At 57.7% G+C, this 57,671-nt stretch carries 48 protein-coding genes and 7 pseudogenes (1 of these 55 cut by a window edge); 38 read left to right on the top strand and 17 right to left on the bottom strand.

Going from position 1 to position 57,671, the window contains the following annotated elements; genetic code table 11:
• Positions 1–555: the 3' portion of a LysR family transcriptional regulator gene (locus AAEZ09_RS19910; RefSeq protein WP_350600496.1), read on the top strand. Its footprint begins 360 nt before the window's first position; 555 of the gene's 915 nt are visible here — the last part of the coding sequence; its start codon lies off the left edge, out of view; it ends in the stop codon at positions 553–555.
• A gap of 251 nt (positions 556–806) precedes the next feature.
• On the opposite strand, the gene speB is transcribed toward AAEZ09_RS19910, so the two are convergent.
• Together speB and AAEZ09_RS19900 are read right to left on the bottom strand one after the other, a co-directional pair.
• A complete protein-coding gene (gene speB / locus AAEZ09_RS19905; protein WP_350600494.1) occupies positions 807–1,760 on the bottom strand; it encodes an agmatinase in 954 nt (317 codons plus the stop codon).
• Between the two features lie 8 nt (positions 1,761–1,768).
• Positions 1,769–2,848, bottom strand: coding sequence for an extracellular solute-binding protein (locus AAEZ09_RS19900; protein ID WP_350600493.1), 1,080 nt, complete (start codon positions 2,846–2,848; stop codon positions 1,769–1,771).
• Positions 2,849–3,063: 215 nt separating this feature from the next.
• Here AAEZ09_RS19900 and AAEZ09_RS19895 point away from each other — a divergent pair, with 215 nt between their 5' ends.
• The 14 genes and pseudogenes from AAEZ09_RS19895 to AAEZ09_RS19830 all read left to right on the top strand — a co-directional run bounded on the left by AAEZ09_RS19895 (position 3,064) and on the right by AAEZ09_RS19830 (position 20,584).
• Positions 3,064–3,963 carry a LysR substrate-binding domain-containing protein gene (locus AAEZ09_RS19895; RefSeq protein WP_350600492.1) on the top strand — a complete coding sequence of 300 codons (900 nt, stop codon included), beginning with the start codon at positions 3,064–3,066 and terminating at the stop codon, positions 3,961–3,963.
• Positions 3,964–4,172: 209 nt separating this feature from the next.
• Entirely contained in the window at positions 4,173–4,637 is a 465-nt protein-coding gene (locus tag AAEZ09_RS19890) for a DUF3429 domain-containing protein (protein WP_350600490.1), read from the top strand.
• On the top strand, positions 4,634–5,953 hold the full coding sequence (locus AAEZ09_RS19885; protein ID WP_350600489.1) for an ABC1 kinase family protein: 1,320 nt from the start codon (positions 4,634–4,636) through the stop codon (positions 5,951–5,953). The genes AAEZ09_RS19890 and AAEZ09_RS19885 overlap by 4 nt, the downstream gene beginning before the upstream one ends.
• 332 nt (positions 5,954–6,285) lie before the next feature.
• On the top strand, positions 6,286–6,564 hold the full coding sequence (locus AAEZ09_RS19880) for a hypothetical protein (protein WP_350600488.1): 279 nt from the start codon (positions 6,286–6,288) through the stop codon (positions 6,562–6,564).
• A 253-nt stretch (positions 6,565–6,817) separates the two neighbouring features.
• A pseudogene (locus tag AAEZ09_RS19875) lies at positions 6,818–7,786 on the top strand (thiamine pyrophosphate-binding protein); the annotation flags it as partial.
• 140 nt (positions 7,787–7,926) lie between these two features.
• The gene (locus tag AAEZ09_RS19870) at positions 7,927–8,463 is read left to right on the top strand and encodes a thiamine pyrophosphate-dependent enzyme (protein WP_350600486.1); all 537 of its coding nucleotides are present in this window, start codon (positions 7,927–7,929) and stop codon (positions 8,461–8,463) included.
• A gap of 30 nt (positions 8,464–8,493) precedes the next feature.
• Positions 8,494–9,987, top strand: a complete 1,494-nt coding sequence (locus AAEZ09_RS19865) for an aldehyde dehydrogenase (protein ID WP_045059524.1) — start codon at positions 8,494–8,496, stop codon at positions 9,985–9,987.
• A 171-nt stretch (positions 9,988–10,158) separates the two neighbouring features.
• A complete protein-coding gene (locus AAEZ09_RS19860) occupies positions 10,159–11,451 on the top strand; it encodes an ArgE/DapE family deacylase (protein WP_350600485.1) in 1,293 nt (430 codons plus the stop codon).
• A gap of 65 nt (positions 11,452–11,516) precedes the next feature.
• Positions 11,517–12,860: an OprD family outer membrane porin gene (locus AAEZ09_RS19855; RefSeq protein WP_350600484.1), complete on the top strand. Its 1,344-nt coding sequence runs from the start codon at positions 11,517–11,519 to the stop codon at positions 12,858–12,860.
• Between the two features lie 161 nt (positions 12,861–13,021).
• Positions 13,022–13,534: pseudogene (locus AAEZ09_RS19850) on the top strand (Rossmann-fold NAD(P)-binding domain-containing protein); the annotation flags it as partial.
• On the top strand, positions 13,524–14,306 hold the full coding sequence (locus AAEZ09_RS19845) for a cyclase family protein (protein ID WP_045059586.1): 783 nt from the start codon (positions 13,524–13,526) through the stop codon (positions 14,304–14,306). The pseudogene AAEZ09_RS19850 and the gene AAEZ09_RS19845, both read left to right, overlap by 11 nt.
• A 46-nt stretch (positions 14,307–14,352) precedes the next feature.
• Complete coding sequence (locus AAEZ09_RS19840; RefSeq protein ID WP_350600483.1) at positions 14,353–16,002, top strand: arylsulfatase; 1,650 nt, start codon at positions 14,353–14,355, stop codon at positions 16,000–16,002.
• A 186-nt stretch (positions 16,003–16,188) separates the two neighbouring features.
• Positions 16,189–19,086 (top strand): bifunctional diguanylate cyclase/phosphodiesterase, encoded by a 2,898-nt coding sequence (locus AAEZ09_RS19835; RefSeq protein WP_350600481.1) that lies wholly within the window; start codon positions 16,189–16,191, stop codon positions 19,084–19,086.
• A gap of 160 nt (positions 19,087–19,246) precedes the next feature.
• Positions 19,247–20,584: an MFS transporter gene (locus AAEZ09_RS19830; protein ID WP_350600479.1), complete on the top strand. Its 1,338-nt coding sequence runs from the start codon at positions 19,247–19,249 to the stop codon at positions 20,582–20,584.
• 54 nt (positions 20,585–20,638) lie between these two features.
• On the opposite strand, the pseudogene AAEZ09_RS19825 reads toward AAEZ09_RS19830, so the two are convergent.
• Together AAEZ09_RS19825 and AAEZ09_RS19820 are read right to left on the bottom strand one after the other, a co-directional pair.
• A pseudogene (locus tag AAEZ09_RS19825) lies at positions 20,639–21,976 on the bottom strand (MFS transporter).
• Between the two features lie 95 nt (positions 21,977–22,071).
• Positions 22,072–24,876: an EAL domain-containing protein gene (locus tag AAEZ09_RS19820; protein WP_236695855.1), complete on the bottom strand. Its 2,805-nt coding sequence runs from the start codon at positions 24,874–24,876 to the stop codon at positions 22,072–22,074.
• Positions 24,877–25,257: 381 nt separating this feature from the next.
• Between AAEZ09_RS19820 and AAEZ09_RS19815 the strand changes: the two genes are divergently transcribed.
• The 11 genes from AAEZ09_RS19815 (at position 25,258) to madM (ending at position 33,930) form a co-directional block, all read left to right on the top strand.
• On the top strand, positions 25,258–25,953 hold the full coding sequence (locus AAEZ09_RS19815) for a tRNA (adenine(22)-N(1))-methyltransferase (RefSeq protein WP_350600478.1): 696 nt from the start codon (positions 25,258–25,260) through the stop codon (positions 25,951–25,953).
• A gap of 121 nt (positions 25,954–26,074) precedes the next feature.
• Positions 26,075–26,512 carry a tryptophan-rich sensory protein TspO gene (gene tspO, locus AAEZ09_RS19810; protein WP_122840282.1) on the top strand — a complete coding sequence of 146 codons (438 nt, stop codon included), beginning with the start codon at positions 26,075–26,077 and terminating at the stop codon, positions 26,510–26,512.
• Positions 26,513–26,630: 118 nt separating this feature from the next.
• Entirely contained in the window at positions 26,631–28,301 is a 1,671-nt protein-coding gene (gene mdcA / locus AAEZ09_RS19805) for a malonate decarboxylase subunit alpha (protein WP_350600477.1), read from the top strand.
• The gene (locus AAEZ09_RS19800) at positions 28,301–29,176 is read left to right on the top strand and encodes a triphosphoribosyl-dephospho-CoA synthase (RefSeq protein WP_350600475.1); all 876 of its coding nucleotides are present in this window, start codon (positions 28,301–28,303) and stop codon (positions 29,174–29,176) included. Before mdcA ends, AAEZ09_RS19800 begins: the two co-directional genes overlap by 1 nt.
• Positions 29,176–29,475: a malonate decarboxylase subunit delta gene (locus AAEZ09_RS19795; protein WP_045059594.1), complete on the top strand. Its 300-nt coding sequence runs from the start codon at positions 29,176–29,178 to the stop codon at positions 29,473–29,475. The genes AAEZ09_RS19800 and AAEZ09_RS19795 overlap by 1 nt, the downstream gene beginning before the upstream one ends.
• A complete protein-coding gene (locus tag AAEZ09_RS19790) occupies positions 29,468–30,319 on the top strand; it encodes a biotin-independent malonate decarboxylase subunit beta (protein WP_350600474.1) in 852 nt (283 codons plus the stop codon). Before AAEZ09_RS19795 ends, AAEZ09_RS19790 begins: the two co-directional genes overlap by 8 nt.
• Positions 30,316–31,119 (top strand): biotin-independent malonate decarboxylase subunit gamma, encoded by an 804-nt coding sequence (gene mdcE, locus AAEZ09_RS19785; RefSeq protein WP_350600472.1) that lies wholly within the window; start codon positions 30,316–30,318, stop codon positions 31,117–31,119. Before AAEZ09_RS19790 ends, mdcE begins: the two co-directional genes overlap by 4 nt.
• Positions 31,113–31,775, top strand: a complete 663-nt coding sequence (locus AAEZ09_RS19780; protein WP_350600470.1) for a malonate decarboxylase holo-ACP synthase — start codon at positions 31,113–31,115, stop codon at positions 31,773–31,775. The genes mdcE and AAEZ09_RS19780 overlap by 7 nt, the downstream gene beginning before the upstream one ends.
• The gene (gene mdcH, locus AAEZ09_RS19775; RefSeq protein WP_350600469.1) at positions 31,772–32,683 is read left to right on the top strand and encodes a malonate decarboxylase subunit epsilon; all 912 of its coding nucleotides are present in this window, start codon (positions 31,772–31,774) and stop codon (positions 32,681–32,683) included. The genes AAEZ09_RS19780 and mdcH overlap by 4 nt, the downstream gene beginning before the upstream one ends.
• A gap of 64 nt (positions 32,684–32,747) precedes the next feature.
• Positions 32,748–33,164, top strand: a complete 417-nt coding sequence (gene madL, locus AAEZ09_RS19770) for a malonate transporter subunit MadL (protein WP_350600468.1) — start codon at positions 32,748–32,750, stop codon at positions 33,162–33,164.
• A gap of 1 nt (position 33,165) precedes the next feature.
• Complete coding sequence (gene madM / locus AAEZ09_RS19765) at positions 33,166–33,930, top strand: malonate transporter subunit MadM (protein WP_045059600.1); 765 nt, start codon at positions 33,166–33,168, stop codon at positions 33,928–33,930.
• Positions 33,931–34,086: 156 nt separating this feature from the next.
• On the opposite strand, the gene AAEZ09_RS19760 is transcribed toward madM, so the two are convergent.
• From AAEZ09_RS19760 to AAEZ09_RS19740, 5 genes are all read right to left on the bottom strand, one after another.
• Positions 34,087–35,349, bottom strand: a complete 1,263-nt coding sequence (locus tag AAEZ09_RS19760) for a hypothetical protein (RefSeq protein WP_350600466.1) — start codon at positions 35,347–35,349, stop codon at positions 34,087–34,089.
• A 504-nt stretch (positions 35,350–35,853) separates the two neighbouring features.
• Complete coding sequence (locus AAEZ09_RS19755; protein WP_350600465.1) at positions 35,854–36,717, bottom strand: multinuclear nonheme iron-dependent oxidase; 864 nt, start codon at positions 36,715–36,717, stop codon at positions 35,854–35,856.
• A 24-nt stretch (positions 36,718–36,741) separates the two neighbouring features.
• On the bottom strand, positions 36,742–38,505 hold the full coding sequence (locus tag AAEZ09_RS19750; protein ID WP_350600464.1) for a B12-binding domain-containing radical SAM protein: 1,764 nt from the start codon (positions 38,503–38,505) through the stop codon (positions 36,742–36,744).
• Positions 38,474–38,764, bottom strand: coding sequence for a hypothetical protein (locus tag AAEZ09_RS19745; protein ID WP_350600463.1), 291 nt, complete (start codon positions 38,762–38,764; stop codon positions 38,474–38,476). Before AAEZ09_RS19745 ends, AAEZ09_RS19750 begins: the two co-directional genes overlap by 32 nt.
• Positions 38,764–38,889: a hypothetical protein gene (locus AAEZ09_RS19740; RefSeq protein ID WP_350600461.1), complete on the bottom strand. Its 126-nt coding sequence runs from the start codon at positions 38,887–38,889 to the stop codon at positions 38,764–38,766. The genes AAEZ09_RS19745 and AAEZ09_RS19740 overlap by 1 nt, the downstream gene beginning before the upstream one ends.
• A 400-nt stretch (positions 38,890–39,289) precedes the next feature.
• Between AAEZ09_RS19740 and AAEZ09_RS19735 the strand changes: the two are divergent.
• Positions 39,290–39,502 (top strand): annotated as a pseudogene (locus AAEZ09_RS19735) (malonate transporter subunit MadM); the annotation flags it as partial.
• Between the two features lie 97 nt (positions 39,503–39,599).
• On the opposite strand, the gene AAEZ09_RS19730 reads toward AAEZ09_RS19735, so the two are convergent.
• The 4 genes and pseudogenes from AAEZ09_RS19730 to AAEZ09_RS19720 form a co-directional block, all read right to left on the bottom strand.
• Complete coding sequence (locus AAEZ09_RS19730) at positions 39,600–40,514, bottom strand: LysR family transcriptional regulator (RefSeq protein WP_350600458.1); 915 nt, start codon at positions 40,512–40,514, stop codon at positions 39,600–39,602.
• Between the two features lie 120 nt (positions 40,515–40,634).
• Entirely contained in the window at positions 40,635–41,450 is an 816-nt protein-coding gene (locus AAEZ09_RS19725) for a DUF1206 domain-containing protein (protein WP_350600457.1), read from the bottom strand.
• A 113-nt stretch (positions 41,451–41,563) separates the two neighbouring features.
• Positions 41,564–41,686, bottom strand: a pseudogene (locus AAEZ09_RS29530) (AAA family ATPase); the annotation flags it as partial.
• A 50-nt stretch (positions 41,687–41,736) separates the two neighbouring features.
• On the bottom strand, positions 41,737–42,942 hold the full coding sequence (locus AAEZ09_RS19720; RefSeq protein WP_350600456.1) for an MFS transporter: 1,206 nt from the start codon (positions 42,940–42,942) through the stop codon (positions 41,737–41,739).
• Between the two features lie 110 nt (positions 42,943–43,052).
• Between AAEZ09_RS19720 and AAEZ09_RS19715 the strand changes: the two genes are divergently transcribed.
• Positions 43,053–43,979: a LysR family transcriptional regulator gene (locus AAEZ09_RS19715; protein ID WP_350600512.1), complete on the top strand. Its 927-nt coding sequence runs from the start codon at positions 43,053–43,055 to the stop codon at positions 43,977–43,979.
• Between the two features lie 742 nt (positions 43,980–44,721).
• Positions 44,722–45,438: a purine nucleoside phosphorylase YfiH/LACC1 family protein gene (locus tag AAEZ09_RS19710; protein WP_350600455.1), complete on the top strand. Its 717-nt coding sequence runs from the start codon at positions 44,722–44,724 to the stop codon at positions 45,436–45,438.
• Positions 45,439–45,474: 36 nt separating this feature from the next.
• Here AAEZ09_RS19710 and AAEZ09_RS19705 read toward each other — a convergent pair whose 3' ends face one another.
• Positions 45,475–46,164, bottom strand: a complete 690-nt coding sequence (locus AAEZ09_RS19705) for a helix-turn-helix transcriptional regulator (protein WP_350600453.1) — start codon at positions 46,162–46,164, stop codon at positions 45,475–45,477.
• A gap of 702 nt (positions 46,165–46,866) precedes the next feature.
• Between AAEZ09_RS19705 and AAEZ09_RS19700 the strand changes: the two genes are divergently transcribed.
• Positions 46,867–47,295, top strand: coding sequence for a GNAT family N-acetyltransferase (locus AAEZ09_RS19700; protein WP_350600510.1), 429 nt, complete (start codon positions 46,867–46,869; stop codon positions 47,293–47,295).
• 3 nt (positions 47,296–47,298) lie between these two features.
• Here AAEZ09_RS19700 and AAEZ09_RS19695 read toward each other — a convergent pair.
• Positions 47,299–48,195: pseudogene (locus AAEZ09_RS19695) on the bottom strand (LacI family DNA-binding transcriptional regulator); the annotation flags it as partial.
• Between AAEZ09_RS19695 and AAEZ09_RS19690 the strand changes: the two are divergent.
• The 3 genes and pseudogenes from AAEZ09_RS19690 to AAEZ09_RS19680 all read left to right on the top strand — a co-directional run.
• Positions 48,195–48,617 (top strand): annotated as a pseudogene (locus AAEZ09_RS19690) (MFS transporter); the annotation flags it as partial. The pseudogenes AAEZ09_RS19695 and AAEZ09_RS19690 sit on opposite strands and share 1 nt — an antisense overlap.
• Before the next feature lie 322 nt (positions 48,618–48,939).
• A complete protein-coding gene (locus AAEZ09_RS19685) occupies positions 48,940–49,371 on the top strand; it encodes an Ohr family peroxiredoxin (protein ID WP_350600452.1) in 432 nt (143 codons plus the stop codon).
• A 154-nt stretch (positions 49,372–49,525) separates the two neighbouring features.
• Positions 49,526–49,984 (top strand): MarR family winged helix-turn-helix transcriptional regulator, encoded by a 459-nt coding sequence (locus AAEZ09_RS19680; RefSeq protein WP_205892211.1) that lies wholly within the window; start codon positions 49,526–49,528, stop codon positions 49,982–49,984.
• A 41-nt stretch (positions 49,985–50,025) separates the two neighbouring features.
• Here the strand turns inward: AAEZ09_RS19680 and AAEZ09_RS19675 are convergent, their stop codons facing one another.
• The gene (locus AAEZ09_RS19675) at positions 50,026–50,916 is read right to left on the bottom strand and encodes a LysR substrate-binding domain-containing protein (protein ID WP_350600450.1); all 891 of its coding nucleotides are present in this window, start codon (positions 50,914–50,916) and stop codon (positions 50,026–50,028) included.
• 127 nt (positions 50,917–51,043) lie between these two features.
• Between AAEZ09_RS19675 and AAEZ09_RS19670 the strand changes: the two genes are divergently transcribed.
• From AAEZ09_RS19670 to AAEZ09_RS19655, 4 genes are read left to right on the top strand one after another with little or no spacing between them, the layout of a single operon-like run.
• The gene (locus AAEZ09_RS19670) at positions 51,044–52,390 is read left to right on the top strand and encodes an NAD(P)/FAD-dependent oxidoreductase (RefSeq protein WP_350600449.1); all 1,347 of its coding nucleotides are present in this window, start codon (positions 51,044–51,046) and stop codon (positions 52,388–52,390) included.
• A 35-nt stretch (positions 52,391–52,425) separates the two neighbouring features.
• Positions 52,426–54,072 carry an FAD-dependent oxidoreductase gene (locus tag AAEZ09_RS19665; RefSeq protein ID WP_350600448.1) on the top strand — a complete coding sequence of 549 codons (1,647 nt, stop codon included), beginning with the start codon at positions 52,426–52,428 and terminating at the stop codon, positions 54,070–54,072.
• 4 nt (positions 54,073–54,076) lie between these two features.
• Positions 54,077–55,246 carry an NAD(P)/FAD-dependent oxidoreductase gene (locus AAEZ09_RS19660; RefSeq protein WP_350600446.1) on the top strand — a complete coding sequence of 390 codons (1,170 nt, stop codon included), beginning with the start codon at positions 54,077–54,079 and terminating at the stop codon, positions 55,244–55,246.
• A gap of 45 nt (positions 55,247–55,291) precedes the next feature.
• Positions 55,292–56,089, top strand: coding sequence for a transporter substrate-binding domain-containing protein (locus AAEZ09_RS19655; RefSeq protein WP_350600445.1), 798 nt, complete (start codon positions 55,292–55,294; stop codon positions 56,087–56,089).
• Positions 56,090–56,164: 75 nt separating this feature from the next.
• Here the strand turns inward: AAEZ09_RS19655 and AAEZ09_RS19650 are convergent, their stop codons facing one another.
• Positions 56,165–56,845, bottom strand: coding sequence for a class I SAM-dependent methyltransferase (locus tag AAEZ09_RS19650; protein ID WP_350600443.1), 681 nt, complete (start codon positions 56,843–56,845; stop codon positions 56,165–56,167).
• A gap of 268 nt (positions 56,846–57,113) precedes the next feature.
• On the opposite strand from AAEZ09_RS19650, the gene AAEZ09_RS19645 reads away from it, so the two are divergent.
• Positions 57,114–57,494: a RidA family protein gene (locus tag AAEZ09_RS19645; protein ID WP_350600442.1), complete on the top strand. Its 381-nt coding sequence runs from the start codon at positions 57,114–57,116 to the stop codon at positions 57,492–57,494.
• Positions 57,495–57,671: the final 177 nt, after the last annotated feature.

The raw sequence follows: 57,671 nt of genomic DNA, 5'->3' as shown, positions 1-57,671 counted from the left end.
ATCCAGCTGACCCTGGGCGTGAGCGATCGCATCGTCGACATCATTGGCGAAAACGTCGACTGCGTGTTACGTGGCGGTGAGATCACCGATCAGTTCCTCGTGGCAAGGCATGTGGGCGATTTGAAACTGGGCATCTACGCCGCGCCCGACTATCTGCAGCGCTTCGGTACGCCGGAGCATCCCCGTGAGCTGGACGAGGGCAGGCACAGTACCGTCGGCTTCCTCTGGTTTCGTACTGGCAAAACCTTGCCTTACGCGATGCAGAGGGGTGAGGAGCGCATTGAGGCCCGAGGCCGCCCGCAATTGACGGTCGACGACGGGAATGCCTACCTCGCCGCTGGCCTGGCTGGGCTGGGCATGATCTGGCTACCGCAGTACATGGCCAAACCGCACCTGGCCAGCGGCGAGTTGCTGCCGCTGTTTGAGGACTGGCACATGCCGCCAATGCCGATGTATCTGGCATTCCCGCCGAATCGCCATGTCAGCGCCAAGGTGCGGGCATTTATCGACTGGGTGATGGAATTGATGGCCGAGCATGCGCCGGTGGTACGGTGAAACAGGTGCAAGCCATTTCAGGGGATAGGCACTCTAACGCCTGCTGTTGTCTGTTTCCTGCGTGTCGCAAAGTGCTGCAATCGACCCATAGTAGTCGTTCAGATAAGCAGGTTGAGCGGGCTTAGTAAAAGCTACTCGTCTCAACCATTACCCGTGGTAATGCAGCTTAGTATCAAGGCGATGTCATCTCCTCACGTTCGCGTGGCGCAAGTGAAAGGCTCTTCATCGCTTTTGGGGCCTCTTCTGTCAGCTCATAATTTATGTCGAGCCGCATACAGGCAGATCATTTCCATGGCGAGCGCCGCCGCTGCCAGTGCCGTGATTTCAGCATGATCATAAGCAGGGGCCACCTCGACCACGTCCATGCCTATCACGTTAATCCCGCGTAGTCCGCGCAAGATCTCGAAGGCATGGAAGGTGGACAAGCCACCACATACCGGAGTGCCGGTGCCGGGTGCAAATGCCGGGTCCAGGCAATCGATATCAAACGTCAGATACACCGGGTGGTCACCGACTCGTTCACGAATCATGCGGGCAATATCTTGAGCGCTGCTGGTATTTGCTTGCCGAGCATCCACGACCTGGAAGCCCATCACATCATCGTTGGTCATGCGCTGGCCGATCTGAATGGATCTGGATGGTTCAACCAGACCCTCCCTGACTGCGTGATAGAACATTGAACCGTGATCGATGCGCATTTCATCACCATCCGATTCGGTGTCATGGTGCGCATCAAAATGGATCATGGACAGTGGGCCATGTTTGGCGGCATGGGCTTGCAGCAACGGATAACTTATGAAGTGATCACCCCCTAGCGTCAACATCGCAGCGCCGGCCCCCAGAATGTGATCGGCGTGCGCTTTGATTGCGGCCGGGGTCTCTTGAGGTGAGCCATAGTCGAAGGAGCAATCACCGAAATCAACGCAGGCCAACACGTCAAACGGATCAAAGTCCCATGGCCAATGCCGCGCCCAAGCGGATTGAACGGAGGCCTCACGAATTGCGCGTGGACCGAACCGACTGCCCGGCCGGTTGCTGGTCGCCGTGTCGAAGGGCACGCCGCTGATGACCAGGTCCACGCCTCGAAGATCACGGCTGTAGCGCCGACGCATGAAACTGGTAATACCGCCGTAAGTCGATTCAGCGTTAGTGCCATACAGGCTTGTTCGGGTGATCGCCTGATCGGTTGGGTTGTTATTTTCCATGGAGATACTCAACGTTGACTACGAAAGTTGGACCAGACACGTGTGCGCTCACGCATGAGTTGCAGGGCCATGGGCTCCTCACCGAATAAGGTGTTGCGCACGGCAGCGGAGGGATAGATGCCGCCATTGTCAGCAATACTTTTATCAATCAGCCGGGTTGCCGCCGTGTTGGCGTTGGCGTAATACAGGCTGTTGGTGAGGTCGGCCAGCGACTCGGGGCGGGTGATGAATTCAATGAAGGCCCGAGCCTCTTCCGGGTGAGGTGCATCGACCGGAATGGCCAGCGTATCGATCCAGTTAAGAGTGCCTTCACGAGGAATGACATAATCGATGTCGAACGGCTTTTTCGCAGTCTCAGCCATTATCCTGGCCAGGACTGCATCGCCGCTGTAAGTCAGCGCGAGGCATAAGTCGCCATTGGCCAGGTCACTGCTTTGCGTGCCGGTGCCGATGTAACGCACAGAGGGATGCAGTTGCGTGAGTAATGCCTGAACGGCATTAAGGTCAGCCCGATCCTTGCTATAAGGCGATTTGCCCAAGTAGTGCAGCGCCATACTGATCACTTCCTGCGGCGCATCGACGACCGAAATCCCACACTCTTTGAGCTTGCTCGCGTACTCGGGTTTGAACAGCAGGTCAAAGCTGTTTATTGGTGCATCGGGAATGCGTTTCTCGATCTCCTTGCGATTGATTGCCATCCCCGTGGTGCCCCAGGTGTATGGCACTGCGTAAAGATTGCCTTGATCGACTGTAGCCAGCTGCGACAAGAGCACAGGATCCAGTTCGCCGAGTCGCTGGGTCTGCTGAATGCCACTGGGTTGTAGAGCCTTGGCCTGAAGCAGCCGATCCAGCATGGCGATACTCGGAACGACGACGTCGTAGCCGCTTTGCCCGGTGAGTAATTTGGTCTCCAGCACATCGGCGCTATCAAACGTGTCGTACTGGACCTTGATACCCGTTTGCGTCTCGAAAGCCTTTAGGGTTTTAACTCCAACGTACTCTGCCCAGCCATAGAACTGCACAACCTTCTCAGCGGCCGAAGCAGGTAGCGCCAAAGCGATCAGTAGCAGTGCAAGCGTGGCTTTCATGATTTGCACCCTCCAAACTCGCTGCGGCTCGGGAGCGGCTGACTTCGTTGCAGTAAGGCATGTTCTTGGTGTGTCTGAATGGCTGTCATAGGGCGGCGCTCTTTGAATTGTTGTTTTGGCTCAGCTACCCCCCAATTGTTATTATTGCCGAGCCGTCAAACAATCTATATAAACTGCCAAATAAAATGACAATAAAACTAAACAGTTGAGCCCCTATGTCCTTTCCACCGTTGCATGCATTTCGAGTATTTGAATGCGTTGCGCGCCTCGGCCATGTCGGTGCGGCTGCTGCTGAACTCCATGTGACCCCTGGTGCCGTCAGTCAGCAGCTCAGGACGTTGCAGGGCTCGTTAGGTATTGACCTGTTTTACAAACAAGGTCGCCACCTCGTGCTGACGCAAAGCGGGCTAGCGTTGCAACGCTCGGTGGCTCGTGGCATTCACGAAATAACTGAAGGCGTGCGCCAGATAGCGCAGGAGCACTTCAAAGAACCACCAGCAAAGGTGCTGACGATTTCTACCGAACCAATTTTTGGCGCAACCTGGCTGATGCCCAGGCTTTTCGCATTCCGGGCGGAGCATCCTCATATTCAGCTTCGGGTGATTAGCGCCGACGATCTTGGTGATGTGGACTGGCGCAGAGCAGATATCGCGGTGCTCTATGACGCTCCGATCTGGGAAGGGTTCTGGTGGCGCCCCCTTCAACCCTTGCACATGTTTCCAGTCTGTTGCCCACAGTTGTTGCGAGGTCCGCATGGTTTGCGACAACCGTCGGATCTGATTCATCACCGGCTATTGCACGAAGACGACGGCACACAATGGCGGCGCTGGCTGCTGGAAGCCCGTTTGCCGTATCCGGGGGACGCGGACGTCCATTTCGAGGACTTTGGTATCGCACTACAGGCTGCGCGGGATGGGTATGGGGTAGCGTTGAGTGATGAAATCAACTCATCGCGGGACCTGGCAGAGGGGCGGCTGGTGCAGCCTTTCTCAATGAAAGTTCCAGCCGCCATGGATTACTACTGCATTTGCAATGAAGAAAGTCGCGGCGTCCCTGAGGTCGTGTTACTGATCGACTGGCTCATTGAGAAAGCGAGGGCCACTCCATCGAATTAACGATCAACATCCAGATGTTCTTCGAAGGCGTTTTTGAATGGCTGCTTGTGTCTGTGGATTCAACCGGCCTGTCGCAAAGCGCTGCAATCGACCAAAACCGCCGGTCAATCAAGGAAAGGATTAAACCACTGTACTAGTGCAAAGCATTGGCATCAGGCCGCAGCTTTTGGGTCTACAGTCTTGTATATCCGGCACTGGAAGAAACTGAAATGAACCTGTCGTCTTCGATCTCGCCGCCAAGGCATATCGTCCTGCTGGGCTATGGCGGTTTGCTACCGTTTTTGGGTCTCGCGCTACTCATCCTCACTTCTCAAGAATATCGACCTTTTTGGGCTGAGGCGCTGGTCAACTATGGCGCTGTCATCCTGAGCTTCATCGGCGCCTTGCACTGGGGCTTCGGTATGTCAGTGCAAAACATGAGTGCCGAACTGCGCCGCGACCGGCTTATATGGAGCGTCATCCCGGCTCTTATCGGTTGGCTCAGCACGTTGCTGCCGGTGCCATTGGGTTGCTTGCTGTTGATCGTCGGATTTGTCGTCCACTTCTGGCAAGACAGAGAGTTGGTTCGGGTGGTGAGCCTGCAAGCCTGGTACCTGCCATTGCGATTGCGCCTGACTGCTGTGGCTAGCGTTTGCCTGCTTATTGGCGCAATCGCTTTAGTTGTTTATTCGTGAAACCGCGCCTGCCCGAATCGTCTGCAGTGCCGGGCAGTCGCTTGTCGCGGCTGATGCGTTTTGGCAGTTTGGCCTCGGGCGTGGTGGGCGGCATGCTGGCCGAAGGTGCGCGGCAGTTGGCTCAAGGTAAACGTCCGGCGTTCAGTGACCTGCTGTTGACGCCGGGTAATGCGCAACGGGTGGCCGAGCAACTGTCGCAATTGCGTGGTGCGGCCATGAAAGTCGGACAGTTGTTATCCATGGATGCGGGGGATTTGTTACCGAGCGAGCTTAGCGACATTCTTTCTCGCCTGCGTTCTGACGCGCATCCGATGCCCATGAGCCAGTTGGTAAAGGTCCTTAACGAAAGCTGGGGTAAAGGCTGGGAAGGGCGCTTCGAACGGTTTTCCTTCACGCCATTTGCGGCAGCATCCATCGGCCAGGTTCATGCTGCGCAAGGCAAAGACGGCCAGCGTCTGGCAATCAAAGTGCAATATCCAGGTGTGCGCGAAAGTATCTCCAGCGATGTGGATAACGTCGCTGCTTTGCTGCGCATGTCCGGGCTGCTGCCTCACGGCATGGACGTCGCACCGCTGCTCCAGGAGGCCAAGCTTCTACTGCAAAATGAAGCGGATTACCTGAAAGAAGCCATGCACTTACAGCGCTTTCACCAACTGTTAGCCGACAGTCCGGACTTTCTGGTTCCTCGCCAGTATGTCGAGTTCAGTACGCCGAACATTCTGGTGATGTCCTTCGCCGACGGCGGCCCACTGGAGACCCTTGAACACGCGCCACAGGCAGAGCGCGACCGCATCATGACATTGCTGTTCGGCCTGCTTCTGCGCGAGGTGTTTGAGTTTCAGTGCGTCCAGACCGACCCCAACTTTGCCAACTACCGTTACCAGCCAGAAACCGGGCAGTTAGTGTTGCTCGACTTCGGTGCCACGCGCCTTTATAGCCGCAACAGCACCGAGGCATTTCGCAAACTGCTCGTTGCAGGCCTGCGTGAGGACCGCGCCGCCATCACCGAGGCAGCGCTGGATGTCGGCTACTTTCAGCCTGAAACCCTGCCCAGGCATCGGTTATTGCTGACTGACCTTATCTGCCAGGCCTGCGAGCCACTGCGGCATCAAGGTGCCTATGACTTTGCGATGTCCGACCTCGCAGGACGCTTGCGCGATGCAGGGTGGCAACTGGGTGCCGATCGCGATTTCTGGCACACGCCACCGGTGGATGTCCTGTTTCTGCATCGCAAGGTAGGTGGGTTGTATATGCTGGCTGCGAAACTGAAGGCGAGGGTGAATGTGCGATGCCTGTTCGAGCCTTACTTAATTTGAGCGTTTCCCGAACAAGTGAAAGGGCTTGGTTGAGCACCCCTTGATTGGGCCTGACCGTGCCCGCTGTTCCGATGAAGCTTGTAGTCCGCAGCGTCGCCCACAATGGCTATTCAGGTTTGGCGACTTGATTACAGACAATGCGATGCCTATGCGCTTTGTTCGCAGGGGCCATCGCACCCGCAAAGCCGCTTTTTTAATGGCGGCTGTGCGCGGGAGACCTTCGGGTCTGCCGGTGTTCTCTGTGCCGGTTCGCCAACCTGCGCACAGCTGCCACCCAATCGTTTGGCGACGACTGAGTGACGGCATTGAGCCAATCAAACAGAGATCTTCAAATGAATCGATACACCCCCCTTTCCGGACTCGACGAGATTCCGGCCGCACTGCTCATCGACACTCAAGCCCCACTCGACGTCCTTCTGGCCATGGCCGATTACCGCATCCGCACGGTCACGCAGGTGCTGGAAAACATCGCCTTCCGCGCCGAGATTGGTTGCGACACTGTCGTGCTGGCGGACTTTTCCAGACTGCTGGCCATTCCGCTGCGTGATGGTTGTGACCTGCTGGAAGTGGTTGGTAAACGGTTACGGGCGCAGGCGTCGGCGTCGGCGTAAATCAAAACGGGCATCTTGAAGGTGCCCGTTTTTTTGTGGAACTGACACCCTGTCCTTTTTTAGCCGGCGTTCGGTGATTTTCAAGTCCAAGAGGATAAGCATCAGCTGTTTATCAGTGCTTATGGGTATGCGCAAAAAGCATTGAAACTAAAAACATTCAGCATTAGACGACATTGTTCGCGATCCTTAGTCTTCGCCACATTCCTGAGGCGCCTAACGCGCCCGGCATCTCAAAACAATCGAGGAATGGGCGATGTTTAAACGCACTGGTGGTCAGCTTGTCGTTGACCAGTTAACTCATGAAGGTGTGCAGACAGTGTTTTGCGTTCCGGGTGAAAGTTATCTGGAAGTGCTGGATGCATTACACGATTCACCGATCAAGCTGGTGGTTTGTCGTCAGGAGGGTGGCGCGGGTTACATGGCCGACGCCCACGCTCGAATCACCGGGAACACTGGCGTGTTCATGGTGACCCGAGGTCCAGGTGCGGCGAACGCCATGGTTGCCATGCACACCGCCTGGCAGGACAGCGTGCCTTTGGTACTGTTTGTCGGGCTCATTCCTCGCGCGGAAACTTACCGCGAGTCCTTCCAGGAGTTCGATCTGGATGGCTGGTTCGGTACTACCAGCAAAGGTGTGTTCCAGATTGAACACGCCGAACGTATTCCTGAGATCGTATCTCGCGCCTTTGCGCTGGCGCGCACAGGTCGGCCCGGGCCGGTGGTGATCGGGCTGCCGGAAGACATGTTGCGTGATCGAGTGCAGGCGCAGGCCGTCCAGCCCATCCGCTCCCTGCAAGCTGTGGCCGGCCCGGATGCCATTGCCGAGCTGGAAAGTCTGTTGGCCGGTGCTCTGAAACCTTTGGTGATACTGGGTGGTGGGGGCTGGACGCCGCTGGCGACCCGACAGGTCCAGCAGTGGGCCGAGCGCTACGAGTTGCCGGTTGCCGTGGACTTCAATTGCATGGATCTGATCGACCATCGTTCGCCGTCTTTTGTCGGGTCGCTTGGCTATGGACGTTCAAGTGTCATGGCCGATGCCTTGCGTGACGCGGACCTGGTGATTGGCATTGGTTCACCGTTGGGCGACATCGTTACAGATAGCTGGGCGCTGCTCCCTGTGCAATGGAATGCAGCCACACTGGTGACGGTATTACCCGATACGGACTGCCTGGGTGCCGCGCATCCCCAAGCATTGCGGATCATCTCGCAAATGCCTGGATTTGCTCGCGCACTCGAGACCTTGACTCCCGCTTCGCCGCTGCCTTGGGGTGAGCGTACTCGAGCGTTGCGTCAGGACGGCGAACGCTATCGTCGGCCACCGCCACTGGGCGGGCGCATCGACCTCAATGTCATTTTGAGCACTTGCAACAGTCCTTGCCAGAAGATGCGATCGGCACCTGGGGCGCGGGTAACCATGCCGGATGGGCCGGGCGCTACCTGCGGTTCAACGGTTATCCAGCGCAATTGTCGCCACGCAACGGTTCCATGGGCTACGGCGTTCCAGCTGCTATCGCGGCTGCCCTTGCACATCCGCAGCGGCAAGTGGTCTCGGTGGCTGGCGATGGCTGCTTCATGATGAACGGCCAGGAGTTGGCGGTTGCCCGAGGCCTGGGGTTGAAGCCGTTGATCATCGTATTGAACAACGGCATGTACGGAACCATTCGCACCCATCAGGAAATTCATCACCCCCGTCGCATCAGTGGTACCGATCTGGCCAATCCGGATTTCGCCGCCTACGCCCGCGCGTTTGGCGGTCACGGTGAAACGGTGACCGATACTGAACAGTTTGCCAGCGCACTTGATCGTGCTCTGTCCAGCGACACCTTCAGCATCATCGAAATACGCATCCCTCAGGATCTGCTGGGGCCGGATATGCGCATGAGCGATCTGCACCGCTGATTGTCTTCTCTCTCTCGCTAAGGAATTCCCATGGCTCAATTGACCCATGCTCAATGGCAGCAACGTGCGCTGTCGCTGTCGATTGAAACTCGAGCATTTATCGACGGGCGTTACACTGCGGCGTCGAAGGGTGCCACGTTCGAATGTGTGAGTCCGGTGGATGGCCGCGTACTGGGTCAGGTGGCAAGTTGTGATGCCGATGACGCGCAACTTGCCGTGGCGGTTGCACGCAAGGCATTTGAATCCGGGCACTGGTCACGCAAGGCACCCGTTGCCCGCAAGCAAATCATGTTGCGTTTCGCGGCGCTGATCGAGCAACACAGTGAAGAGCTGGCGTTGCTGGAGACCCTGGACATGGGCAAACCCATTGCCCATGCCCTGGGTATGGACCTGGTGGCGACGGTCGACGCGATTCGCTGGAGCGGCGAGGCAATCGACAAGATCTACGACGAAGTGGCTGCCACGCCCCATGATCAATTAGGCCTGGTAACGCGTGAGCCGATAGGTGTGGTCGCGGCGATTGTGCCGTGGAATTTCCCGCTGATGATGAGTGCGTGGAAGCTCGGCCCGGCGCTTGCCACCGGCAACTCGGTGATTCTGAAACCTTCCGAGCGCTCGCCGCTCAGCGCGATTCGTCTGGCTCAACTGGCGCTGGACGCGGGCATTCCTGCGGGGGTGTTCAACGTTTTACCGGGTTACGGGCACACCGTGGGCAAGGCATTGGCGCTGCACATGGACGTCGACACGCTGGTGTTTACCGGGTCCACAGGTATCGCCAAACAATTGCTGGTATATGCCGGTGAGTCGAACATGAAACGTGTCTGGCTGGAGGCGGGTGGCAAGAGCGCCAACATCGTCTGTGCTGATGCTCCGGACCTGCAGGTGGCGGCGCAAGCCGCAGCAGCGGCCATTGCGTTCAATCAGGGAGAGGTCTGCACGGCGGGTTCGAGGCTGCTGGTGGAGCGCAGCATCAAAGAAGATTTTGTTGCCATGGTCATTGAAGCATTGCGGGCATGGGTACCTGGACATCCGCTAGACCCGTTAAGCATGGCGGGTGCCGTCGTCGACCACCAGCACCTGCAAAGTGTCTTGGCGCATATCGATAGAGCGCAAAGACAGGGCGCGATCTTACGTGGTGGTGGTCGGCAAGTGCGTGCAGAAAGTGGTGGTGCCTATGTCGAGCCAACGCTGTTTGATGGGGTCGACAACGCCATGGATATCGCACGTGAAGAGGTGTTCGGCCCTGTGCTCTCAGTTATCTCTTTCGACTCCCTGGAGCAAGCGATTGAGATCGCCAACGACAGTCCTTACGGGCTTGCAGCAGCAGTCTGGACTCGGGATCTGTCGAGGGCGCACCTGGCCGCAAAAGCTCTGCGTGCCGGTAGTGTCTGGGTCAACCAGTACAGTGGGGGTGACATGACTGCACCGTTTGGAGGTTTCAAGCAGTCAGGTAACGGTCGCGACAAGTCGCTGCATGCTTTCGACAAATATACCGAGCTTAAAGCCACCTGGATTCAGCTGTAGCGGATTGTGGTGGCCCGCTCGATGCAGTCCGGCTCGAGCGGGTTTGCAAGTCAATTTTTGCTGGCCAATACCATGCTTTTTAAGCATAGATAGTCCAACAAATCAGCATTGGACGGCATGGTTAGCTGAATTTACGATCCTCCCACATCCAGCTACCTTTGGACCTGAATAATGAAAAAAATAAGCATTAGTGCGCTTGAGAAAGACATCGTTGCCGCGGTCGAGACGCTGCGCGACGAGTCGATCGCCTTGCTCAGCGAGCTGGTATCCCACGCCTCTCTGCTGGGTGAAGAACAATCGGCGCAGAGCGTAATGGAAAGAGTGTTTGCCGATGAGCTCGAACTTGAAGTTCAGGCGCTGACGATCGACGAAAGCCAAATCAAGGATCACCCAGGGTACTCGCCATCGCTGGTTTCCTACGATGGTCGAGTCAACGTGATCGGCACGCATCGGCCATCAGTGGTGCAGGGCAAGTCGATTATTTTCAATGGCCATATAGACGTGGTTCCAGTAGGGGATGAGCGACTATGGACCCGGCCGCCTTTCCAGCCATGGGTCGACGGCGACAAGCTGATTGGCCGCGGCGCTTCGGACATGAAAGCCGGCATCGTCAGCTACATCATGGCGTTCAAGGCCTTAAAACGACTGGGCTACGAGCCTGCAGCCAAGGTCATTCTGCAGTCGGTGATTGAAGAAGAATGCACGGGGAACGGCGCGTTAGCCTGCCTGGTCGCCGGACACACTGCCGACGCTGCCATTATTACCGAGCCGACCGCAGGTTTGATGACGTGCCAGATGGGCGTGCTCTGGTTGTCCCTGGAAATTAGCGGCAAACCAGCACATGCGGCCCAAGCGACGCAGGGCAGTAGCGCGGTAGATTTTGCATTGGCGATGTTCGCCGGCCTCAAAACACTTGAAAGCGAGTGGAACGAGCCTGCGAACCGGCATCACTGCTACAACCACCATCCTAAACCGATCAACTTCAACTTAGGCAAGATCCAGGGTGGTGAATGGACGTCTTCAGTACCGTCGATGTGTCGTCTGGATATCCGCATTGGGTTTTATCCGGAAAAAACCGTGGAGCAGATCAAGGCTGAGGTCGAAGCTCGACTCGAAGCATTGTTCCTGGCGCATCCGGCTCATCTCTCTGCTCAGTACCACGTCACTTATGGCGGATTTCAGGCGCAGGGTTGTGAGATCGATATGAACCAGCCTGTGATCACCTCGCTACAAAAAACCTATGCCGATGTGATCGGTGAAGCAGTACCCCTGGTGACGTTCGAGGGCGCCACCGACGCGCGGTTTTTCAACTTGTACGGTGGGATTCCCGCAACGTGTTACGGCCCTGTCGGCGGCTCCATTCACGGCATTGACGAATGGGTTTCGATCGACAGCATGATGGATGTCACAAAGGTTCTAGCCGTGTTCATCGCACGCTGGTGCGGCCTCAACCACGCCCAATAAAAAAACAAAAAACGCTTAAGTCCAAGTTTCTGCCTGCCATCACAAAAATTATAAGGCGTTCAGTTATGCATAAGGTTCGTTCGGCACCTCAGGTGGCCGGGTCGCTCGCGGCCGCTCTTTTTCTAGCTTCTATGGGAGTTCAAGCCAAGGAAACCGGCTTTGTCGAGGACAGTTCGCTGATGCTCAATACCCGAATGTGGTACTCGCACGAAATCGGCAGAAAGGACACCTACTTTTCCGCGCAGACCTCTGAAGGACGCAGGCCCGTTAGGGACCGGACAGCTTGGCTGGAAGGCTTCAAGCTCGACTATGTGTCCGGGTTCACCCAAGGCATGCTCGGTTTTGGCATTGATCTGTCGGCCTATTCTGCGATTGCGCTGGAGCGAAGCAAACTGGCGACCGCAGGTGGCAGCAATCGTTTGCTGGTCGACAAGGATGGCAATGTAGTTGATGACTGGAGCAAGGTCGGTGTCGCGGCGTTGAAGTTCAAGGTGTCCGACACGGTGCTTAAAGTCGGCAGACATCAGGTCAAGACTCCCGTAATGGGTTATTCCGATACCCGAACTCTGCCTGCGGCCTTCGACGGGGTCTCGTTGGAAAGTCATGACATTGAAGGCTTGACGATCAAATCCGGATACTTTGACCAGGCAACCCCGCGAACCGGTGCAGGCAGCCAGGACTTGACTCCCAGTTTCGGCTCACGTCTGGTCACCAGCGACTGGGTGGCCTACGCCGGTGCCGACTATCTGGTCAGCAATGGGTGGCGCGCCAGTGCGTATGCCTCGCGTTTCGAGGACATCTGGGATCGGCAATACCTGGGGCTGGGGCAGAAATTCAAGTGGGATGAGATCACCACAGATGTCCAGTTCGACTTCTACAACACCCAGTCCAGCGGCCGGGAAGTGGCGGGAACCATCGACCAGCAGGCGTATGGCCTGAGCATCACCCCGACCTACAAGAACCATACGTTGAAAGTCGGACTGCAGCAGATCAAGGGGGATGAATATTTCGACTATGTGGCCGAATCCAATGCGATCAATCTGCCGAACACAATGCTCTCGTATTACAACGGGCCAAATGAACGCTCATTCCAAGTCAACTACAGCAACGATTTCACGGCGTACGGCGTCCCGGGTTTCAAGACCATTCTCTGGTACATCAAGGGGTGGGGCATTGATGGCACTGACTATGATGGCGGCCGCAACGGCATCTATTCCTCCGTCCTCAAGCAGAGTGATGAAAGCCACTACGAAGTTGGAACCTTCGTCAGTTATGTCGTCCAGTCCGGACAGCTGAAAGGGGTCAACCTACTCAGCGGATACGCCTGGCATCGCGCGAGTGAAAATCAGATCGAAGGCAACCTTGAAGAATTTCGCCTGATCGTCAACGTACCATTCAAAATTTTCTGAAGCGACGCCGCTCGAAAAAACCTATAACAGCTAAGAAAAACGGAGTACGAATGAAATCCACCACACTCCCTGTGAGATCGACTGACGAGCCGGGATCTGTCCCGGTGAGTCTCGATGCGGCGCAGACACGCAAAATCGTGATCGCTGCCTATATCGGTACTGCCCTGCGTGGCGAAGTGGACGGTCGGGTGCTGCGCCTGCCCGGAATCGTGGCGCGCCCGCGGCAGCCCAACGGTTTGCGCTCGGCGTTCATGAGCGATCTGCTGCGCGCATTTGCCGAGGGTGCAACCTACGAGTGTCCGGTATCGCCCGAGGCGACGGCCTGGTGGATGTCGGCCCGTTGTTGCGTGAACAACCTGATCCACGCGGCCGAAATCGATGGCCCGTTGCTGAGTCAGAGGGTGTGGCAGTTACCGGTGTTGCACCTGTCCATCGCCCAGGTGGTTGACGCCCTGGCGGCCAGTTATGGGCAAGAACGCCGCGAACTTGTTTCCTATGCCGCCGACGCCCGGCTGGAAGCGTTATTCGGGCGCCTGCCGCCGCTGAAAACCCCGCTCGCCCGTGCTGCCGGTTTCAACCATGACGGCAACGCAGCGGCGCTCATTCGCAATTCCCTCAATCCAGCGCCTCCCAGGCACTTACCGCTCACCGGAGAGACCCTTCATGAAGCCTGAACGTCGCCTCGTCGACCTGTCGGTCACCCTCGACAACAATCCCTACACCGATCCGCCTCCGCTATTGCCCAGGATCGACTACATGGACCATCAACAGGGTTGGCCGGAAATGGCTGCCATGTTCCCCGGATTGCAACTGGAGCAGATGCCCGGCAACGAATCCTGGGCGGCAGAGCGCCTGCAAATCACCACGCACAGCGGCACGCACATGGATGCGCCCTGGCATTACGCATCCACCACCGATGGCGGCCAACCGGCATTTGGCATCGACGAATTACCCCTGGACTGGTGCCTGCAACCGGGTGTGAAGCTGGACTTTCGGCACATGGCCGATGGGCATGTGGTGACGGCCGACGAGGTCGCCGCCGAACTGGCGCGCATTGAGCACTTGCTGCAGCCGCTGGATATCGTGCTGGTCAATACCCGCGCCGGTGCACTGTTCGGCCAGCCGGGTTACCTGGATGCCGGCATTGGCATGGGGCGCGAGGCCACCTTGTATTTGCTAGAGCGCGGAGTGCGGGTGGTCGGCACCGATGCCTGGAGCTGGGATGCGCCGTTCAAATACACTCGCGAGCGCTTCGCCGCCGACGGCGACGCGGCCATCATCTGGGAAGGGCACAAGGCCGGGCGAGACATCGGTTATGGGCAAATGGAAAAACTCGCCAACCTGGAAACCCTGCCGAACAAGGGTTTTGTGGTGTCTTGCTTCCCCTACAAGATCCGGCACGCCTCGGCAGGATTCGTGCGGGCGGTGGCGATTTTCGAAGAGTAAGCCGCGGTATCAATCAACGTTGGTCAAACACAATAAGAGAGGATTTATGGGTCTTTTGCGGATGCCGCCGGCGGCACTTTTTTGCGCGCTTTCACTGGGTAGCGGCCTGGCCAGTGCGGCCACGGGTGAGGCAAGGCAACCCAATATCCTGCTGATTCTGGCCGACGACCTGGGTTATTCCGACCTGGGCAGTTATGGCGGCGATATCCAGACCCCGACGCTGGATCAGTTGGCCAGTCAAGGCCTGCAGTTCACCAGCATGTACGCCGCGCCGACCTGTTCGATCACGCGCTCCATGCTCATGTCCGGCACCGATAACCACCTGGCCGGGCTCGGTACCATGGCCGAAGCCCTGCAACCGTTCCAACGGGGCAAGCCAGGCTACGAGGGCTACCTGAACCAGCGGGCGTATTCGGTTGCCGAATTGCTCAAGACCGGCGGCTACAACACGCTGATGGTCGGCAAATGGCACCTGGGTCTGGAAGCGGATCAGGGCCCGGACCAGCGCGGCTTCGAGCAATCTTTCACCTTGTTGGAGGGCGGCGCGACGCACTTCAAGCCTGCGACGACCAACCCAGGCAAAATCGAGCAGGTGCATTACCGTGAAAATGGCCAGCCAGTGGAGCTGCCGGCGAACTTCTATTCCACGGACTTCTACACCGACAAGCTGATCAGCTACCTGCAAAACAGCCAGAAGGGCGGCAAGCCGTTTTTCGCCTACGCCGCCTACACCGCGCCACACTGGCCGTTGCAAGCGCCCAAAGAGTACCTGGACAAATACCGCGGACGTTTTGACCAAGGCTACGACAGTGTCCGCCTGTCGCGTCTGGAGCGTATGAAAAAACTCGGTGTGCTCGCCAGTGAGGTCCAGCCAGCACAGCCGCTACCGGTCAACCCGAAGCTGCCGGGGTGGGACCAGTTGACCCCGGAACAACAGAAGGTCGAAGCGCGCAAGATGGAAATCTACGCCGCCATGGTCGATAACCTCGATCACAACATTGGTCGCCTGGTGCAATACCTGCGTCAAAGCGGCCAGTACGACAACACCCTGATCGTGTTCATGTCCGACAACGGCGCGGCAGCGGAGAATCACGCGCAGTTTTATCCGCCTGGAGCGCACACCGATAACAGCTTCGCCAACCTGGGGCAGCCGGGCTCGCAGATTGACTACGGCCTGCGTTGGGCTGAAGTCAGTGCCGCTCCGTTTCACCTGTTCAAAGGCACCACCGCCGAAGGAGGCATCAGTGTTCCGGCAATTGTCCAGTTGCCCAAGGGCCTGGCCCGCCAGGGAATCGAGCGCGGTGTGGCGCGGGTGGACGACCTGGCGCCGACCTTCCTGGCGCTGGCGGGCATCGCGCTGCCGGAGCAGGCAGAGGCGAGCAGGCATCCGATCACTGGCAAGTCACTGGTGCCCATGCTCGCGGGTAAGGGCAGCCCTCACCTCAACGATAACCTGGCAGGCGAACTGTTCGGCAATGCTTATTACCGCGAGGGCAACCTGAAGTTATTGGGCATGCGGCCCCAGGCAGGTTTCGGCGACAACCGGCTACCACCGCAATGGCAACTGTTCGATGTGGCTAAGGATCGCGGCGAAACCACCGACCTGGCGGCCAGCCAACCCGAGACGGTGCAGCGTCTGAAGGCGGCCTGGTTGCAGTATGCCGAGCGCGTGGGAGTCGTATTCGCACCGCGATAGTGGCGAAAGATTCGTCGTTGGGTTGAAGCGCTGGAGTACTTCCAGGAACGGGAAAGGGCGAACTTGAGCGCAAAGCGAATAAATCGGTTGAAAAAAACTCCTAAACGCCTTAAACGGGATGCTCGCCGGCACGTTGTTCGCAATCCGTAGGTGGGTATCGCCAGGTTTCTGGCCCAGGGAGCGTTAATGAGTTTTGATCCATTGCACGGCTCCCCGCAGCCATCGAGCGAACGCGCAGCCGATGCCGCTCAGCCGCCACGCCCCGCAGACCCGCTCAGCCGGGCTCTGGCGGACGGGCATGACGCGATAGAACGACTGCTCGATTCGGCGCGCAGCGCTGCCCACACCCGCCATTGGGCGGTTTACCGCGCCGGTGAGCAACTGCATCTGGTCGGGCAGGGCGAGCCGCAGGAACATTGGCCGGCCATCGTTGCCAACGAAGACTTCGAAGCGTTCTGCCTGAACAGGCGCCTGCACCGCTGGTCAACCGGCCGGGGCGAAACGGTCCTGGGGTGGGTACTGGCGCCCCAGGATGATGCCGCCGACCCGACGCTGGCCGAGTTTGCCCAGCGCCTGGGCATCGAGGTGCAGACCAACACCCTGGCGCGCGCGCAGATTACCCAGCGAGTGCTCTATGAAATCACCTACCTGGCCAGTTCGACCCGCGACCGCTTCGTGTTCCTGGTGGGGGTGCACCGGCTGCTGGCCAGCCTGATCGACGCCGAGAACTTCTATCTCGCGCTGTACGACCCGCACACGGGCAAGATCGACTACCCGTACTACGTCGACATCATCGATGTGGATGCCGTGGAGGCTGAACACTACGAGTACCTGGACCCCGCGCACCTGTCGTTGACCGGGCAAGTGTTGACCAGTGGCCAGCCGCTGCTGATCGACGCGGCCGGCATGCTCGCGGCCCAGGAGGAAGGTCGCTTCTACTGCGTGGGAGACCGTCCGGAGTTCTGGATGGGCGCGCCGCTGAAAAATGCCTCTGATGAAGTGTTCGGCATGCTGGCCATGCAGGTCTACGAGGTGTCCCGCACCTACAGCGCTGAGGACCGCGCGCTGTTCCTGGTGGTGGCCCGTCACGTGGCCATGGCGCTGGACCGCATTCTGCACCGTGAGGACCTGGAAGCGACGGTGATGCGCCGGACCCTTGAGCTGTCGGCACTCAACGACGCGCTGCGCCAGGAAGTGGCGGATCGCGAACGCGCCGAACACCTGCAGAGCGCGCTGTTCCAGATCGCCGAACTGTCGAGCCGGCCGGGGGACATGACCGAGCTGTTCGAGACCTTGCATGGCATCGTCGGTGAGCTGCTGTTCGCCCACAACTTCTACATCGCACTGTTCGACGACGCCAACGGCGAAGTCACCTTTCCCTATTATGTCGATGAGCGCCAGACCACCCGCCCGCTGGCACGCCGTGGGCGCCGGGGCTTGACCGAGTATGTGATCCGCCAGCGGCGACCATGCCTGGTGGATTCGGCCGAGGCCGAGCGCTTGTCCGCCACCCATGAAACCGAACTCGCCGAGGCGCATATGCGTTCCTACTCGTGGCTCGGTATTCCGTTGTTCGATGGCGATGTGGTACGGGGTGTGCTCGCGGTGCAAAGCTATACCTCGCAGGTGCGCTATACCCTGCGCGATCAGGAGCTGCTGACGTTCGTCTCGCGGCATATCGACACGGCGTTGTCGCGTCGTACGGCAGCCGAGGCGATCCATGCCGCCAACCTCAAGCTTGAAGCCCGGGTACAGAACCGTACCCGTGAGCTTGATCACGCCAATGCCAAGCTGCAGCACGAGAACCTGCACGACGCGCTGACCGGGCTGCCCAACCGTACTTGCCTGCAGCAGCGTCTTGGCGTGGCCTGGTCGCGGTTCGGCAGCGAAGGCGGGCATCTGGCGGTGATGTTCATCGACCTCGACCGGTTCAAGATGGTCAATGACAGCCTCGGCCATCACTTCGGCGACCTGCTGTTGATGCAGGCCGCGCAACGCCTGCGGGGTTGCCTGCGGGAAACTGACCTGCTGGCGCGCCTGGGCGGCGACGAGTTTTCGGTGCTGGCACCGGACGCGCCGCTGGAAGTGGTGATCGACATCGCCGAGCGGATCCTGGTGGCGTTCGACCTGCCTTTTTTCATCAACGGCCTTGAGGTGTTTTCATCCTGCAGCATCGGTATCGTCAGCGCCGACAGTCAGTTCCATCACGAGCCGGCGGACTTGCTGCGCGATGCCGATGCGGCGATGTACCGGGTCAAGAGTGCCGGGCGCGACAGTTTTGCGGTGTTCAACCAGGAAGTGCGCCGTGAAGTCTCGGACCAGGTCGAGCGCGAAGGGGCGCTACGCAACGCGCTCAAGCGCACCGATGAGTTGCTGCCGTATTTCCAGCCGATCGTCAGCGTCGCAACCGGCGAACTGCTGGCGCTTGAAGCGCTGATTCGCTGGCATCAGCCTGGGGGCCGGGTGATCGGGCCGGGCGAGTTCCTGCCGGATGTCGAGGGCTTGCGCCTGATCGGTCGCCTGGACCTGTACATGCTCAATTGCATTGCGGTGATCCTCGCCCAACCGGAGCACGCCAACTGGCCGCCGGTGCACGTTAACTGCTCCAGCTACAGCATGACGCGTCCGGAATTCGCCAGTGATGTCCTGGCCCTGCTGGCCCGCCACCAGGTCGCGCCTTCGCGCATCTGCCTGGAGCTGACCGAAGGCGCGCTGGTGGCGGAGCCGGCGATAGCCCGACTGACCATGCAGCAATTGGCCGACAACGGCATGTCGGTGGTGCTCGATGACTTCGGCGCCGGTTTCTCCTCCCTGAGCTATGTTCACCAGTACCGATTCAGCGGCTTGAAGATCGATAAGTCGTTCATCCTCGAACTTACCTCCAGCCCGCGCAGCCGGGCGATCGTGCGGGCGATTGTGCGCATGGCCGAATCGCTGGACCTGAGCGTGGTGGCCGAAGGCGTCGAGGACCAGGCGACGCTGGACTTGCTGCGCGAAATGGGAGCGACGCAAGCCCAGGGGTATTATTTTGCCAAACCGATGAGTTTGGAGGCGCTGCTGGAGACACTGCCGGTCAGTGTGTAGGGCCGTTTCTACGACAAACCTGCTGGCGTGCCATACCTGGCAGGTATCGAACGCCACCCAATCGATATTAGACCCTGGCCGCACGGCGACTTAGCCTGTGATTCGGCAGGCTCTGCTTGCGCGAAAAAAACTATAAAAATGCCCTTCGATTGGAACCGCCATGAGCACTCACTATTCGATTCCCGACCTAATCGACAGCCATCGCCTCAGCCCCTTCCAATGGCGAGTCTTTGCCTTGTGTTTTTTCGTCGCCATTCTCGACGGGTTCGACACCCAGGCGATTGCATTTACCGGACCCTCCATCATCCAGGCTTTTGGCCTTAGCGCGGGCGCGTTGGCGCCGATCCTGACCGCAGGCATCGTCGGCATGGTGCTGGGTGCCATGGGATTGGGGTTGATGGGCGATAAATTTGGTCGCCGGCCGACCATCATCGGTTCAGTCGCCTTGTTTGGTGTCGCCTCCCTGGCCACCGCGTTCGCCCAGACCACTGAGCAGATTCTACTGCTGCGATTTATCGCAGGTCTGGGAATGGGCGGAGCGACGCCCGTCGTCCTGTCGCTCGCGGCCGAGTACGGGAGTGCCAGGCATCGCGGCACGATCATGACCACCGTGCTGCTGGGCCTGCCTGCAGGTGCCATTCTGGGAGGTTTGCTGGCTGCGAAAATGCTGCCCTCGATCGGCTGGCAGGGCATCTTTGCAGTTGGCGGTATTGTGCCGCTGATATTGCTGGTGGTGTTGCTGTTCGCACTGCCGGAGTCGCTGTATTTCCTGACACGGCGTCGGGCAGATGGCAGTCGGGGGAAAATCAACCGCATCGTGGGGAAAATCACCGGGCGTCAACCGGCTGCGGACACGACTTACAGTGTTCCGGAAATGGACGTGAAAACCCGTGTCACCTCGCTGTTCGCCAGCGGGCTAGCGCGCAATACCCTGGGGATATGGACAATCTACCTGTTTAACTGGATTGCCTGGTTCATGTTCCTGTCTTGGTTACCTACCGTGCTCAAAGCCACCGGGCTGCCAGCCGACCAGGCGCCCATGGGGACCGTCGCGGTCAACGCGGTGTTTGTTGTTTGCGCCATACCGTTGTCGATCATTCTGCCGAAGATCAACACCCGGCTACTGCTCCTGATGCTGTTTGTCTTCGGCATTGTGCTGTGCCTGGGGCTGGCCAATAGCGCCAGCAACTGGACTCTGGTATTCATCCTTGCCGGCTGCGCAGGCCTGGGCATCGGCGGGCAGCAGATCGTATTGAACTACATGGTTGCCCAGGCCTACCCCACGGCATTGCGAGCAACGGCGACCGGCTGGGCAATTGCCTTGGGCCGGGTGGGCGCGATCATCGGCTCGGCAAGCGGTGGCTGGTTTCTCGAACACGGAGGGCCTTCCGGTTATTACCTGGCGTTGGCAGTGCCGTTGGTGATTGCCGCAGCCGGCTTGATGATCATTCGCCCGCAAGCCGATACGGTGCAGGGGCGACCCCTGTCAGTACACTGAAGGCGTGTCTGCCACACCGTACCTCGCGCTCGGCAACCTGCGGTGTGGCCAACCTCAAGCGGGCGCAATCACGGTGGACGTCTTCTCATTCGCTGGCACATCATGCAGCGAAATCCTTGAAGTCTCGCGCAGGGCCAGGCCGCCGGCGAGCGCCAGCAAGGCAATGGCGATCAGGTAGAACGCCGGCGAGAGATTGCTGCCGGTGGTGCTGATCAGCCAGGTCGCCATCAGCGGCGCGGTGCCGCCGAACAGGGTGTAGGCCATGTTGTAGGTGATCGCCGACGCGGTTTAGCGAGTGCGGGTCGGGAAGGTTTCCGAGAGCAATGCCGCGGTGACCACGTTGCACAAGACTGCGCCAATCGCCAGCAGCAACACGCCCAGGATAGACGCGGCAAACGACCCGGAACTGGCCATCAGAAACGCTGGGTACACCACCACAATCAACAGCACGCAGGCGCTCGCTACGGTCATCCGTCGCCCCACCCGGTCTGAGTACAACCCGGCCAGCGGGCAAATCAGCGCGGCAAAAATCAGGGCGATCAGCGACACCAGCAACGCTGTTGCCCGACTCAGGCCGCCGGCAACTTGCAGGTACGTCGCAAAATAGGTGGTGAACATGTAGAACGACAGGGCCGTCAGCGAGATGAAGGCGCCCAGGCAGCAGATGGCTTTGCCGTTGTCGCGAAACGTGTCCCTGAGCGGGGAGTGTGCCACCGCATGCTGTTGGGTCACGGCCTGGAAAGCCGGCGTTTCATCCAGCCTCCAGCGCAGATACAGGCCTACCAGCCCCAGTGGCGCGGCAATCAGGAACGGCAGGCGCCAGCCCCAACTGCCCATGGCTTCAGCGGACAAGGACGCTTCGAGCGCGTAAGCCACCACCGCCGCCGAGGCGAACGCCGCGAAGGTCGACACCGGGATGAAACTGCCATACCAGGCCCGTCTGTCATCAGGCGCATGCTCCATCAGATAGGCGCAGGCACCCGCATACTCACCGCCGGCGGAAAACCCTTGGGCGCAGCGGATCAGGCTCAACAGCACCGGGGCCATGACACCAATCGCCGCGTACGTGGGTAACAAACCGATCAGGGTCGTCGCGCCGGCCATCAGCAGGATTGTCATCGCCAGGGTGCGCTTGCGCCCAATCCGGTCCCCCAGCATGCCAAAGAAAATCCCGCCCAGGGGCCGAAACGCAAAGGCCACGGCAAACACGGCGAAGGTTTTCAGCAGTGCGACGCTCGCATCGCCACTGGGGAAAAATTGCTGGGCGATGGTCGTTGCCAGAAAGCCGTAGACGGCAAAATCAAACCACTCGACAAAATTGCCGATAGCGGCGGCGACTATCACTTTTCTCAGGGTCTTCGGGCTGACCTGCTCTGCGGCGGCGCTTGTCATGCTGAACCTCGACGTTTCATCCGTTAGCCTGCGATTATCCGGGCAACGGCTGAAACGTCTCAGCTCAAAAGTGTCGTTGACGTATTCAGGACCGACTACTGTCGTCCATTCAGCCAGGCCTCATAATCTGCGGCAGGCATTGGCCGGCCATACAGGTACCCCTGTGCCTGATCGCAGCCTGTCTGCTTGAGAAAGCTGTGTTGCGCTTCGGTTTCCACGCCTTCGGCAATGATCTTGAAGCCCAGGGCATGCCCCAATTCCACGATGGTTTTGGTGATCGCCACATCGCGCGAATCGTTGGGTAGATCGGAAATAAAGCTGCGATCGATTTTCAGATGGTCAATGGGTAAGAGTTTGAGGTACGCCAGCGATGAGTAGCCTGTGCCAAAGTCGTCGATGGAAGTGGTTACGCCAAGTCCTTGCAACGTGCCGAGGACTTCCCTGGAATGCTCGGGACTGGCCATCATCAGGCTTTCAGTAACTTCTACCTCCAGCACATGCGCGGGCAAGTCGAAGGCTCGCAAGGCACTTTTGAGGGTTTCGACGAAATCGCTGCGGTCGATTTGCAGAGGCGCCACATTGATGGCGATGACACCGTGCACTATCTGCAGATCAGCCCAGCGCCTGATATCCCTGCAGACCATTTCGATCACTTGCTCGCCGATCTGGATGATCAAACCGGTGTTTTCCGCCAAAGGTATGAATTCGCCGGGGAAAATCAGGCCCTGTAAAGGATCGCGCCAGCGAACGAGCGCCTCGGCGCCTGCAACTGTATTGTCCAGCAGGTTGATTTTTGGTTGATACCACACTTCAAATTCATGGTTGAGCACTGCACGCCTCAAGAAGCGCTCGCCATTGAGTCTTTCCTGGGCTCGCAAGGTCATTTCAGGCTGGTAAAAACGGTAGTCGTTGCGTCCCCCCTCCTTGGCGCCGTACATGGCCGTATCCGCTTGCCTGAGTAATTGCTCAGGCGTCTCGGCGTCGTGGGGCGCCACTGATATGCCGATGCTTGCCGTCACCAAGGTGGAAGTGCCTTTTAAATCGAAGGGTTCCTGAAGTGATACCAGGAGTTTTTTTGCAACGATGATGGCGTCGGTGGGGTGGGCAAGATTGTTCAGTATCAGCGCAAACTCATCACCTCCCAGACGGGACACCGTGTCCTCGGAACGCACACACGCCAGGAACCTGGACGATGCCAGTTGCAGAAGCAGGTCACCAAGGGAGTGACCCAGGCTGTCATTCACTGTTTTAAAGCCATCAAGATCCAGCACCACCACTGCCAGGAACTGGTTATAGCTCAGCGACAAATCGAGGGAATGCTGCAGCCGTTCATTGAACAAGGCTCGATTGGGCAGGGCGGTCACCGGGTCGTAATGGGACATTCGCTCCAGATCGGATTGCGATTGGTTGATCGCTGAAATGTCCGAAAAGACCGCAACGTAGTTATTGACGTTGCCATCTTCATTGTAAACAGCGTTGATGGTCAGCCATTCCGGAAAAAGCTCGCCGTTTTTTCGCCGGTTCCATAGCTCGCCGCGCCACAAACCGCTGGTCTTCAGGCTTTTGAGAATCTGCCGGTAAAAGGCGTTGTCTTGCTTGTCAGTGATGAGTATGTTCGGCTTCAAGCCTATGGACTCCTCGGCACTGAAGCCTGAAATCTTCATGTAGGCTGCGTTGACCGAGAGTATATGTCCGCGTGCATTGGTGATGATCACACCGTCAGCGGTGTTGTCCAGAACGATTCCCGCAAGACGCAGCTGATCGGTGCGTTGTTTGATTTCGGTGATGTCGGTGGAAATCCCCAACACCCCTGAAGCCTGCCCACTTGGCCCTTTCAAAATGCACTTGGTCGTCAGGTAGGTGCGCGTCATACCCTGTTTTTTGACCTGATCCTCAAAACGTAAACTGCCGCCGCTCGAAATCACGTGTTGGTCGTTTTCGCGCAGGGTTTTGGCCTCGATAAAGGGCAGATAACTTTCGCGGGTTTTGCCCTCCATTTCCTCGAAAGTAAGACCAGCAGCTTGTTCGAACATGCGGTTGCACAGTCGAAGTTTGCCCTCAGTGTCGTAGACGTAAATGAGTGATGGGGCGTTGTCGACGATGTCGAGCAACAGGGCTTTCTGCGTCCGCCGTTCTTCAACCTCGTGGGCTAATTGAGCATGGCGTTGGCGAACCAGCAGATGGCTCTTGCTCAGTTGCGCGGCGAAAAAGGTGAACAAGCCGGTGCAGGTGAGGGCCACCAGAAACAGCGGCGATTTGAACAGGGAACTCGCCGGCCAGCCCTGCTGCGGCAGCGCCGCGAGCTCCCATTGGCCACCTGGAACATCAACTAACGTGGTGACTGCGTCACCCTCGAATATTTCAGGCGCACCGTAGATCATTGCGCCGCTTGCACCTGTTCCATCTTCTCCGCGAAGGGCCAGTTGCAAGTTTTTATTGTCAACGATACCGCTGGCAGTGAGCAGTTGAAGCACATCTGCGACGACTGAAGCATTGCCCCAGTAAGTTTCTTCGCCGCCAGAGTGGCTGATGAAAACGGGTCGACGATGGATAAATGCCAGGCCGCCCTGAACCAAATGTACGGGCCCAGCCAAAAGCGCTTCTTTTTGTTCGCGAGATCGTTCGATCGCCCGGTATTGCTCAGGAATCTTGCGATAGTCCAGCCCCAGGACTTTGCGGTTTCCTTCCAGCGGAAAGATATTGCGCACGACGTCGTCAGGCGCCAGCGCAATGTGGCGAATATGCGGCTGGGATGAAATCGCCTGCCGGGCCATTCCGTCGAAATGAGCAGATGAAATTTCACCATCTACTCTCACCAGCTGGCCAATGCCTTCAGTCACATCAAACGTTGAGCGCACTTCGCTCTCAAGGTGCGCCCTGATATTGGCCAGCGTGGACATTACCTGGGCTCTCGCCGCCTGGGATTCTTCTCGTGAATCCAGGGTGCCAAGGGTGACGGAGAGGACGACTCCGGTCAGGAAAATGCTGCCTGGCAGTGCGAATGTCCGCCACGATCGTGGTTGGGCAGTAACCGGGCCATCACTTGTGTCGTTCGCCGTGCCAGCTCGGGTTCTTCTCAAAGCGTCAATCCCTGAAAGTCATCATTGAAATCGAACCGCGTAAACCGGTGGCGATTATGCATATCGATGTTGGATGAATTTGACTCTTCAGTGGTTCCACTGATCCGACGACCGCCGCTTATTGAAATCCATACCATTGGCCGACACAATCGCATCCCGATCCGGCTACGGCCCGGATACCCGTGCAAGAAGGAACCGCAGTTGAACCAACATACACTGTCCATGCGTCTTGAGCGCGTTGCGGCGCAAGTGCCGGCCGGGGCGCGCCTGGCGGATATCGGCTCGGATCACGGCTACCTGCCGGTGGCCTTGATGCGCCGTGGGGTGATTGCGGCCGCGGTCGCGGGTGAGGTGGCGCTGACGCCGTTCCTCTCGGCTGAGCGCACCGTGCGTGAAAGTGATCTGGATCAGCACATCACCGTGCGCCTGGCCAATGGCCTGGCAGCGATCGAGCCGGGTGACGGGATTACGGCCATCAGCATCTGCGGCATGGGCGGCGAGACCATTCGCGACATTCTCGAAGACGGCAAGGCGCACCTCGGCGGTCACGAGCGCCTGATCCTGCAACCCAACGGCGGCGAGCCGCCATTGCGCCAATGGCTGATGGACAACGGTTACCGCATCCTCTGCGAGGAGCTGCTGCAGGAAAACCGCTTCTATTACGAAATCATCGTGGCCGAACGGGATGTACCGGTGCAGTATTCTGACCAGGAGTTGTACTTCGGCCCGCTGCAGATGCAGGCCCGCAGCCCGTTGTTCCTGGCCAAGTGGCAGCGTCTGCTGCAGCAAAAGCACAAGACCCTGGGCAGCTTCGCCATGGCGCGCAAGGGCGTCGCGGAGCACAAGGTGCAAGACCTGGCCCGTCAGGCCCGGTGGATCACCGCGTTGCTGGGGTGAGCCAGGCCGGTGAAAAACAATTGCCCCCCGCAGACTTTTTCGCTTCCCCGGGTTGTCCAACCCTGAGACTGCCGTCACGGCTTTTCCAAACCAGATAGCTGGCCTCAGCTAAGGACAGATGATGACCTTTCTAATATTTCTCATAGCCTGCGGTGCTGCGGCGAGCACCGGGATCATTTTCAAACCCGGGCAATGGTACGAAGAACTCAACAAACCCAGCTTCACCCCGCCAAAATGGCTGTTTCCTGTGGCCTGGTCGATTATCTATCTGTTGCTCGCCTGGGCGGGGTATCGCTTGAGCCTGATGCCCGGAAGCCAGGTGGTGCTGGCCCTGTGGGCGGCACAAATTGCCCTGAATACGCTTTGGACTCCGGTGTTCTTTGGCGCCCACCGGATCTTCGCCGGAATGGTGATCATCTCGCTGCTGTGGCTGGTGGTCGCGGCGATGGTCGTGCTGGCCTTGCGCCTTGACCTGGTCACCGGCTTGATTCTGTTTCCGTATCTCATCTGGCTGTGCGTAGCCAGTGCGCTGAACTTTTCGATACTGCGCCACAACTGAGTGCCTGCTTCAGCGATGAATCGTTACGCTAACCGTAACGGTTCGTCGCTGTGCTTGATTGATGCCCCCCCGCAACACTCCTAAGGTGAGACCACGACAGCGAACCTCTGGAGTGGTCATGACAACAACAATATCCCCCGACCCGCGATGGACGCGGCGGCGCAGCGAGAAGCAGCGGCGTCTGGAGCTGGTCAAGGATTTAGCCGACGGCGCGGTGCTGCCCACCGGGAAGATCGTCCAAGCCCTGCAAGCGTTGATCCTGCCCGGCGATCGCGTGGTGCTGGAAGGCAATAACCAAAAGCAGGCGGATTTCCTCTCCCGCTCCCTGGCCCAGGCCGATCCGGCAAAACTGCATGATTTGCACATGATCATGCCCAGCGTGGGGCGGTCCGAGCACCTGGACCTCTTCGAGCGCGGCATCGCCCGCAAGCTCGACTTCTCGTTTGCCGGCACCCAGAGCTTGCGCATCAGCCAGTTGCTGGAAGACGGCCTGCTGGAAATCGGCGCGATCCATACCTACATCGAACTCTATGCGCGGCTGGTGGTGGACCTGATCCCCAACGTCGTGCTGTCGGCCGGTTTCATGGCCGACCGTGCCGGTAATATCTACACCGGGCCCAGCACTGAAGACACGCCCGCCCTGATCGAGCCTGCCGCGTTCAGCGACGGCATTGTGATCGTCCAGGTCAATCAACTGGTGGATGACGTCAGCGAGTTGCCGCGCGTCGACATCCCGGCGTCCTGGGTCGATTTCGTTGTAGTCGCCGACAAACCGTTCTATATCGAGCCGCTGTTCACCCGTGATCCACGGCATATCAAACCGGTGCACGTGCTGATGGCGATGATGGCGATTCGCGGCATCTACGAAAAACACACCGTGCAGTCGCTCAATCACGGCATCGGTTTCAACACGGCCGCCATTGAATTGATCCTGCCGACCTACGGCGAGTCCCTTGGCCTCAAGGGCAAGATCTGCCGCAACTGGACCCTCAATCCGCACCCGACCCTGATCCCTGCGATCGAAAGCGGCTGGGTGGAAAGCGTGCACTGCTTCGGCACCGAACTGGGCATGGAAAACTATATCGCTGCGCGGCCGGACGTGTTTTTCACCGGGCGCGACGGCTCCCTGCGCTCCAACCGGATGTTTTGCCAACTGGCCGGGCAATACGCCGTGGACCTGTTCATCGGCGCGACCCTGCAGGTGGATGGTGACGGGCATTCCTCGACCGTGACCCGCGGGCGCCTGGCCGGTTTTGGTGGCGCGCCGAACATGGGCCACGACCCCCGCGGGCGTCGTCATGACACCCCGGCCTGGCTCGACATGCGTCACGGCGATGCGCCCGAAGCCATGCTCGAACGCGGCAAGAAGCTCGTGGTGCAAATGGTTGAAACCTTCCAGGAGGGTGGCAAACCCACGTTCGTCGAAACCCTCGACGCAGTGGAAGTGGCCAGGAAGAGCGGTATGCCGCTGGCGCCGATCATGATCTACGGCGACGACGTCACGCACCTGCTGACCGAAGAAGGCATCGCCTATCTGTACAAGGCGCGTTCCCTGGAAGAGCGCCAGGCGATGATCGCCGCCGTCGCCGGGGTGACTGCCATCGGCCTGCGGCACAATCCCAAGGACACTGCGCGCATGCGCCGTGAAGGTCTGATCGCCTTGCCTGAAGACCTCGGCATCCGTCGCACCGACGCCACTCGCCAACTGCTCGCGGCCAAAAGTGTCGCGGACCTGGTGGATTGGTCCGGTGGCCTCTACAACCCGCCCGCCAAGTTCAGGAGCTGGTAATGCACGCATTCAACCTGCAAGCCAAACCCGTGACCCTGGCCGAGCGGCTGGCGGACCTGGCCGTCGAGGCGTTGATCGATGAAGCTGACCTGTCGCCCAAACCCGCTCTGGTCGACCGTCGCGGTAACGGCGCTCACACCGACCTGCACCTGGGGCTGATGCACGCCTCGGCGCTGACCCTGTGGCCGGCCTTCAAGGAAATGGCCGAAGCCGCTATCGAATTCGGCGAAGTGGGCTTGCCCCTGCGCGAAGCGATTGGCCGCATTGGTAGGGAAGGCGAGCGAGCGATGCTCGCCACCACAGGCGGAATCAATACTCATCGAGGCGGGATTTGGGCCTTGGGATTGCTGGTCACGTCCGCAGCACTCGCGCCGCAATCCCGGGCTGCCCATGCGGTGGCGGCACGTGCGGCGCGGCTGGCGTTGCTGGATGACGCTGATGCACCGCGTGTTCTCAGCCATGGCGCCCAGGTGGCACAACGTTACGGCGCTCGCGGTGCGCGGGAAGAGGCACAGGCGGGTTTCCCGGCAGTGATCCAGCGGGCTTTGCCGCAGCTGCAACGCAGTCGCGACGCCGGCCATGGTGAGCAGAATGCCCGGCTCGACGCGTTGCTGGCAATCATGGCGCAACTAGCCGACACCTGCGTGCTCTACCGCGCCGGCGAACCGGGTTTACACGCCATGCAGCAGGGCGCTCGGGCGGTGCTCGACGCTGGTGGCAGCGCCAGTCTTGCCGGGCGTCGCCGTCTGCACGAACTCGACCAACAACTCATCGCATTGAATGCCTCGCCCGGCGGCGCCGCGGACTTGCTCGCAGCCTGCCTGCTGCTCGACCGTATCGCATCTGGCGACGTCATGATTCAGGGAGCGTTCTGATGGAAACCTTATCGTTTGAATTCCCCGCCGGGCAGCCGCCTCGCGGCCGTACCCTGGTGGGCTGTGTCGGCTCCGGGGACCTTGAAGTGCTGATCGAGCCGGGTCAGGCCGGCAAACTGACCATCGCCGTGCAAACCTCGGTCAATGGCAGTGAACAGCGTTGGCAACACCTGTTTGCCCGGATGTTCGAGGGGCAGGCCTACCCGGCAATGGCCATCGAAATACATGATTTCGGCGCCACCCCCGGCGTGGTGCGCTTGCGCCTGGAACAGGGCTTCGAGGAGATCGGCCATGACTGACTTAACCACGTTGGCCAACTCATGCAGCCTGGTCGAACTGGGTGCCCGGCAAAGGGCCCAAGCGTTGCTCGATACCGGCACGTTTCGCGAATTGCTCGACCCGTTCCAGCGAGTCATGTCGCCGTGGCTGGCGCGCCAGGGTGTGGTGCCTCAGGCCGATGACGGCGTGGTCATCGCCAAGGGCCTTCTCAACGGTTTGCCGGTGGTGATTGCCGCCATCGAGGGCGCTTTCCAGGGCGGCAGCCTGGGTGAAGTCGGCGGCGCAAAAATGGCCGGCGCCCTGGAGCTGGCCGCAGAGGACAACCGTAACGGGGTGCCGACCCGCGCCGTGCTGCTCCTGGAAACCGGCGGTGTAAGGCTTCAGGAAGCCAACCTGGGCCTGGCGGCGATCGCCGATATCCACGCAGCGATTGTCGATCTTCAGCAGTACCAGCCGGTGGTGAGCGTGGTGGCGGGCAGCGTCGGTTGTTTTGGCGGGATGTCGATCGCGGCCGGGTTGTGCAGTTATCTGGTGGTTACGCGCGAAGCACGTCTGGGCTTGAACGGCCCGCAAGTGATCGAGCAGGAAGCCGGACTTGAGGAATACGATTCCCGCGATCGGCCCTTCATCTGGAGCCTCACCGGTGGCGAACAACGTTTCGCCAGCGGCCTGGCGGACCGCTATGTCGCCGACGACGTGGTGCAGATCCAGCAGCACATCAGTGAATTACTCCAACAGGGTTTGCCGGCCCGGCGGCGCAGCCAGCAGGCGGCGCGGTTCCTGCACCGTCTGGCGCAACTGGACACCGAACCGCAAATCGAGCCGGCAACGGTTCGCGACCTGTACCGAGGAGAGCGCTCATGAGTTCGTATTCCCTACGCGGCCTGCATTGGTTCCAAGCCTTGAGTGCAGGCGCAAAAATGCTTGAGGGGCTGCCGCCATCGTTGCGAGTTGCAGACGCGGAGCTGGGTGGTAAGGCCGCGCGCTTTATCGCAGTAGTGGCCGATCCGCACAACCGCTTTCCCCGGGCCCGTAACGGCGAAGTGGGGCTGCTGGAGGGTTGGGGCCTGGCGAGTGCCGTGGATGAACTGATCGCAGCCGATCAGGATAAACCTTGCAAACGCGCGGTGATCGCCATTGTCGATGTCCCAAGCCAGGCCTATGGCCGGCGCGAAGAGGCGCTGGGCATTCACCAGGCATTGGCCGGGGCGGCGGACAGCTACGCCCGCGCCCGTCTGGCCGGTCATCCGGTGATTGGCTTGCTGGTGGGCAAGGCCATGTCCGGGGCTTTTCTGGCCCACGGCTATCAGGCCAACCGCTTGATTGCCCTGCGTGATCCGGGCGTGATGGTGCATGCGATGGGCAAGGCTTCGGCCGCCCGGGTGACACTTCGCAGCGTCGAAGAACTGGAAACCCTGGCCGCCAGCGTGCCGCCCATGGCGTATGACATCGACAGCTACGCCAGCCTCGGCCTGCTGTGGGAAACCTTGTCGGTGGAGCAGATCGAGCGGCCCACCGCCAACGATGTGGCGCGGGTGACGGAGTGCCTGGGTCTGGCAGTTGCCGATGTGGCTGGCGGCAGTCGCGACCTGAGCAGTCGTCTGGGCGCGACTAACCGTGAGGCTTCGAGCAAGGTTCGCCAATTGCTGAGGGCTCAGTGGTGAACGTGTACCTGGCCCACGATCTGCTCTGGGGCATGACTGTGCAGCAGCTGCCGGCAGACGCGCCTGAGTGGGTGTTCGATTCGATCCGCGCAGGGCACCCGGTGGTGGTGCGGCGAGCGCTGGGTCCCGCGGGTGAAATACCGGTCGGGGTGCGTGGGCGTTTGCGTGAACAACGCTTTGCCGCGGTCATGCGGGTTGATTCGGTTTGTCAGCGGGTGCAACCCGAATCGCTGTGTCATGTTTCGATCGAGCGCGACCTGCCAGCGCTGCATACCCTGAAGCACCTGCGGCCAATGCTTGATGACTGCGGTTGGGTCTGGGGGGTGAGCGGCAGCGCCGGGTTCGAATTGGCCAGCGCCGGGTTCGAACTGGCCCGCGCCGGGTTCCATCTCGCCAGCGCACCGCTGGCCTTGCACCCGCACAGTGACCTGGACTTGATCCTGCGCACGCCCGAGCCGTTGCCTCGGCTCCAGGCCCGGGAGTTGTTGAAGATTCTGGATCGCGCAACATGCCCGGTGGATATGCAGTTGCAGACCCCCTTGGGCGCGGTGGCATTGCGCGAATGGGCTGGGCGCTCGGACCGGGTATTGCTCAAGCAGGCCTGTGGTGCTTGCCTGACTGCAGATCCATGGAACCTGCGGGAGCAGGCAGCGTGAGCAGTTTGCTGGTGTTTCCGGGGCAGGGCGCCCAGCAGCCGGGGATGCTCCAGCGGCTGCCCCGCGAGACTGTACTCGAAGCGAGTGCAGTGCTCGGCGAAGATGTCCTGCTGCTGGATTCAGTGCAGGCCCTGAAGTCGACGCGGGCGGTGCAACTGTGCTTGCTGATCGCTGCAGTTGCCGCCTCGCGCCAGTTGGCGACAGTGCCCCATTACGTGGCCGGCTTGTCCATTGGCGCCTATCCCGCTGCGGTTGTGGCCGGTGCCTTGAGCTTTGCCGATGCACTGCATCTGGTCAGCCTGCGCGGTGAGCTGATGCAACAGGCCTACCCGGCCGGTTACGGCATGACCGCGATCATCGGGCTCGATCTGGCGCGCTTAGAAACCCTGGTAGCCCAGGTTCACGGAGCCGACTCGCCGGTGTATCTGGCCAACATCAACGCCGATAACCAGGTGGTGATTGCCGGCAGCGATGACGCCATGCAGGCGGTCGCTGTACTGGCGAAGGCTCACGGGGCGGGCCTGGTCAGGCGCCTGGCGGTCAGCGTTCCTTCCCATTGCCCGCTGCTCGACAGGCCTGCGGCAACCCTGGCTGAAGCCTTTGCCAAGGTGCAATTGAACACCCCGAAAACCCGCTATCTCAGTGGCAGCCGCGCACGGCCAATCATCAACACCGAAGCCTTGCGTGATGACCTGGCCTTCAACATGTGCCGCGTCGTCGATTGGCGCGGCACCGTGCAAAGCGCCTATGAGCGCGGGGTGCGCCTGCAGATTGAAATGCCACCCGGTGCGGTGCTGACCGGCCTGGCAAAACGGGTATTTGAACAGGGCACGGTGATTGCCTTCGAGGGTGCGCGCCTCGACACCTTGCAGCTGCTGATGCATGAGGAGGGAAGCCGCCAACCCTAGACCCCGCTCAGGCCTTCGAACAACAAAAACAACATTCGACGATGCACATTGAGGAACTACAACAATGATTATTTACGGTGTGGCGTTGCTGGCGATCTGTACGCTGGCAGGGGTGATCATGGGTGACCTGCTCGGCGTAATGCTGGGAGTGAAGTCCAACGTGGGTGGTGTGGGTATCGCGATGATCCTGTTGATCTGCGCACGTTTGTGGATGCAAAAACGCGGCGGCATGACCAAGGATTGCGAGATGGGCGTCGGCTTCTGGGGCGCCATGTACATCCCCGTGGTGGTCGCGATGGCAGCCCAACAGAACGTCGTCGCGGCGCTGCACGGTGGCCCGGTGGCGGTGCTGGCGGCGATCGGTTCGGTGGTGATCTGCGGCGCAACGATTGCCTTGATCAGCCGGACTCATAAAGGTGAGCCCTTGCCCGACGAGCCTGAGGCCTTGAGCCCGGTCGGCACGCCAGTGGGAGGTCGCTGATATGTGGGACCTCATCGAGAAAGGCCTTGAGCATAACGGACTGATTACCGCCTTTGCGTTTGTTGGCGTGATCATGTGGGTGTCGGTGGTGTTGTCCAAGCGCCTGACGTTTGGGCGGATCCATGGTTCGGCGATTGCCATCGTCATCGGGCTGGTACTGGCGTGGGTCGGAGGCACCCTCACAGGGGGGCAGAAAGGCCTGGCGGATCTTGCATTGTTCTCCGGTATCGGTTTGATGGGTGGCGCGATGTTGCGTGACTTTGCCATCGTCGCGACGGCGTTTGAAGTGCAAGCCACCGAGGCAAAAAAAGCCGGGCTGATCGGGGTGATTGCGTTGTTGCTGGGCACGATCCTGCCGTTCATCGTCGGGGCTAGCATTGCCTGGGCTTTTGGGTATCGCGATGCGGTGAGCATGACCACCATCGGCGCCGGTGCAGTCACCTACATCGTCGGGCCGGTCACCGGCGCGGCCATTGGGGCGAGCTCGGATGTGGTGGCGCTGTCGATTGCAACCGGCCTGATCAAGGCGATCCTGGTGATGGTCGGCACCCCCATGGCAGCGCGCTGGATGGGCCTGGATAACCCGCGCTCAGCCATGGTCTTCGGCGGGCTGGCCGGCACGGTCAGCGGCGTAACGGCAGGGTTGGCTGCGACTGATCGGCGGCTGGTGCCTTATGGGGCGCTGACGGCGACTTTCCACACCGGGCTTGGGTGCCTGCTTGGGCCTTCGTTGCTGTACTTCATTGTTCGGGGGATTGTCGGGTAGATTCTCGGAGCTTGTTAACGCCCGTCTCCACATTCACCGGTCCATGAGCTGCTCGGTGAAATGTGGAGTTACACAGATCTAACCTTCACAAAGGTGGAGTAGGCTTGGATTGGCGGGGCTGAAATTTTATGGGAAAGTTAAAATTCTTGTTCGATGTCATTTGGAAGTTTTTGCTGTGGCTCGAATAAGAGTTATGGCTAGGCAATATGCCGTCATTAGAGCAACTAAGCTATAACTTAGGCCCTCAATTATCCTCTCAGGATTAAAAATTAGGCTGCTCGCAGTGATGATGAGGATGAGGGTTAATGTTGTGGCAAGTTCGCTGACAAGAAAAAAAGATACTGCATCGCTATCGCTCGCGTTATGGAGGACTTCATTTGATGTTAGGCGGGTAAATATCGTACCGATCACCACGCCTAATAAACAAAACAACGCCAGCGATAAAAAGAAAGCAATGTCCTTGCTTGTAAGTGCCAGCAGTAGAGAAGTGATAACAGTTGCAATCAAGCAGGAGGATGAGAGTTTGATGTTGGATCTGCTGATGATAAATCTGGATATCGCAAGCCTCCCTAATATAGTAGATGCCAAAAATACGATGTACGCAATCAGTGAGCTCCCTAACCAAGAAAATTGCTGGGCTAAGCCCAAGAGGTCACTATGCCGATAAAGCAAACCTATTGCGTACATAAATATCAACGATTCAAATACGTTTCCCGCAACATAGCCTGTTATTTGCACTGGGTATTTCGTCGCAATAGTGAAATGCTTAAGATATGCGTGATGTCCTGAATGTAAAATAGTTCTACTTGCGTTGATGGGTCGAAGGTCGCTGTTCGATATGTATATTTGCGTTGATCTCAGTAGTAGTAGCATCGACATTATTGTTGTTGTGGCATAAAAATAGGACGTAGCATTTATTAGAAGGGAGGCCGTCAGTAATAAAACCAATGGGGTTCCAATGCGAATGTATAGAAGATGGTTGAATGCTTTGATGTAATCAGCGGCTTTGCCAGTCATTTTTATATGTAAGGTGTTATAAGCTGGTCGGAAAGATGCTTTTAAACAGCCTGTTCCTGCTGAGTCGCACACGAAAGCCATCAGAATCAAGCTCCAGCCTGTGTACCAATATCCAAGCAATGATGCCCAAAATCCCAGCATCAGGAAAAAAGCGCATGCCAGTTTGAATATAAAACCATAGATGGTGGTATTGGCAGTGCCCAATCTACATACAAAGTAGTGACCAATGTAAAATTCCACAAATAAGGAGATGATTAACTGCGTTGCAAGCGAGAATTCCAACGAAAACTGGCCTAAACTTGGGCTGCTTGCAATTAGTGCTAGTTCGAGAATGGTTGCTCCCATTGCAACGCCACCATACAAGGCATCTGATCTAGCGACGAGTGTGTGTGCACTTTTCATTCGTTTGCTCTATAAGTTATACCGGGCTCTAGAGTAAGGTTTTTATATAGGGTGGACGGCGCGTAAGCGCGACCGTAAAACATCAGTGTCGTATATATTGAGTCCAGATCGTAAGGGATTAGTGTGAATTTCTCAAAAGGTTGCTTCGTGGTATACACTGGAGTTCCAACTTTGCCATTTCTAAAGTCTTCGTAAAGTAATAACTCGAAATCAGTATTTGAGTTCTTGGTGGTATCGTTAAAAAAAATACCGCAGGCTGCATCGTTGAGATTTCTATAGGTGCTCCCAGCCGTGTGCATTTGTTCAAATACGTTGGTTAAAATATTATCTCCATAGATTGATTGTAGATATCTGATAGTATAAGGCCATCTTCTATTCAAATGCCTGGATATGTCTAGATATCGTCTGACGCAGTCAAAAGTGAAATGTTTATCATATGCAGAGGTCGGGTGGGTGAGAATATTTTTAGATTTATATATTTCAGTGAAGATCAAGTCGATAGCGTCAGTGTTTTTTATTGTCATTTTCTGAGACCTCTGCGAGCGTTTTTTTTACGAGGTTGATGTTGTATTGCTCAACTTCAATGGAAGCCCCTTCCATTTCCAGCAAAATGTTGTCTGTATTGTACGCCTGGATGATAGTTGGCTTGAAAGCTTCCATCAGTTCAATATTGTAGGGGTCGGAGTGCTGGTCGAGCCACACGGGAATGCCATTCCACATCCAGGATTTTATTCCTGAAATATGCAACGTTTTGATGAAGCTCCATATTTCATGTTTTCCGTCAGGAATGGAGAAATCAAGATCTTTGCTTTTGCAATAGCCCAAGTAATGTCCGATGTCAAAAGCCATGGAGCAACCAGACTGAAAGCATAGCTCTAAATAGAAGTCCCAAAACGGTATGCTTCCGAACTCGCTGTATACGGGTGGATTCTCTAATAGTAGGGGCAGTTCAAGAAAATTCTTTACCATATTGGCGTTAATTATTGTTGTTTGTAACGATTTTTTGTTTAAGGGTGGATTTGTTTGATGGGCGCCGAGAAAAAGATTCTCATTTCTCCATATGCCTATGTCTTCTTCGATGTATCTTACGGGGAGAATGTCAGTTATTTTTTTGAGATTTGCTAACTCTGACATATCGATCACTCCAGAGAAATTTATATCTACTGGGTGAACGGAAATAGTGAAGTCAGCAGTCGCGCAAACATCAATTATTGAGTTCTCCAGTTTTTCCCATGGTCGCACGCCCAGGCTAAAGTGCTTGATCGGAGCTCCACGGTAAATGCTACTGGTGTTTGAATTGAAATCAATAAATTGTTTTAACTTGTTTATATCGCCGCTCACACCTAGACTTATCGAATCGATGTTCATGAAATTCACCCGCCCGAATGATAATTATGCAGACTTTCCGATTAATTCACCTTTTCTACCACCAACACCAAGAGTAAAGGTTTCTAAAGCGACTCGTTTCGGCGAATTATTGGCTTTTGTTCCGTTCGAGATTTTTTTTAAGATAGAGGTGTATGTTAGGAACTCTTCCCCTCTAAATATCGTCCGCCGCTCGCCCGTCAGCTGGCAGAGCCCCCACAGAATTTTGAATGGCATATGTCTTAGGTAAATATTGAGCAAGGATAGATGTGCAATTTCTCCCCTCGAGGTGCTTTGTGATATTTTCTCTATATTTATAAGAATGGCGTTCTCTAGGGAGTTGAGTAGAGGTTTTGCAAAATGATCTATATAAGCATCGTAGATTTCCTTCACCTCTTGATTTTCTATAAGTTGTCTACTGTTTGGTAAGGCGATCAAATTGAACTTAATACCCATTTTCCTTTCGAGATTATCTCTGACAGGTGTGCCTGGATATATCATCATGATATTGAAGTAATGATCAAAGGATTCATGTTCAGTCAAACCGGCGTGAAGCAAAAAGCTCAGATTTTCTATGATTTCTCTTTTTTGTTGATCATGATAAAACATGATAAAATCGAGGCCGATGTCGATGCCATTGATCTGTAGGGCTATGATTGCGTCTGTATTATTTTTTACTGTAACTCTTTTGTTCATATAATCGAGTTGAGTTTGCGAGCCAGACTCGATACCCATTTCGACAAGTCTTAATCCTTGTGTTACTAATTTTGGTAATTCTGTGCGCAGCTTAAGTAGGTACCCTACTGTAGAGGAACTGCTCCATGTAACCTCGCCGCCGAATAGCTTGTATAGTTTTTCAGAGAAATCCAATACTCTTTCTTTTCGTACAAAAAAATTAGCATCCATCATGTAAATATGTTCAAAAGAGTATTTTTTGTGAGCCTCTGCAATCCAGTCAATCAGGGTGGTTGCGTCGACGGCACGCCACTTAGGACCATCTTTATCTGCCGCAACGATGGCGCAGAATGAGCACGCTAAAGGGCAACCACGGCTACTAGTGAGTGCTATTGCTTTTCTTTTTTTTCCATCTCTTCTGTCCGTGAAATAGAGGTTTTGTAAACGCTCTGAACAATATTCCAACAATGGATTTTCCCATTCGGTTGCGGGTAGTTGTATCTTCTGTTTATAGGTTTCGTGCGTTTCCCCGATTTCGGAAATCCAAACTGCATTTGGTATTTCTTGTATGTAGTTGTCTATAAGTATTTTTTTGGGTATAGGGTTGTTGTTGGTATTCTTTGTGGGCGGAGAGTCTGATGCTTCTTCACGTGATTTGTTGAATAGTTTTAGCAGTGTTGCTGTTGAGTGTTCTCCTTCACCATAAAGCGCCAGTTCAAAAATACCATTTGATACGCGTAGAAAATCTTTCGCTGCAAGGCTTATATGCGGGCCGCCGCAGAATAAAACTGTCTCAGGTAGAGCGCTTTTAATTAATTCACCCCAAGCGATCGCTGCTTGAACATGGCTGCTGAAAATAGATATTCCTACCAGTGCAGGTTGCCAGTCTATCAGGTCTTTTAATTCGTGAGAGTCTGAGGTGTATAAGTCAGAATAATCAAATATTTTGCATTTTACATGTGTTACATGTTTTTTTACGTAAGCTGATATGTTCTGGAGCCCCAAAGGCATTACTTTTTGCGGACCTTCGCCGTATGGCAGCGAAACTAACGCTAGTCGAGTAGGGTCGTAATTATCACTGTCCTTATTTAGTAAATTGCAGCACGCTTCGTTCATACGCACTCCTTGCTTCTTTGTCCTCAGACATATTGAAGAAAGCTGGATACCGCTCTGTTAGCGCCAAGGATTTTTCATGGGAATCCAGTGCTTCAATAAATTTTTTTTTCGGAATTTTCAGGAGGTGTGTGCCATTGTGAAAAAAACAATACCCGAGTTCTGTCAAGCATAAAACACCTTCATTGATTGCAGCTCTCATCTGTTGGCAGCCTTTGAGTTTAGAAGTGGGCATCGTTACACGATGCCCTGGTTGCTTCATCAAAACTCTGGCGCCGTTTTTCCAGCAACCATGTCGTACGTTCCATCTGGAACAGGAGTCATAACCTCAATATCAGAGGCTAAATCATCTAAGTAATTTTCATCATAAGAAGTTTCTTCATTCATACCTTTCTCCTTTTGAAAGGTGACAGTTAAGTCACAAGATTTTTCCTGTTTGACAACGTCGGAGTTAGAAAGCTGCGTATATGTAGCTGTGCACAGCTTAAAGTTTAATCTCCTGCCATTGATGATAGCCACCCTTGACGGTTTCATATAAGTATTGAATCTGATTGGAGTCAAATAAAAAATCAAACTTCCGAAATTTCCTACGGGAATTTTGATGTTGTAGGTCGCATCCTACTTCAATAAGGCAGTTATCCTACAAATTGTGGTTAATATAGATTCTTGGATTTGCCGATTTGGTGCGATGCGTAAATTAACCTTTCGGTTTTATGTCTGTAAATCAGTGCGTTAATTTTAAACTGAGGTTAGATTTTTTCATTGCTGTGCAGTGATTAATAGTCAGGACGCAGCACGCTGGATGGGCCTGGATAACCCGCGCTCAGCCATGGTCTTCGGCGGGCTGGCCGGCACGGTCAGCGGCGTGACGGCAGGGTTGGCTGCGACTGATCGGCGGCTGGTGCCTTATGGGGCGCTGACGGCGACTTTCCACACCGGGCTTGGGTGCCTGCTTGGGCCTTCGTTGCTGTACTTCATTGTTCGGGGGATTGTCGGTTAACCCGCTCTGACGCCATCGCGGGCAAGCCTTGCTCCCACAGAAGCAAAGTGCAATTCATGTGGGAGCAAAGCTTGCTCGCGATTGATTCACCCCGGTGTCAAGCATGCCGATTGGCATACATCCGACACTCCGCCAACAACGCCAGCAAATTCGGGTCGCGCTCCTTGGCCTTCAGGAACACCACCCCGATGTGCTGCTGCAACCGATACCGCGCCTGCAACGGAATCAACTTCACCCGGTTTTCATACACCGCCGCAATCCTCCCCGGTAGCAACGCATAAACCACCCCCGAGCTGACCATGCTCAGCAGGGTGAAAATGTCGTTGACCTGCATGGCCACTTTCGGCTCGAACCCCGCTTGCTTGAATACTCGATTGCCGTCCTGATGGGTGGCGAAGCCCTGGGTGAGGGTGATGAACGTTTCATCGCGCACTTCCGCCAGGTCGACTTCTGCGCGCTGGGCGAATGTCGACTCGGCGGGCGTGGCCAGGAAGATATCGTCCGAGAACAGTGGGATCTGCTCGCAGTCCGGATCGTTGACACTGTCATCCAGCGACACCAGGATCGCGTCGACTTCCATGTTCTTGAGCTTGTACAAGAGGTCGAAATTGGAGCCCAGGATCAGGTCGATATTGAGTTCGCTGCGGCGAATCTTCAGGCCCATGATCAGCTGCGGTACGGTCTTCACAGTCAGTGAATACAGCGAGCCCAACTTGAAGCGTTCGGCGGAAAAGCCTGCCGCTTCACGGGTCAGGCGCACGCTTTCGACGACGTCCTGAATCAGCTTCTGCGCGCGCTCTTCCAGCACATAGGCGCTTTCCAGCGGCGTCAGGTTGCGGCCCTCATGCTTGAACAGCGGGCAGCGCAAGGCGCTTTCGAGCGAGTGAATGGCGCGGTGCACGCTGACGTTGCTGGTCTGTAACTCGGCGGCGGCCCGAGCCAGGTTGCCCGTGCGCATGAAAGCCAGGAACACCTCGAGTTTTTTCAGGGTAAGCTCTTCATCGATCAGCATGGGGGAGACTCTTGTTGGAAGAGATCGATTGTGCCGAATTTTCGGCAGGCCTGGATCAATAAATCCCGGCCTCATCGCGGGCAAGCCTTGCTCCCCAAGCTTATTATCGAATGGCCAGCCCTACCTGCCGGCCACTCCAGGTACGTCCATGTTGATCTTGCGCCAGGCGGCTTCGGCAAAGCTGTAGACCGAGAACGCGATCAACCCCAGGGCCATCACCATCAACAGCACAGCGCCGGCCGGTAGGTTCTGTAAGGCATCGAGGGCGTCCTTCATCCCCGGCGGGTCCATTGCCTTGTAGTTGGAACCGCTGATCGCCAACAAAACAGCAATTTCGAGAAACACCACACCCCGGGCGATCAAACCGAAGCGCGAGACGGGGCGGACGTAACGCATGACGTCTTCATCTGCTTCAAAGTACTTCTCGAACGTGGCCTTCCAGCCCTTGATCAGGTGAGCAATGCCCACGCCGAAGGGGATGAGTGCGATCAGGTAGATCAGCAGGTTCGAATGTTCCCAGGACAGTATTTGCGCCAACAGGTCCTTGGTTTGCGAACCGCCATCACCGCCCGAACTCTTGAGGCCACTGACCAGCAGGCCCAGGGCAAAAAAGGCCAACGCCCCGTTGACCAGGCCTCCTGCCAGCAAGCCGGCCCGAATCACCAGCCCCTTGAAGTTGCTGCCGTGATGATCAACGTCGCGCACGGCTTGCAGCACCCGCCAGGCTGCAAAGGCAAGCAGTCCGGCCACCACCAGGCCGACCAATACATAACCGAATGGCTGACTCAGCAATGCCTCGAGGCTGCGGTGACTGTCCTTGGGTTTTGTCGAGTCCTGGGCGGCGAGCAGGGCGAAGATGCCGATGATCAAATAGATGACGCCTCGAGCGGCGTAACCGCCCCGTGCAAGGACGACGAGGCTCTGGTGAGCGGACATGGGTGTGATTCCAAAGGAGTGATACAAGAGCAGACCTGTGGAGCGGGAAGGGGTTCGATCCAGCCCGCTGAAGCTTCCAGGCGGCAGCCCTATCGGGTTGTAACGCGGCAGGTACCTGGGGCAGCGGCCAGGGTATGTAGGAATGGCACAACGGGCAAGCCCAGCTGTTGGCCTAAAGCGCGGGCCAGAGTGGATTTGCCGCTACCGGCATTGCCCAGAGTCACAATCCTTTGCATGGGGGTTTCCTGTCGAGAAAAAAGGCGGTGATTGTGCAGGGTTTGGGCATTTAATTCTCAACTTCGGTCGTAACCGCTGCTGAAATGGACACCCCCAGCAAGTAGAGCATTCCCCCGGCTATCACGAACATCGCAAGCATGTAGAAAATGTAGTGCGCAGGTTGCATGGCCAGAACTATTCCGCAAAGGACCGGCCCGAGTGCTGCGCCGACGTTGCTCAGGTTCTGAGCTGCGTAGTACATGCCCCGCAGGTGACTCGGTGCGATGTTGTCGATGAACATGTATTCCGCCGGGAATACGATGATTTCACCGACGGTGAAAATGGCCATGGAAAGGACCCAGAGCAGCAAAGTGGTCGACAGTGCAAAACCTGCCAGCCCCAGGATGAACATGCCGAGTCCCCCTGCGAGCCACAGGTTCAGGTGTCGGTGGCTGATCCGTTTGCCGATGCTGTATTGCAGGCTGATCACCATCAAGGCGTTAGTCGCCACTACCGTACTGATAATCCGGTACGTCTCTTGGGGTGTGGTGGTGACCACGAGGTACTGCGAGAGATACGCGGTGAATTGGCCGAAAACCACGGCACTGAGCAACCCGCCCAAGGTGAAGCACACCAGCCGGTAGTCACGCAGCAACAACCTGCCGACTGCCAGGAATGGCGTCGGCTGCAGGCCCGGGCCGGCACTCGTCAGGCGCCTGTCACCCCACACGAAGTAGACCAAGGAAAACCCGACGCCCAGTCCCGCCGACAGCAAAAAGGGCAGGCTCATGTCCAGGGCCGCCACCCCGGCTCCCAGAAATGGCCCGACGGCGTAGCCGATATTGGTCAGTGTGTACTTGATGGAAAACGCTTCGCTGCGGCGGTCCATGGGGAGCAGGCTGCCAAATCCGGATTTCACTGCGATGTCGATAACGGCATACGCCAGGTTGATCAGCACCAGGCATAGGTAGAACAGCCACAGGACGGGTGCCAGATACGCACCGAGAAATCCGCCGCTGAACACGCCGCAGCATATGAGGATGAGCTGGTAACTGGACATCCTGTCCACCAGGAAGCCGCCATACAGGCTCAGCAGCGAGCCGATGATCAGCGTGCTGCCGATCGCCAGGCCGATATCGGCGACGCTCAAGCCAAAGTGGCCCGACAAGTAAATGACCAGATAGGGCAAGGTGATCGCGCGGGCGAGGGTCAACACCAGTGACGCGCCCAGCAGCAGGTTAATGGAGGAGGGATAGCGTTTAAGCGTGGCCAGCATTCGAGAATCATCATCAATGTGTTGATTCCCAGTTTACTGTTGCCCTGGGTTCTGATTTAGGATGCTTTTTATCGAAGCACATGAACTGAATTCATGAATACAGGGTGCATATGTTTTCCTCCGAACGCTTGAAAGGTATCGATGTATTTGTGTGCGTCGCGCAGTCCGGCAGCTTCACGGCGGCTGCGGAGAAAATGAACCTGACGGCCTCGGCCATCAGCAAAGGCATCGCCCGGCTGGAAAAACGCCTGGGGGTGCAACTGTTCCACCGTACAACGAGGAGGCTTTCGCTGACCGACGCAGGCGTCGCATTCCTGCGTACGTGCAAGGGCGTGCTTGCCGATCTCGAAGAGGCTGAGCTGTCACTCCAGAGCGAAAACACCGAGCCTCGCGGCCGTGTGCGCCTTGACCTGCCGGGTGCATTTGGGCGCACCCGGGTGCTGCCGATCCTCTTGCAGTTTGCCAAGGATCATCCGTTGCTAATGCCGCACATATCCTTCAGCGATGGCTTTATCGATCCGCTGCAGGAAGGCGCGGACATTGTGCTGCGCATCGGGGGCGCGAACACCTGGCCGGAAACCGTCGGGCATCGCCTGCTGGGGCGCGAGTGGCATATTTTTTGTGCATCCCCCGACTATCTGGCCCGCCATGGCACTCCGCTGTACAAACACGATCTTGATAAGCATCAGTGCATTGCCTTTGGCTGGGTGGATGGAAGCATCCATCCCTGGAGCTTTGCGGGCGAACAGGGCGCAACGCACAGGAGCCAGGTAAACCCGCCTCTGGTGGTGGGCAATGGCGAGGGCTTGATGATGGCTGCGTTGGCTGGCTGCGGCATCGCGCAGTTGCCACGGTGGCTGGTGGAGCAGCAGCTCAAAGACGGGACCTTGGTCGAGGTGCTTGCGCAATTGGCCTGCGACGGGATGGAGATCCACCTGACCTGGACCAAAAGTCGCGAGGCGCTGCCCAAGGTTCGGGTGTTGGTTGATGCGCTGGTTGTTGGGCTGAGGGTGCTGGGTGAGGGGCTCTGTGACTGATCCTTGTATCGCGTTTTCCTGTCGGTAAATGCTCAGAAGTTTAAAATTATGCCCTTCAGCATGATCCAGTAGAGCGGAGAATCTCAACGTCCTTGTTACCAAGAGGCCAATGACAAGCACATCGTAATTTCTTGATCGATAGTCAGATTTACTCGGAGAGTGGAAGGTATTTTAAGGATTCTGACATGGCCAGCGATGACCTCTGCCCAGTTCCGTCCGGTACAAATGGCTGTTTAGCGCCTGTTGCGACTAAGCACAAGCCAGGTAGACCGCTCCCACTCATTATTCAACTTTTAATCGAGTCATAATTGTGGGTGTGTGGGTATGTTTGGAGGTAGTAGAACCCCTTACCACTTGAGTTTCCTGCTCCGTGCATAATCAAAAGTATCTTCTTCGGCTTCTTGCAGGTCCAGCGCTGACCGCGCAACGTCACATTTCCACAACGTATTTTGAAATTTTCTATATGTTGGGTCATAGGACTTCCTTGCACCTTTGTCAATTTCACCAAGATTGTCAGGGTCTGCTTGTGTAAGTAGGTTTATAGATGCAGTTCAGTGAGGCCGCACCTACAAGATTTGGTAGTTGAGTTTGGCACGACTTGTGCCTGCGCAATGAGCAAGCATTGAAGTTTGGTTAGAATTGTATATTTGCGCCTGACGGCACCGGTCTACAGTAAATTCTGTTTTGATTCTGAGTTCCAGTACTGTTATAAATACGGCTGAGGCTCTAATGGGAGTTGAAGATGGCCTTTTTCGCTGATAATCTTGACGCTTTACCTGTTGCTCATTCATTTGGAGCTGTGCGTGATATTTGTACGCCTAGGGGGTTTTTCTATTGCGCTCAGAAACATGGTGCTGTCGTAATTGAAGTAGGTGAGGAGGAGACTGCGGGTACCATTGCAGGTGACGCAGTGTTCACACGCACGGGGCGGCCTATCGGCATTGTGACGGCAGATTGTTTGCCCATTCTTATAGCTTCTCAAACGGATGAGTTCGTTGCAGCAATACATGGTGGTTGGCAAGGACTGGCGGCTGGAATTATCGAGAATTCCTTCAGTACTTTCCGACTCGCCGGCGTCTCCTTAGGCGGCCTGCGGGTTGCGTTTGGTCCTTCCATACAATCATGTTGCTATGAGGTCGGGGCACAACTTGTTGATAAAATTGAGCAGATACATGGGCATCTGTGGTGTGGCAGGTCAGCACCTTGGTCACGTGAACCTCAAAGGTCAAAATTGGTTGACAGCGGGCTTCGAGCACCGGTCAGCCATGGCGAGGCATGGTTGGATCTCCCGATGTATTGTTTTTATTTGCTAGAAGCCGAAGGATTGGATGGTATGCAAATTCAAACAACAGGGATATGCACTTACTGTTCCGGCCAGGACTGGGGTAGTTACAGGCGTCGAACCCACAGGGTTGAAAAGAAAACCTACCAATACTCTTGGATCTATCGAAAGGACTAAAATTTGGAATGTCTATAGTGTCCTCGCGGCATGCGATCATAAGTATCCTTTGATTATTGCATGAGCAATTGCTTGCGCCCTATTGGAGGTGCCAAGTTTTTTCTGAATTGTCTTGTGGTGAAAGTTTACTGAGTTTTGCGAAAGTCCTAAAATCATTGCGATTTCTTCTGAGGTTTTTCCATCTGCTCCCCAGAGTAATATTTCCTTCTCTCTCGGCGTTAAAACCACGGCTTTTGTGTTTTGGCCGTCAATCGTAAGAAGCTTGTTGTATATTTCAGTCGTAATGCTGTTAATTATTGCTCGAACGGCTACTAGTTCTGGCTGTGTGATCTTACGGCCGGTCCTTGCTATAATGGTTTGCTCGTGTATGCCGTCGTTTTTCTGTGCGGATTGAGTAAAAAAGTATATTTTACTGTGTGACTCTATTTTACGCGATGTGATTGGCGTCGAGTTAAACGATTTCAGTTGTTCTGAATCTATTTTCAGATGGCCCGTAGTCCTGTGGTTGGTTGCTTTGGGCGTAGGTTTTCCAAGGGGATAGTTTCCCAGTATTTTGGTTCGAGGGTTTGTGAAAGGAGTTGGATATTGAATGCGATACAGAAAATAGTCAAAGTTCATCTGCTTTGTCACTTCAATACATTTTTCGTTTAAATCTTCAACTGATTTGCATGCAGCAATTGCTGCGCATATTTCATGCTCCAGTAAAGTTGCTTCTTTAATATTCATGCAGGCGTCCTTTTAATTTATAACATCCTTTCAGTGCGAGATTATTATTCATTATTTGAGATGGTTGTTAAGTAGGATTGGTCCGGAATTTGCTGTCCGTTTTCCTTTTTCTGTGAGGGATATTTCCTACGACAACTCTCACAGAGTAACGTCTACGCAGTCGTTGTGTTGCCCTACTGCTGGGGCTTGTAATCTCAGGTGAGTAGCAGCTAATTGATGCGGGTTGCCGATACAACGCTCAGACTCGCCCAGCCTTCTGCGCGTCTGTGATTGCGATCTTCAATGCGCGCCTGGTGATTTATGATCGAATGCCGATTCTCATCGAGTCCCCAGGCTTGGTTTGCAACCCTTGCTGACGCTTGCGCATGATCGCCTGCCACTTCCCGTAGACTGATACAAGATCCGCCAGACCTCGCCAGAATGGTTCGCTCAAGATTTTTCGGTTTTCACCGTTTTTCGCCCCGAAAAGTTGCTGCCCCACTGGTTCGTTGTAGCCAGCATTCGGTATCTGCCGCCGACTTGCCGGGCGCTAGATCCAGCCGATGGATCAGTGTGGCTTCCCATTGATTTCCTATCCGAAATCTAACGTACCCGTGCGCTCAAAATGGGCATAAAGACAAGGCGCATAAGTTGACCACGCATCGACAAGCCAACATTGAGCCCGCCACCTGGGCCGACATTCCCGAGCTCGAAACCTTCCTCATGCAGGCTCGCGCCGAGCTGTTCCCAAAGCTCAGTGGTACCGGCACTCCTGCGGATCTGTTGAATTTCGAAGAGGTGTATCTCAAGGGCGGGGGGCAGTTTCTGCTGGTCCGTGATGAAGGCCGGATCGTCGCCTCCATTGGTTATCTACCCTACGACTACCGTTTTAAACACCTCGATTACCGCGGCCTCAAGGTGGTGGAAGTGGTGCGGCTGTTCGTGCAGCCAGGGTTGCGCCGTTCGGGGCTGGCCAGCCAGCTGTACCGTGCGTTGAAGGCATTGGCGGTGCAGGCGGGGGTCGAGGTGATCTACCTGCACACGCATCCCTTCCTGCCGGGAGCCATCGACCTCTGGCGCAAGCGTGATTTTCGGTTGATCGCCGTGGACCCCGACCCGCAGTGGCAAACCACCCATATGGAGTGGCGCTGAGGGTCAGTGTTGTCGAACCCGCGCAGTGCTCTCGCGCAAGGTCAACTCAAACGGCAACACCACGTGCCGTTCGGCCAGCGGTTTTTTCTCGATCAGCGCAATCAGCATCTCAACGGCGCGCTGGCCGAAGGCCTCGGCCGGCTGCGAGATGGTCGTCAGCGGTGGATCGCAATACGCCGCAAACGGGATGTCGTCAAAGCCCACCAGGGAAATGTCCTCGGGTACCCGCAGGCCCGATTGCCTGATGCGTTTTAATGCGCCGATGGCCATTTCATCGTTCTCGCAAAACAGCGCTGTGGGGCGGTCGGGCAGTGCCAGCATGGCTGCGGCTCCGTCATCACCGGCCTTGAGGCTGAAATCACCATGGCAGACAAGCGCGGGATCGGCCTCGATGCCGGCCTGGTTTAATGCATCCTGATACCCGGCGACCCGATCACGGGTCAGCGGGCTGCTTTTCGGGCCCTTGATCAGGCCGATGCGGCGATGACCCAGTTCGATCAGATGCTCGGTCATGGCCTTGGCCGCCGCTCGATTATCGAGGCTGATACTGGGGTGACGACCGTTGTGGATCACCTCGCAGGCATTGACGATCGGCGGCAGTTCGGCGCCGGGGAAGGGCGCTGCAAAAGGGTCATAGGCGCGCAACTGGATCACGCCGTCGGCCTGGTGGGCGTACACCAGCTCGGCAAACTCGCGCTCGATGGCTTCGCGGCCTTGGGTATCGCACAGCAACAGCCGGTAGCCCGCGAGCTGGGCGGCCTGTTGCGCACCGCTGATGACCTTGGCGAAAAAGCTGTTGGCGATGGTGGGCACCAGGATCACCAGGTTGCCGGTACGTCGGGAGCGAAACTGCACGGCCATCAGGTTGGGTCGGTAACCGGCTTGTTCCACGGCGGCGTTTCATCCAGCGCTTCGGCATCAAGATCGCCCTGCTGGTGGGCATGCTCGCCTGGGCGTTGCGCTACCTGTTGTTCGCCTACGGCGACAACGGCGACCTGGCGTTCATGCTGTTCACCGGCATTGCGTTGCACGGCATCTGCTACGACTTCTTCTTCGTCTCCGGACAGATCTACACCGACGCCAAGGCCCCCGAGCGTTACAGGAGTTCGGCCCAGGGGCTGATCACGCTGGCCACTTACGGTGTGGGCATGTTGATTGGCTTCTGGGTGGCGGGGCAGGTGACGGATCACTTTGCGCTGACCGGCGGCCATGACTGGACGAGCATCTGGCTGTTTCCGGCCGGGTTTGCGCTGGCGATATTCTTTTGCTTCGGGCTGGCGTTCAAAGCGCGTTCGGCCAAGGCCCTGCAGTCAACGGTGTAACTCGCAAGTGGAGTGCGCGCAGCCAAAGGTTGCGCGCCGACCGCTCGTCGTCGATGTTAAAAATAGGCTTTGACAACAATGGGGCTTTGCGTGACTATAACTACATCGCATGCGATCAAGTCGACAGCGATTGAAAATAACCCAATCGCTGGAGACCCGGTCATGAACACCAAAAGTACCTGCTACAGCCCCATCTGCACTGACCCTGCTGTTCGTGGCCACAACGGCAATAACTGGATCATCGGATCCGCCGTTTAAGTTCTGTTATATGCATCGCATGCGATTAAATCGTACAAATACATAAAGTCCTGAGGATTCAATCATGAGCAAGATCGAAAAAGTACTGGTCACCGGCAAAACCCACACCACCTATAACGGTAACAAGGGCAACCTCGACATCGAATTGTCGTCCCCCTCGAACGCCACCCCTGAGCACGTGTTCACCGGCGTCCAGCCGCACCCGAAGGCCGAGCAACTGTTCGCCGGCGCCTGGTCGGCCTGCTACATCGCAGCGGTAGGCCTGGCCGCCCAGCAAATGAAAGTGACCCTGCCAGCCGATACGGCCGTCGACCTCGAAGTGGACCTGGGCCAGACCGGCGCAGCCTACTTCCTGCAAGCCCGACTGACCCTGCGGGTACCCGGCTTGACGCACGAGGTGGCCACCGAACTGGCGCATGACGCCGATGCCATCTGCCCGTACTCCAAGGCCACCCGCGGCAACATTGAGGTCGCTATCAACGTGCGCACTGAGTAACCCACCGCAGCGCCGGCTTGCCAGGATCGATTCTGGTGGGCCGGTGTTGGCGCATTTCGCTCAGACCTGGGAGGAGGGGAGCACTACCGACACCATCGCATGCGATGTATAGTCCAGCCATGTGCCCATCCGTCGCTGACGACCGAGAATGCTGATGAAATCCAATGAAAAGACCGCCGCCCTTGATCTGAAGCTTTCCGACTTCCTGTGCTTTGCCGTGTATTCCTCCAACCTCGCCTTCGGTAAAGCCTACAAGCCAATGCTTGAACGGCTGGGGCTGACCTACACGCAATACATCACGCTTGTTGCGCTGTGGGAGGAGGATAACCAGACCGTTGGCAGCCTTGGCGAGAAACTGTTTCTGGAATCCAATACGCTGACCCCCATCCTGAAGAAGCTCGAAGCCATGGGTTATCTGCGCCGTCAACGCGACCCGGAAGATGAACGCCAGGTGCGCATCAATCTGACCAGTGAAGGCCGCAAGTTGCGTGAAGGGCTCTCGAAAGATGGCTTCCCGCAGACGGGACTTGATCCGGAGGATTTCGTGAACATGCAGAAAGCGATAGTGAAGCTGCGAAATAACCTGATCCGTACAACGAAGGATCGGGATTGAGTTGCAAGGGTCATTAGCAATCGCTGATTCGCCAACGAATCTCAGGTGCGGGCAGCGTCGAGACCCGCTTCCTGCTCCAACCACTCCAGAAACTCCGAAAACCCACTCGAGTGCTTGACCCGCCGCGGATACACCAGCGTGTACCGCCCCCCGGTCACGATGCGGCCCGAATGCACTCGCACCAGCTGCCCACTGCGCAATTCGTCATCGGTCAGCACCGCATCAACCAGCGCAATCCCCTGGCCGCATTTCACCGCGACGATGGCCGACTCCAGCGTATCAAAGGTCAAATGAGCGTTATCGATGCCGGTTGAGTCCGGGTAGTACTCAGCCCAGCGCCGCCAGTCCAGACGGTCCATGCTCGAGTCTACCAGCCGCGCACTCTTGAGCAGTTCTTGCGGTGTGGTCCCGGCGAGCAAGGCCGGGGAGCACACCGGGATCAGTTCTTCTTCCCACAATTGCAACGCTTCGAAGTCCGGCCAGGTGGCGGTGCCGTAGGCGACCATGGCGTCGATGGATTCGAACGCGAAGTCGGGGAAGCGGTGATACACCGTATCCACGCTCACGGTGACTTGCGGGTGCATACCATAAAACCTCGTGAGCCGCGGGATCAGCCAACGCGCTGCCATGGTCGGGTGAGCACGCAGGCTGACACTACGGCCGACGGTGGCGAGCATGTGCGAGGCATCGCAGAGCAGGCCGATGACCTGTTCGGCCACCGGCACCAGCGAACGGCCCTCGGCGGTGAGGACGATCCTGCGGGTGTGGCGTTCGAACAGGCGGCTGTCCAGGCGCGCCTCCAGTTGCGCAACCTGGCGGCTTACCGCGCTCTGACTGAGGTTGAGCTGCTCGCCAGCCTTGCCGAAATTGCCGGTCTTCGCCACCGTCAGGAAGGCCTGCAGAAGCTCGATGGATGGCAGTTGGCGGCTCATGTTCTATGCGCTCCTCACATGGGATTAATGCAGATACATCACTGTTATTTCGCCAGTACGGGGCACATTCTTGATTGAAACAACGACGCGGCGCTACGCGTCTTTTTTCCAGCGGACGGTGGCCCTCATGAACACTCCAGCAATGGCATTCGATAGCCGCTCGGCGCCCCAGGACCAACGCCTGCCGGAAGCAGTCGACGTGGCGATCATCGGCGGCGGCCTGATGGGGTGTGCCTGTGCGTACTACCTTAGCAAAGCGGGGGCCAGGGTTCTGCTGATTGATAAAAGCATCATTGCCGGGCAGCAATCTTCGCGGGCCTGGGGCTTCGTTCGCCAGCAGTCCCGTGACGAAGCCGAAGTGCCGTTGATGCAGGCCAGTATCGGGCTTTGGCGTTCGCTGGAGCACGACCTGCAGACCGACCTGGGCTGGCGCAATGACGGCTGCCTGTTCGTCGCTGGCAACGAGGTCGAGCGCGAGGGTTATGCCTCCTGGCTGTCAGTGGCGCGCAGTTTCTCGGTCGATACGGTGATGCTTTCGCCTCGGGAGGTGCAAAAAAAACTGCCGGGTTACGCGATGCCGCAGCTTGGCGGTCTGTATACCGCCAGCGACGGTCAGGCCGAACCCACACGTGTGGCCCGCGCCTTCGCAATGCGCGCCCGGGAACTGGGCGCGCAGATCATTGAACAGTGCGGTGCCAAAGGCATCGACGTCGCTGCCGGCCAGGTGGTCGGAGTGGAAACCGAGCGTGGCTACGTCAAGGCGAAAACCGTGGTGTGCGCGGCAGGTGTCAGCACTTTTCGACTGCTGAAGATGCTGGGTATTTCCCTGCCGCAGCAATTGGTACGGGGCACGGTGGCGCGTACCAGCGTTGGGCCGACCCTGAGCGGTATTTCCACGATTGCCAACGGTGTGGGCTTCCGCCAGCGGCTGGACGGCAGCTTCAACGTGGCCGACGACGCTCATGTCGACGTCGACATGACGCTTGGCCATCTGCGGGCATTGCATTGGTATGCGCCGTCGCTGTGGGCACACCGCAAATCGTTTCGCTTCAACCTCAACGGCGCCTGTCTGAGCGATCTGCACCAGCGCATGCCGTGGTCCGAGGCATCGCGGCTGGGCGCCGGGATTCACCAGCGCAATCCATTGCTGCAGCCCAATGAAAAGGGCCTCGGAAGCGCGATGCGCGCGCTCAAGGCGGCGTTTCCCGATCAGGTGAATACGCAGATCGTTGACCGCTGGGCCGGCGGCATCGATGTGTTGCCGGACGGTATTCCGGTGATCGACGCGCACACCTCGCCCCGCGGCCTGGCAGTGGCCACCGGCTTCTGCGGCCACGGGTTTGCCATGGGCCCCATCGTCGGCAAGATCCTGGCGGACTGGATCGACTCGGGCAATCCGGGCCTGGACATGCGCCAGCTGCGCCTGTCGCGATTTGCCGAGGGCGATGTCAAGCCGCCTTCTTCGCTGTTCTAGTCAATTACTGTGCACGTCCTTGCGAGGGTACAACGATGACAAAACCTCTCGATCCAGACACCTATTACGATCCCGCTTCGGTGGCTGGCAAGGCTCCGCCGGTCAGCGACGAGACCGATATCCTCATCGTGGGCGCCGGGCCCGCGGGGCTCGCTGCCGCCCTGGCTGCTGCCGGGCATGGCCTGCGCGTGACGCTGGTAGACGAAAATCCGCTGCCTTTGGAGACCATGGGAGAAGAAGTGCCGTTGCATTTCGGAGGCCGTATGGGCGCCGCAGTCGCCAATCGCAATAGCGTGCTGCCGACCCTGCTTGATGCGCGTCCGCAGATCGCCGAGGCGCTCGACGCCGGGGTCGATGTGCGACTGGGCACAGCGGTGTGGGGGTTGTTCCCGCAACAGCGCACCACCGCCTGGATCGAGGGCTCGATTGCCGGCCTGGCCGACGAAGACAACGCCAGTTTGCTGCGCTTCAGGCAAGTGATAGTCGCCGCCGGACGACGGGACATGGGCCTGGCGTTTGACGGCTGGCATCACCCCGGCGTAATGGGGGTCAGCGCTGCGCATCGTCTGGCCACTGTCTATGACGCGCTGGAGTGCAAACGTGCAGTGTTGCTCGGCAGCGACACCCAGGCGCTGGTCTCGGCCTGTGCGCTGATCGCCAAGGGTGTGCAGATCGTGGCCATCGTCGAGCAGGCTGACCGGGTCAGCGCTGACCCTGCGCTACTCGACCTGTTGGTGGCGCAAGGCGCCCAGGTGTTGAGCGGGCATGTGATTGGCGAGGCGCGCGCAGATGCGCACGGCGTGCAGGGGATCACTGCTGTTGCGATCGATGGGGCGGGGCGTCCACTGCCCGGGGTTGCAACAGAGATTGAATGTGACACGGTACTGCTCGGCGTGGCCGCTATTGCGGCGATCGAACTGGTCGAAGCGGCCGGCTGCCGCACCTCCTTCCAGGCCGGACGCGGCGGGCATGTCCCCGACATTGATCGGGCGCAGCGCTCGTCGTTGCCGTTTATCCTGGTGGCCGGGGACTGCGCTGGAACCTGGACGGCGAAAAGCCTCGACGATGCCATCGCAAGGCACGAAGGCCGGGTGGCTGCGCACACCGCGCTGGCGGCCCTGGGCGTAGTCACGCCGCCGCCCGAACCCGCGCCATTGCCGGACGGCCCCGTCTTCGATGTCGCCGCAATTCGTGCGGCGTGGGTCCGCGCATCCACTGTGCATGCCCGCAATGAGCCCTACGTATGCCTGTGCGAAGAGGTCACAGCCAGTGAAATCATAGGCCAGCAACCGCCGCGCTATCTGCAATGGATACCGGCCGATGCTGCCGTGCAGAGTGCGATGACGTCGTCGCTGCCGAATCCGGACGTGACCAAGCGCCTGACCCGCGCCTGCATGGGCCCGTGCCAGGGGCGGCGCTGCCGCGAACAGGTGGCGACCTTGCTGGGGATCAGTGCCGGCTTGAGTGTCGACGGTATCGCACTGGCCTCGTTTCGCCCGCCCGTGCGGCCGCTGTCAATGCGACAGTTGGGTCAGGTCGAGGAAACGCCGCAGATGTTCGGTCATTGGGATGCCTGGTTCGACATGCCGTCCCAGTGGACGCCGTTCTGGCTGTGCACCGGGCAACAAACAGTGGCCCGGCGCCCGACGGGCACCACCCATACGCCACCTGTCGAGGGCTGACACCATGCGCGCAGTGAAGAAATCGTCCAACCGTGCATCCGTGATCGTCGTCGGCGCAGGAGTGACTGGCCTGAGTGCCGCCTGGTGGCTGGCCCGCGATGGCGTTGACGTGCTGGTACTTGAAGCGGGCCTGATCGGTTGGGGCGCCTCGGGCCGTAATGGCGGCGGCTGTTCCCACCACCACAGTCCGCTGTTCGTCGAAGAGCAACGGCTGTGGCCACTGATGGACGAACTGCTAGGTTATCCCACCGAATATCGTCCGGATCGCATCAGTATCGATCTGACCGAGCATCAGGTCTCGATCGATGAAAAGGTTGTCGACGAAGCCGCCTGGTACGGGTTGCGCGTCGACCGGCTCGACCCCCAACAGGTGCGTGACGTGGTGCCCATTGCCGGCGACAACGTATTGGCCGGCTACTACTATCATTTTGGCGGCCACGCCAATCCGCATCGCACCTTGCAGGCGTATGCCTGGGCACTGAAGAATCTTGGTGGCCGTTTGCTCGAGCACTCGCCGGTTCTTTCCATCGAGCGTCAGGGTAACCGTGTCACCGGCGTGCGCACTGCCCAGGGGCTGATTTCGTGCGACCAGTTGGTGATCGCCGCAGGCCCGCATACCGGTGAACTGGCCGCTCAGCTCGGCGTCGAGATTCCGTTGGTTACTGCACGCGCCGAGATGATCGTTACCGAGCCACTGCCGCTACTGGAGGTGGGCGGGGTGGATGGCAATGGCCTGTACGGTCGTCAGACCCTGCGCGGCAACCTGGCGTATGGCGGCGGGCCGCATGAGTGGGTCGACCTGCGCGACGTCAGCCGCAACCGTGCGCAGTCCACTCCGCTGCAATGCAATATTGCCCGACGGCTCGCCGAACTGTTTCCCAAGGTGGCGCACAAGCGGGTGATCCGCAGTTGGGCCGGGTTCATCGAAAATACCCCCGACGGGCGCCCGGTGATCGACCGGCCCGCCGCGCTGGATAATGTGACGGTGGCCACCCTGTCGGGGGTCGGGTTCGGCCTGTCGCCGGCGAGCGGTCATGCGATTCGCGATCTGGTGGTCGACGGCCGTTGCAGTTTTGCCGACATCTCGAGCTTCTCGCTGTCACGTTTTGCCGCCCTCGAAGCGGACTGGCAAAACATCCAGGGCTGGCTGCCATTGCCGTCACCCGGGGTGTAGCAAGCCGCGCTATCGAACCATTTTCCTGAGAAAAAAGGACTGACCATGAAATCAATGCTGCGCAATTTGACGTTGTTGGCTGCCGTCGGCATGACGTTATGTTCCTTCGCGGCTCCCGCCAGTGCAGCCGAGGACAAGCTGCGCTTTGGTGTGGCCGCCGAGCCTTACCCGCCATTCCTGGTGAAGACGCCCACCGGGCAATTCACCGGCTTTGAACCCGACCTGATCCGGGCACTGTGCGAGCAGATGAAAGCCGAGTGCGAGATCAAGGAGGTGGCGTGGGACGGTATTATTCCGGCGTTGCTCGCCAACAAGTTCGACGTGTTGTTCAACTCCATGGGCATCAGCCCGGAACGGCAGAAGGTGATTGCCTTTTCCCGTCCGTACTACGAAACCACAGGGATTTTCGTCGCGGCCAAGGACACCCGGCTGACGCTGACCCCACAAGGCCTGGCCGGGAAGTCCATCGGCGTGCAGGGTTCCACCACCAACGCCGAGTTCATCCGCAGCGCCTACGGCAAGGACTCCGAGATTCGCATCTATGCCACCCAGGATGATTGTAACGCGGACCTGCTGGCCGGGCGTATTGACGTCATGTTTCTCGACAAGCTCGGCGATATTGCTTTCCTGAGCTCCGCAGATGGCGCGGCATATGAAGAGAAAGGCACCGGCAGCGTGAAGATGGACCCCTTGCAGTACGGCCTGGGCGTCGGCGCCGGGCTGCGCAAAAGCGATACCGCGCTAAAGGAGCGCATCGACCAGGCACTCACGCAATTGCATGAGTCGGGCAAGTACACGCAAATCTCGCAGAAATATTTTCCGGTCGATCTGTGGCCACAATGAGTTGCACTGGCAAAGAACAACATGAACGACCTTGAGCACAGCCCTTGAGCCGGGCGGTCGTGGAGGGTGGCCAGGTTAAACGCCCGGGAGACGCTGTTCAGCCACCATCAGCAACGACTGCGGCACCGGACTTTGCGGGTGCTGCGGCTCTTGCAGGCCCACCAGTTGCAAGCCCGCCATGTCCAGCGCGTTGAACCAGCTGGACAAGGTGCGCAGGTACCAGGGCATGGGTTGCCAGTGCCCGGAAAACCCGGCGAAGGTCTCTGATCGCCAGCCATCCTGATAGTCGCCTGCCGCCGCAGTCCAGGGATGCAGCGTCTGGATCACCAGCGCGCCGCCGGGGGCGAGCAGGGCGTTCATGGCGCTGAGCAGCGGGATGATGTCCTGGTGCAGCAGGGCAAAGTTGGCGCAGATCAGGTCGTAGTCGCGGCCGATGTCGACCTTCGCATCGACCAGGGTTTCATAGCTCGCCAGGTAGACCTGTGGGCTGCCCGCCGTCCGCGCGGCCTCGACCAGTGTCGTATCGCCGTCCACTCCAACTGCGGTGATCCCGCGTTCAGCCAGCACCCGTAATAACCAGCCTTCGCCACAGCCCAGGTCCAGCACTCGCTCAGGCTGGCGGCCCATGATTGCCAATAAAATGGCCTGGTCGGTGACCTGGCGGCGGCTTTCGATCGAGCCACTGCGGACAGCGTCGATCCAGGCGCGGGCGTTGTGGTGCCAGCTTTGCAGCAGGGCGGACTCAGGGGTGGTCATGACGCTACTCGCAGTGATCAATTGAGTGGAAGGATAGGCCATGACCCCGCGCTGCTAGACTCAATCGGCTAATCCTTTGTTGGAGAACCTTCTTCCAAATTCTGCAACTCCCACAGTAATCCCTGCCAGCCACAATGGATTCCAGTTGCCAGTCTCCCTGCGCATGACACAGATCCGCCGCGTCAACCATCCACACCACCGCGCAGCAGCTGTAGACTATGCCCGCTCAAGGCGTACCCCAGCCGATCACTTTATGAAAGAGACCCCCATGGCCAACCAAGACATCACCTTCGTCCCTGATCCCGACGCCGATTCCATCTCCTCCGACGTGGTCGGGTTCGGCGGTCTGCTGGTTTCCACGCAGATCCCGACCCACGCCGATGGCAGCCTGGAGCTGGGCGATATCACCCTGCAAAGCGAATGCACCCTGCAGGCACTCAAGGTTGCGCTGGAGCGCGCCGGCAGTTCCATGGATCGCGTCCTGCACCTGACCATCTACCTCACCGACATGGCCGATCGCGCCGCCTTCAACGAAGTCTACAAGCGCTTTTTCGCCAAGCCATGGCCCGTTCGCGCCGCTGTCGGCGTGGCCTCGCTGGCGGTGGAAGGGATGCGCGTGGAAGTCACGGCGATGGCGGCCAGGGGCTGAATTCGATCTGTCCGGCGCCCTGGTCAAATGAGCCAAGTCGCCGGTGCAGCCCTGCGAATACGATAAGCAGCTGTTTTAAAACAAAATTATTTCCACTTTTTGCTTCCAACATGGCGCAGAAGTTGGTAAATTTGCGCCCATTCCTGCACAGGGCCTCACCGGACTGGCAGCGAACGT

The sequence above is a fragment of the Pseudomonas sp. 65/3-MNA-CIBAN-0223 genome (assembly GCF_040310425.1).
GTDB classification, from domain to species: domain Bacteria; phylum Pseudomonadota; class Gammaproteobacteria; order Pseudomonadales; family Pseudomonadaceae; genus Aquipseudomonas; species Aquipseudomonas gregormendelii.
Note: the sequence above shows the minus strand (reverse complement) of the source record. Positions and strands in the feature narration are given on the sequence as shown.

Coding starts and splice junctions, on each gene's coding strand:
- speB (WP_350600494.1), bottom strand. CDS start 1,760: ATGGAAAATAACAACCCAACCGATCAGGCGATCACCCGAACAAGCCTG.
- AAEZ09_RS19900 (WP_350600493.1), bottom strand. CDS start 2,848: ATGAAAGCCACGCTTGCACTGCTACTGATCGCTTTGGCGCTACCTGCT.
- AAEZ09_RS19895 (WP_350600492.1), top strand. CDS start 3,064: ATGTCCTTTCCACCGTTGCATGCATTTCGAGTATTTGAATGCGTTGCG.
- AAEZ09_RS19890 (WP_350600490.1), top strand. CDS start 4,173: ATGAACCTGTCGTCTTCGATCTCGCCGCCAAGGCATATCGTCCTGCTG.
- AAEZ09_RS19880 (WP_350600488.1), top strand. CDS start 6,286: ATGAATCGATACACCCCCCTTTCCGGACTCGACGAGATTCCGGCCGCA.
- AAEZ09_RS19865 (WP_045059524.1), top strand. CDS start 8,494: ATGGCTCAATTGACCCATGCTCAATGGCAGCAACGTGCGCTGTCGCTG.
- AAEZ09_RS19860 (WP_350600485.1), top strand. CDS start 10,159: ATGAAAAAAATAAGCATTAGTGCGCTTGAGAAAGACATCGTTGCCGCG.
- AAEZ09_RS19855 (WP_350600484.1), top strand. CDS start 11,517: ATGCATAAGGTTCGTTCGGCACCTCAGGTGGCCGGGTCGCTCGCGGCC.
- AAEZ09_RS19845 (WP_045059586.1), top strand. CDS start 13,524: ATGAAGCCTGAACGTCGCCTCGTCGACCTGTCGGTCACCCTCGACAAC.
- AAEZ09_RS19840 (WP_350600483.1), top strand. CDS start 14,353: ATGGGTCTTTTGCGGATGCCGCCGGCGGCACTTTTTTGCGCGCTTTCA.
- AAEZ09_RS19835 (WP_350600481.1), top strand. CDS start 16,189: ATGAGTTTTGATCCATTGCACGGCTCCCCGCAGCCATCGAGCGAACGC.
- AAEZ09_RS19830 (WP_350600479.1), top strand. CDS start 19,247: ATGAGCACTCACTATTCGATTCCCGACCTAATCGACAGCCATCGCCTC.
- AAEZ09_RS19820 (WP_236695855.1), bottom strand. CDS start 24,876: ATGTCCACGCTGGCCAATATCAGGGCGCACCTTGAGAGCGAAGTGCGC.
- tspO (WP_122840282.1), top strand. CDS start 26,075: ATGACCTTTCTAATATTTCTCATAGCCTGCGGTGCTGCGGCGAGCACC.
- mdcA (WP_350600477.1), top strand. CDS start 26,631: ATGACAACAACAATATCCCCCGACCCGCGATGGACGCGGCGGCGCAGC.
- AAEZ09_RS19800 (WP_350600475.1), top strand. CDS start 28,301: ATGCACGCATTCAACCTGCAAGCCAAACCCGTGACCCTGGCCGAGCGG.
- AAEZ09_RS19795 (WP_045059594.1), top strand. CDS start 29,176: ATGGAAACCTTATCGTTTGAATTCCCCGCCGGGCAGCCGCCTCGCGGC.
- AAEZ09_RS19790 (WP_350600474.1), top strand. CDS start 29,468: ATGACTGACTTAACCACGTTGGCCAACTCATGCAGCCTGGTCGAACTG.
- mdcE (WP_350600472.1), top strand. CDS start 30,316: ATGAGTTCGTATTCCCTACGCGGCCTGCATTGGTTCCAAGCCTTGAGT.
- madL (WP_350600468.1), top strand. CDS start 32,748: ATGATTATTTACGGTGTGGCGTTGCTGGCGATCTGTACGCTGGCAGGG.
- madM (WP_045059600.1), top strand. CDS start 33,166: ATGTGGGACCTCATCGAGAAAGGCCTTGAGCATAACGGACTGATTACC.
- AAEZ09_RS19760 (WP_350600466.1), bottom strand. CDS start 35,349: ATGAAAAGTGCACACACACTCGTCGCTAGATCAGATGCCTTGTATGGT.
- AAEZ09_RS19755 (WP_350600465.1), bottom strand. CDS start 36,717: ATGAACATCGATTCGATAAGTCTAGGTGTGAGCGGCGATATAAACAAG.
- AAEZ09_RS19750 (WP_350600464.1), bottom strand. CDS start 38,505: ATGAACGAAGCGTGCTGCAATTTACTAAATAAGGACAGTGATAATTAC.
- AAEZ09_RS19745 (WP_350600463.1), bottom strand. CDS start 38,764: ATGAAGCAACCAGGGCATCGTGTAACGATGCCCACTTCTAAACTCAAA.
- AAEZ09_RS19740 (WP_350600461.1), bottom strand. CDS start 38,889: ATGAATGAAGAAACTTCTTATGATGAAAATTACTTAGATGATTTAGCC.
- AAEZ09_RS19730 (WP_350600458.1), bottom strand. CDS start 40,514: ATGCTGATCGATGAAGAGCTTACCCTGAAAAAACTCGAGGTGTTCCTG.
- AAEZ09_RS19725 (WP_350600457.1), bottom strand. CDS start 41,450: ATGTCCGCTCACCAGAGCCTCGTCGTCCTTGCACGGGGCGGTTACGCC.
- AAEZ09_RS19720 (WP_350600456.1), bottom strand. CDS start 42,942: ATGCTGGCCACGCTTAAACGCTATCCCTCCTCCATTAACCTGCTGCTG.
- AAEZ09_RS19715 (WP_350600512.1), top strand. CDS start 43,053: ATGTTTTCCTCCGAACGCTTGAAAGGTATCGATGTATTTGTGTGCGTC.
- AAEZ09_RS19710 (WP_350600455.1), top strand. CDS start 44,722: ATGGCCTTTTTCGCTGATAATCTTGACGCTTTACCTGTTGCTCATTCA.
- AAEZ09_RS19705 (WP_350600453.1), bottom strand. CDS start 46,164: ATGAATATTAAAGAAGCAACTTTACTGGAGCATGAAATATGCGCAGCA.
- AAEZ09_RS19700 (WP_350600510.1), top strand. CDS start 46,867: ATGCAGGCTCGCGCCGAGCTGTTCCCAAAGCTCAGTGGTACCGGCACT.
- AAEZ09_RS19685 (WP_350600452.1), top strand. CDS start 48,940: ATGAGCAAGATCGAAAAAGTACTGGTCACCGGCAAAACCCACACCACC.
- AAEZ09_RS19680 (WP_205892211.1), top strand. CDS start 49,526: ATGAAATCCAATGAAAAGACCGCCGCCCTTGATCTGAAGCTTTCCGAC.
- AAEZ09_RS19675 (WP_350600450.1), bottom strand. CDS start 50,916: ATGAGCCGCCAACTGCCATCCATCGAGCTTCTGCAGGCCTTCCTGACG.
- AAEZ09_RS19670 (WP_350600449.1), top strand. CDS start 51,044: ATGAACACTCCAGCAATGGCATTCGATAGCCGCTCGGCGCCCCAGGAC.
- AAEZ09_RS19665 (WP_350600448.1), top strand. CDS start 52,426: ATGACAAAACCTCTCGATCCAGACACCTATTACGATCCCGCTTCGGTG.
- AAEZ09_RS19660 (WP_350600446.1), top strand. CDS start 54,077: ATGCGCGCAGTGAAGAAATCGTCCAACCGTGCATCCGTGATCGTCGTC.
- AAEZ09_RS19655 (WP_350600445.1), top strand. CDS start 55,292: ATGAAATCAATGCTGCGCAATTTGACGTTGTTGGCTGCCGTCGGCATG.
- AAEZ09_RS19650 (WP_350600443.1), bottom strand. CDS start 56,845: ATGACCACCCCTGAGTCCGCCCTGCTGCAAAGCTGGCACCACAACGCC.
- AAEZ09_RS19645 (WP_350600442.1), top strand. CDS start 57,114: ATGGCCAACCAAGACATCACCTTCGTCCCTGATCCCGACGCCGATTCC.